General features: G+C 65.9%; 49 protein-coding genes and 2 tRNA genes. 22 read left to right on the top strand and 29 right to left on the bottom strand.

All coding sequences use genetic code 11. The features are described 5' to 3' along the window. Positions 1–108: 108 nt before the first annotated feature. The 7 genes from ACN4F8_RS13390 (at position 109) to hemP (ending at position 6,501) form a co-directional block, all read left to right on the top strand. The gene (locus ACN4F8_RS13390) at positions 109–2,334 is read left to right on the top strand and encodes a TonB-dependent receptor (RefSeq protein WP_419474052.1); all 2,226 of its coding nucleotides are present in this window, start codon (positions 109–111) and stop codon (positions 2,332–2,334) included. Positions 2,335–2,360: 26 nt separating this feature from the next. Beyond that, a complete protein-coding gene (locus tag ACN4F8_RS13385) occupies positions 2,361–3,047 on the top strand; it encodes a Fe2+-dependent dioxygenase (protein ID WP_419474051.1) in 687 nt (228 codons plus the stop codon). Beyond that, entirely contained in the window at positions 3,044–4,180 is a 1,137-nt protein-coding gene (locus tag ACN4F8_RS13380; RefSeq protein ID WP_419474050.1) for an alpha-hydroxy acid oxidase, read from the top strand. Before ACN4F8_RS13385 ends, ACN4F8_RS13380 begins: the two co-directional genes overlap by 4 nt. Positions 4,181–4,439: 259 nt before the next feature. Beyond that, positions 4,440–5,108, top strand: coding sequence for an energy transducer TonB (locus ACN4F8_RS13375; protein WP_419474049.1), 669 nt, complete (start codon positions 4,440–4,442; stop codon positions 5,106–5,108). 27 nt (positions 5,109–5,135) lie between these two features. Then, entirely contained in the window at positions 5,136–5,882 is a 747-nt protein-coding gene (locus ACN4F8_RS13370) for a MotA/TolQ/ExbB proton channel family protein (RefSeq protein WP_419474048.1), read from the top strand. A 14-nt stretch (positions 5,883–5,896) separates the two neighbouring features. Beyond that, on the top strand, positions 5,897–6,307 hold the full coding sequence (locus ACN4F8_RS13365; RefSeq protein ID WP_419474047.1) for an ExbD/TolR family protein: 411 nt from the start codon (positions 5,897–5,899) through the stop codon (positions 6,305–6,307). Next, positions 6,304–6,501: a hemin uptake protein HemP gene (gene hemP / locus ACN4F8_RS13360; protein ID WP_419474046.1), complete on the top strand. Its 198-nt coding sequence runs from the start codon at positions 6,304–6,306 to the stop codon at positions 6,499–6,501. Before ACN4F8_RS13365 ends, hemP begins: the two co-directional genes overlap by 4 nt. 94 nt (positions 6,502–6,595) lie before the next feature. On the opposite strand, the gene ACN4F8_RS13355 is transcribed toward hemP, so the two are convergent. Continuing rightward, complete coding sequence (locus ACN4F8_RS13355; RefSeq protein ID WP_419474045.1) at positions 6,596–7,003, bottom strand: GlcG/HbpS family heme-binding protein; 408 nt, start codon at positions 7,001–7,003, stop codon at positions 6,596–6,598. Positions 7,004–7,249: 246 nt separating this feature from the next. Here ACN4F8_RS13355 and ACN4F8_RS13350 point away from each other — a divergent pair, with 246 nt between their 5' ends. Both ACN4F8_RS13350 and ACN4F8_RS13345 read left to right on the top strand, forming a co-directional pair. Then, a complete protein-coding gene (locus ACN4F8_RS13350; RefSeq protein ID WP_419474044.1) occupies positions 7,250–7,945 on the top strand; it encodes a Bax inhibitor-1 family protein in 696 nt (231 codons plus the stop codon). A 126-nt stretch (positions 7,946–8,071) separates the two neighbouring features. Continuing rightward, on the top strand, positions 8,072–8,425 hold the full coding sequence (locus ACN4F8_RS13345; protein WP_419474043.1) for a hypothetical protein: 354 nt from the start codon (positions 8,072–8,074) through the stop codon (positions 8,423–8,425). 18 nt (positions 8,426–8,443) lie between these two features. Here the strand turns inward: ACN4F8_RS13345 and rlmD are convergent, their stop codons facing one another. The 5 genes from rlmD to surE all read right to left on the bottom strand — a co-directional run bounded on the left by rlmD (position 8,444) and on the right by surE (position 13,310). After that, a complete protein-coding gene (gene rlmD, locus ACN4F8_RS13340) occupies positions 8,444–9,925 on the bottom strand; it encodes a 23S rRNA (uracil(1939)-C(5))-methyltransferase RlmD (protein ID WP_419474042.1) in 1,482 nt (493 codons plus the stop codon). Between the two features lie 12 nt (positions 9,926–9,937). Then, positions 9,938–10,723: a 3'-5' exonuclease gene (locus ACN4F8_RS13335; RefSeq protein ID WP_419474041.1), complete on the bottom strand. Its 786-nt coding sequence runs from the start codon at positions 10,721–10,723 to the stop codon at positions 9,938–9,940. A gap of 12 nt (positions 10,724–10,735) precedes the next feature. After that, entirely contained in the window at positions 10,736–11,527 is a 792-nt protein-coding gene (locus tag ACN4F8_RS13330; protein WP_419474053.1) for a peptidoglycan DD-metalloendopeptidase family protein, read from the bottom strand. 158 nt (positions 11,528–11,685) lie between these two features. Further along, positions 11,686–12,513 (bottom strand): protein-L-isoaspartate(D-aspartate) O-methyltransferase, encoded by an 828-nt coding sequence (locus ACN4F8_RS13325; protein ID WP_419474040.1) that lies wholly within the window; start codon positions 12,511–12,513, stop codon positions 11,686–11,688. Then, a complete protein-coding gene (gene surE / locus ACN4F8_RS13320) occupies positions 12,510–13,310 on the bottom strand; it encodes a 5'/3'-nucleotidase SurE (RefSeq protein ID WP_419474039.1) in 801 nt (266 codons plus the stop codon). The genes ACN4F8_RS13325 and surE overlap by 4 nt, the downstream gene beginning before the upstream one ends. A gap of 123 nt (positions 13,311–13,433) precedes the next feature. On the opposite strand from surE, the gene ACN4F8_RS13315 reads away from it, so the two are divergent. After that, positions 13,434–14,420 (top strand): NADPH:quinone oxidoreductase family protein, encoded by a 987-nt coding sequence (locus ACN4F8_RS13315; protein ID WP_419474038.1) that lies wholly within the window; start codon positions 13,434–13,436, stop codon positions 14,418–14,420. A 16-nt stretch (positions 14,421–14,436) separates the two neighbouring features. After that, positions 14,437–16,851: a protein kinase domain-containing protein gene (locus ACN4F8_RS13310; protein ID WP_419474037.1), complete on the top strand. Its 2,415-nt coding sequence runs from the start codon at positions 14,437–14,439 to the stop codon at positions 16,849–16,851. Between the two features lie 105 nt (positions 16,852–16,956). On the opposite strand, the gene ACN4F8_RS13305 is transcribed toward ACN4F8_RS13310, so the two are convergent. From ACN4F8_RS13305 to ACN4F8_RS13265, 9 genes are all read right to left on the bottom strand, one after another. Then, positions 16,957–17,322 (bottom strand): RNA recognition motif domain-containing protein, encoded by a 366-nt coding sequence (locus tag ACN4F8_RS13305; protein WP_159605413.1) that lies wholly within the window; start codon positions 17,320–17,322, stop codon positions 16,957–16,959. Positions 17,323–17,451: 129 nt separating this feature from the next. Further along, the gene (locus ACN4F8_RS13300; protein ID WP_419474036.1) at positions 17,452–17,901 is read right to left on the bottom strand and encodes a response regulator; all 450 of its coding nucleotides are present in this window, start codon (positions 17,899–17,901) and stop codon (positions 17,452–17,454) included. Further along, positions 17,898–19,586, bottom strand: coding sequence for a PAS domain-containing protein (locus ACN4F8_RS13295; RefSeq protein ID WP_419474035.1), 1,689 nt, complete (start codon positions 19,584–19,586; stop codon positions 17,898–17,900). Before ACN4F8_RS13295 ends, ACN4F8_RS13300 begins: the two co-directional genes overlap by 4 nt. 95 nt (positions 19,587–19,681) lie before the next feature. Continuing rightward, positions 19,682–20,842: a response regulator gene (locus ACN4F8_RS13290; protein ID WP_419474034.1), complete on the bottom strand. Its 1,161-nt coding sequence runs from the start codon at positions 20,840–20,842 to the stop codon at positions 19,682–19,684. Positions 20,843–20,870: 28 nt separating this feature from the next. Beyond that, positions 20,871–23,771, bottom strand: coding sequence for a PAS domain S-box protein (locus ACN4F8_RS13285; RefSeq protein WP_419474033.1), 2,901 nt, complete (start codon positions 23,769–23,771; stop codon positions 20,871–20,873). A gap of 9 nt (positions 23,772–23,780) precedes the next feature. Continuing rightward, positions 23,781–24,197: a hypothetical protein gene (locus tag ACN4F8_RS13280; RefSeq protein WP_419474032.1), complete on the bottom strand. Its 417-nt coding sequence runs from the start codon at positions 24,195–24,197 to the stop codon at positions 23,781–23,783. Positions 24,198–24,376: 179 nt separating this feature from the next. Continuing rightward, the gene (locus ACN4F8_RS13275; RefSeq protein WP_419474031.1) at positions 24,377–25,015 is read right to left on the bottom strand and encodes a response regulator; all 639 of its coding nucleotides are present in this window, start codon (positions 25,013–25,015) and stop codon (positions 24,377–24,379) included. Further along, positions 25,012–27,660 carry a PAS domain S-box protein gene (locus ACN4F8_RS13270; protein ID WP_419474030.1) on the bottom strand — a complete coding sequence of 883 codons (2,649 nt, stop codon included), beginning with the start codon at positions 27,658–27,660 and terminating at the stop codon, positions 25,012–25,014. Before ACN4F8_RS13270 ends, ACN4F8_RS13275 begins: the two co-directional genes overlap by 4 nt. 112 nt (positions 27,661–27,772) lie before the next feature. Then, a complete protein-coding gene (locus ACN4F8_RS13265) occupies positions 27,773–28,324 on the bottom strand; it encodes a hypothetical protein (protein ID WP_419474029.1) in 552 nt (183 codons plus the stop codon). A 151-nt stretch (positions 28,325–28,475) separates the two neighbouring features. On the opposite strand from ACN4F8_RS13265, the gene ACN4F8_RS13260 reads away from it, so the two are divergent. Next, entirely contained in the window at positions 28,476–28,619 is a 144-nt protein-coding gene (locus ACN4F8_RS13260) for a hypothetical protein (RefSeq protein ID WP_419474028.1), read from the top strand. A 10-nt stretch (positions 28,620–28,629) separates the two neighbouring features. Here ACN4F8_RS13260 and ACN4F8_RS13255 read toward each other — a convergent pair whose 3' ends face one another. Genes ACN4F8_RS13255 through ACN4F8_RS13240 form a run of 4 tightly spaced genes read right to left on the bottom strand, consistent with a single transcriptional unit; the run spans position 28,630 to position 33,077 of the window. Then, positions 28,630–31,047 (bottom strand): xanthine dehydrogenase family protein molybdopterin-binding subunit, encoded by a 2,418-nt coding sequence (locus ACN4F8_RS13255; protein ID WP_419474027.1) that lies wholly within the window; start codon positions 31,045–31,047, stop codon positions 28,630–28,632. Continuing rightward, positions 31,044–31,529 carry a (2Fe-2S)-binding protein gene (locus tag ACN4F8_RS13250; protein ID WP_419474026.1) on the bottom strand — a complete coding sequence of 162 codons (486 nt, stop codon included), beginning with the start codon at positions 31,527–31,529 and terminating at the stop codon, positions 31,044–31,046. The genes ACN4F8_RS13255 and ACN4F8_RS13250 overlap by 4 nt, the downstream gene beginning before the upstream one ends. Before the next feature lie 17 nt (positions 31,530–31,546). Then, positions 31,547–32,416, bottom strand: a complete 870-nt coding sequence (locus tag ACN4F8_RS13245) for an FAD binding domain-containing protein (RefSeq protein WP_419474025.1) — start codon at positions 32,414–32,416, stop codon at positions 31,547–31,549. A gap of 10 nt (positions 32,417–32,426) precedes the next feature. Beyond that, complete coding sequence (locus ACN4F8_RS13240; protein ID WP_419474024.1) at positions 32,427–33,077, bottom strand: CoxG family protein; 651 nt, start codon at positions 33,075–33,077, stop codon at positions 32,427–32,429. A 112-nt stretch (positions 33,078–33,189) separates the two neighbouring features. Here ACN4F8_RS13240 and ACN4F8_RS13235 point away from each other — a divergent pair, with 112 nt between their 5' ends. The 4 genes from ACN4F8_RS13235 (at position 33,190) to ACN4F8_RS13220 (ending at position 37,012) form a co-directional block, all read left to right on the top strand. Then, positions 33,190–33,891 carry a TetR/AcrR family transcriptional regulator gene (locus ACN4F8_RS13235; RefSeq protein ID WP_419474023.1) on the top strand — a complete coding sequence of 234 codons (702 nt, stop codon included), beginning with the start codon at positions 33,190–33,192 and terminating at the stop codon, positions 33,889–33,891. Between the two features lie 87 nt (positions 33,892–33,978). Further along, positions 33,979–35,049 (top strand): C4-dicarboxylate TRAP transporter substrate-binding protein, encoded by a 1,071-nt coding sequence (locus ACN4F8_RS13230; protein WP_419474022.1) that lies wholly within the window; start codon positions 33,979–33,981, stop codon positions 35,047–35,049. Positions 35,050–35,129: 80 nt separating this feature from the next. Continuing rightward, the gene (locus ACN4F8_RS13225) at positions 35,130–35,687 is read left to right on the top strand and encodes a TRAP transporter small permease subunit (RefSeq protein WP_419474021.1); all 558 of its coding nucleotides are present in this window, start codon (positions 35,130–35,132) and stop codon (positions 35,685–35,687) included. Further along, a complete protein-coding gene (locus ACN4F8_RS13220) occupies positions 35,684–37,012 on the top strand; it encodes a TRAP transporter large permease (protein ID WP_419474020.1) in 1,329 nt (442 codons plus the stop codon). Before ACN4F8_RS13225 ends, ACN4F8_RS13220 begins: the two co-directional genes overlap by 4 nt. A 60-nt stretch (positions 37,013–37,072) precedes the next feature. Here ACN4F8_RS13220 and ACN4F8_RS13215 read toward each other — a convergent pair. The 5 genes from ACN4F8_RS13215 to ACN4F8_RS13195 all read right to left on the bottom strand — a co-directional run bounded on the left by ACN4F8_RS13215 (position 37,073) and on the right by ACN4F8_RS13195 (position 40,930). Beyond that, positions 37,073–37,148: transfer RNA gene (locus tag ACN4F8_RS13215), tRNA-His, on the bottom strand. A 61-nt stretch (positions 37,149–37,209) separates the two neighbouring features. Then, positions 37,210–39,126: a SurA N-terminal domain-containing protein gene (locus tag ACN4F8_RS13210; protein WP_419474019.1), complete on the bottom strand. Its 1,917-nt coding sequence runs from the start codon at positions 39,124–39,126 to the stop codon at positions 37,210–37,212. An 87-nt stretch (positions 39,127–39,213) separates the two neighbouring features. Further along, positions 39,214–39,289 (bottom strand) — tRNA-Val (locus ACN4F8_RS13205). A gap of 22 nt (positions 39,290–39,311) precedes the next feature. After that, on the bottom strand, positions 39,312–39,602 hold the full coding sequence (locus tag ACN4F8_RS13200) for an HU family DNA-binding protein (protein WP_268766309.1): 291 nt from the start codon (positions 39,600–39,602) through the stop codon (positions 39,312–39,314). A gap of 236 nt (positions 39,603–39,838) precedes the next feature. Continuing rightward, positions 39,839–40,930: a tartrate dehydrogenase gene (locus tag ACN4F8_RS13195; RefSeq protein WP_419474018.1), complete on the bottom strand. Its 1,092-nt coding sequence runs from the start codon at positions 40,928–40,930 to the stop codon at positions 39,839–39,841. Positions 40,931–41,022: 92 nt separating this feature from the next. On the opposite strand from ACN4F8_RS13195, the gene ACN4F8_RS13190 reads away from it, so the two are divergent. Further along, the gene (locus ACN4F8_RS13190; RefSeq protein ID WP_419474017.1) at positions 41,023–42,003 is read left to right on the top strand and encodes a LysR family transcriptional regulator; all 981 of its coding nucleotides are present in this window, start codon (positions 41,023–41,025) and stop codon (positions 42,001–42,003) included. Here ACN4F8_RS13190 and ACN4F8_RS13185 read toward each other — a convergent pair. Beyond that, complete coding sequence (locus ACN4F8_RS13185; RefSeq protein WP_419474016.1) at positions 41,960–42,850, bottom strand: DMT family transporter; 891 nt, start codon at positions 42,848–42,850, stop codon at positions 41,960–41,962. The two genes, ACN4F8_RS13190 and ACN4F8_RS13185, sit on opposite strands and share 44 nt — an antisense overlap. 24 nt (positions 42,851–42,874) lie before the next feature. Further along, on the bottom strand, positions 42,875–43,444 hold the full coding sequence (gene pgsA / locus ACN4F8_RS13180) for a CDP-diacylglycerol--glycerol-3-phosphate 3-phosphatidyltransferase (protein WP_419474015.1): 570 nt from the start codon (positions 43,442–43,444) through the stop codon (positions 42,875–42,877). A gap of 255 nt (positions 43,445–43,699) precedes the next feature. Between pgsA and ACN4F8_RS13175 the strand changes: the two genes are divergently transcribed. Then, complete coding sequence (locus tag ACN4F8_RS13175) at positions 43,700–44,311, top strand: toxin-activating lysine-acyltransferase (protein WP_419474014.1); 612 nt, start codon at positions 43,700–43,702, stop codon at positions 44,309–44,311. Positions 44,312–44,327: 16 nt separating this feature from the next. Here the strand turns inward: ACN4F8_RS13175 and uvrC are convergent, their stop codons facing one another. Next, on the bottom strand, positions 44,328–46,361 hold the full coding sequence (gene uvrC, locus ACN4F8_RS13170) for an excinuclease ABC subunit UvrC (RefSeq protein ID WP_419474013.1): 2,034 nt from the start codon (positions 46,359–46,361) through the stop codon (positions 44,328–44,330). Between the two features lie 41 nt (positions 46,362–46,402). Here uvrC and earP point away from each other — a divergent pair, with 41 nt between their 5' ends. The 4 genes from earP (at position 46,403) to ACN4F8_RS13150 (ending at position 50,039) form a co-directional block, all read left to right on the top strand. Further along, positions 46,403–47,473 (top strand): elongation factor P maturation arginine rhamnosyltransferase EarP, encoded by a 1,071-nt coding sequence (gene earP / locus ACN4F8_RS13165; RefSeq protein WP_419474012.1) that lies wholly within the window; start codon positions 46,403–46,405, stop codon positions 47,471–47,473. 151 nt (positions 47,474–47,624) lie between these two features. Further along, a complete protein-coding gene (gene efp / locus ACN4F8_RS13160; protein WP_159605254.1) occupies positions 47,625–48,179 on the top strand; it encodes an elongation factor P in 555 nt (184 codons plus the stop codon). A 71-nt stretch (positions 48,180–48,250) separates the two neighbouring features. Continuing rightward, positions 48,251–49,129: an AEC family transporter gene (locus tag ACN4F8_RS13155; protein WP_419474011.1), complete on the top strand. Its 879-nt coding sequence runs from the start codon at positions 48,251–48,253 to the stop codon at positions 49,127–49,129. A gap of 40 nt (positions 49,130–49,169) precedes the next feature. Beyond that, positions 49,170–50,039, top strand: coding sequence for a TIGR00730 family Rossman fold protein (locus ACN4F8_RS13150; protein WP_419474010.1), 870 nt, complete (start codon positions 49,170–49,172; stop codon positions 50,037–50,039). Between the two features lie 52 nt (positions 50,040–50,091). Here ACN4F8_RS13150 and ACN4F8_RS13145 read toward each other — a convergent pair whose 3' ends face one another. Both ACN4F8_RS13145 and ACN4F8_RS13140 read right to left on the bottom strand, forming a co-directional pair. Beyond that, a complete protein-coding gene (locus ACN4F8_RS13145; RefSeq protein ID WP_419474009.1) occupies positions 50,092–51,519 on the bottom strand; it encodes an efflux transporter outer membrane subunit in 1,428 nt (475 codons plus the stop codon). A gap of 1 nt (position 51,520) precedes the next feature. Next, positions 51,521–53,667: efflux RND transporter permease subunit (locus ACN4F8_RS13140; RefSeq protein WP_419474008.1), on the bottom strand; the 2,147-nt coding region annotated here is incomplete at its 5' end.

Genomic DNA, 53,667 nt, shown 5'->3' with positions numbered 1-53,667 from the left:
GGTTACAAATTAATGCGAATCGTTCTCGTTTAATATACAATTCAAACCTCCAGCCAGCCAGGACGCCCCGCGTGCAGCCAGCCGAAAACCCTTCAGCTTGTTGCCACCATGTCCCAACGGAAAACCCGCCAGCGCCACGCCCAACCCCGCTCGCTCGCCCAGCCCCACCTCACCACCTCCACGGCCATGTTGCCCCTGGGCGCCATGCTCCTGGCCGGCTCCCTCAGTGCCATGGCACAAACCACGCCGTCCGACACCCTGCCCACGGTGACCGTGCGCGAACAGGCCGAGGTGCCGCAAACCAAGAACAGCTTGCGCACCACAGCAAGCGGCATCGGCAAGGGCAACCAGGCGCTGCGCGACATTCCGCAATCGGTGACGGTGATGACCGAGCGCCTGATCGACGACCGCAACCTCGACGACTTCCGCGAGGTGCTGCGCACCACCGCCGGCGTGACCTTCCAGGCCGGTGAAACGGGCGAAGAAGACGTTCGACTGCGTGGCTTTTCCCTGGGTCAGGCCGGTGACATCTACACCGATGGCATCCGCGACGGCGCACTCTACGAGCGCGATACCTTCAACAACGACCGGGTGGAAGTGCTCAAAGGCTCGGCCTCCATGCTGTTCGGCAAAGGCTCCACCGGCGGCGTGGTCAACCAGGTCAGCAAGCAGCCGTTTCTGCTGAACCAGCACGAGGTGACATCCACGCTGGGCACCGGCCGCGAAGCGCGCCTGACCGGCGACTTCAATTTCATGACCGGCGAAGACTCGGCTTTCCGGCTCAACGCCATGGTGCATGAGGAAAACAACTACGGAGCGAAGGTGAGCAAGCGCGGTGTCGCGCCCACCTACCGCTGGGGCATCGGCACGCGCGACGAGTTCTCGGTCGGTCTCTACCACCTGGAATCCGAAGGCACACCCAACTACAACCACCCCTGGTTCACCCAGAACGGCGTGATCCAGCCCACGCTGCCAGCGCGCAACTACTACGGCCTGGCCAGCGACCACCTCGACACGTCGGCCGACTACGTCACGCTCAGCCACACCCACCGCTTTGACCGCCAGAACTCGCTGACCACCCGCTTGCGCCACGGCCGCTACGAACGTGACCTGCTGGCCAGCGTGATCCGCTTCGGCACCACCGGCGGCGCACCCACCACCGCCAGCAACCTCGGCCCCAGCACCATCCTCACCCGCTCGCCCAAGGGCCGCATCGGCGTCAGCGACACCACGCAGATCCAGAGCGATTTTGTGGGCACCTTCAACGGCCTGGGCAAGAAGCACGACCTGCTGGCCGGCGTGGACATCTACCAGGAGGACGCCCAGCGCGCAAACAACTTCGCCGGCCCGTCCAGCGGGCTGACCACCACCGTGGGCACACCGAACGACGGCGACTCTTTCGCCGACGCACGCGGTGCCGTGCCCTTCAACACCTTCGACGCGCGCAACATCGGCCTGTACGTGCAGGACACCGTCAGCCTGAGCTCCACCGTCAAACTCATTGGCGGTCTGCGCTACGACAACTTCAAAGCCACGTACGTGACCAACACCGGCGTGGCCAACGATGTGACGGCGAACCTCTGGAGTCCGCGTGTGGGCGCCACGTTCCAACCCGACGACAACACCTCGTACTACGTGTCGTTCGGCACCTCGTTCAACACCTCGGGCGACACCTACCAGTTCACGCCGGGTGCGCCCAACACCAGGGACGCCAACACACCGCCCGAGAAGAGCCGCAACCTGGAGATCGGCGGCAAGTTCGAGCTGTTCGAGAAGCGTGCAACGCTTGGCGCAGCACTGTTTTATTCAGAAAAGTACAACGAGCGCAACACCGATCCGGACACCGCCAGCACGCAGCAACTGCTCTCGGGCAAACGCCACGCCGCAGGTGTGGAACTCAATCTGGCCGGCCGCATCACGCCGAAGTGGGACATCTTCTACAACCACACCTGGATTCCGAGCGCGAAGATCGACAAGAGCAACGTGGTGCTCAACGCCGCCGGCACTGGTCCTCAGGTGCAGGGCGACCGCCCTGGCCTCACGCCCAAACACAGCGCAAGCCTGTGGACCACCTACATGGTGTTGCCCAAGCTGCGCATCGGTGGTGGCCTGAACTACCGTGGCAAACAGAACCCCGAAGGTTCGCGCCACATCGTGGCCGACAGCTTCGTCACGTTCGATGCCATGGCCGAATACAGCATCACCGAAACCACCACGCTCAAGCTCAACGTCACCAACCTGACCGACGAGCTCTACGCCGACTCGCTGTACCGCGGCTTCTACGTGCCCGGTGCCGCGCGCACGGTGCAGCTGACCTTGAAGAAACTGTTCTGACCCGGGTTCGCCCGCACCGACACACCATGCTCCTGCACCTGAAGAACATCCTCACCGACGATGAACTCAACACAGCCCGATCGCTGCTCGGCGATCGGGCGGCATGGATCGACGGTCGCAGCAGCGCGGGCGTGCAGGCCCTGGGTCAGAAAAACAACCAGCAACTCGCTCAAGACAGCGAGGCCGCGCAATCTCTGCGCGGCCTCGTGCTGGCGGCGGTCAACCGGGATCCGCTGTTCTTTTCAGCCGCCCTGCCACGCAAGGTGTTCAACCCGCTGTTCAACCGGTACAGCGGAGACTCCAATTTTTACGGTGCCCATGTGGACGGCGCCGTGCTGCATTCCAGAGCCACCCAGCAATGGGTGCGCTCCGACATCTCCTGCACCCTGTTCCTGAGCGACCCGGCCAGCTACGAAGGCGGTGAACTCGTCGTGCAGGACACCTTCGGCGAGCAGCGCATCAAGCTGCCGGCGGGTGACATGGTGATCTACCCCGGCTCCAGCGTGCACCGGGTCGAACCAGTCAATCGTGGCGAGCGCATCGCCAGTTTTTTCTGGGTCGAGAGCATGGTGCGCAGCGACGAACAGCGCCGCCTGCTGTTTGACTTAGACATGAACCTGCTGGCCCTGCGAAAGCGCCACGGCGAAACGCCCGAGACAACCGCGCTCACAGGCACGTACCACAACCTGCTGCGGCTGTGGGCCGACACATGAAACCGGCTGCTGCGCCACTGGCGCCCAACACCCTGCCCGATGGCGTGGTGAGCCTGGCCGACCACGAGCACCACGCGCGCCTGGTGCTGGGCGATTCGGTATGGGCTTACTTCAACGGCGGCGCGGCCGACGAGATCACGCTGCGCGCCAACACCCAAGCATGGCAGGGGATTGAACTGCTGCCCCGCGTGATGCGCCCGCTGGCGGGCGGCCACACCCGCGTGAACCTGCTGGGCCGCGAACTCGCCCACCCGATCCTGGTGGCGCCCATGGCCTACCAGCATCTGGCGCACCCCCACGGCGAACAGGCCACCGCGCTGGCCGCAGCAGCATTGGGCGCAGGCCTGGTGCTCAGCACGCAAGCCAGCACCCTGCTCGAAGACGTGGCCCGCGCGTTTCTGCCCGATGCCGGTCGCGGCCCCTTGTGGTTCCAGCTCTACCTGCAGCCCGGCCGCGGATTCACCCGCGAGCTCGTGCAGCGGGCCGAGGCCGCCGGGTTCGAGGCCCTGGTGCTCACGGTGGACGCGCCCGTGAACGGCGTGCGCGACCGCGAACGCCGCGCGGGTTTTCGCCTGCCGGCCGGCGTGTCTGCCGTCAATCTCGCCGGCCTGCGCGAGTCGGACACGGCCGCGCCGACCACCGGTCACAGCGCCGTGTTCGACCACCTCATGACCCACGCCCCCACCTGGGACGACATCGCCTGGCTGCGCTCCGTCACCCGCCTGCCGGTGCTCATCAAAGGCGTCGTGCACCCGCTCGACGCACGGCAGGCGCTCGACTGCGGCGCAGCCGGGCTGATCGTCTCCAACCACGGCGGGCGTACGCTGGACACCATGCCCGCCACCGCCGCGCTGTTGCCACGCGTGGTACAGGCCGTGGCGGGTGATGCGCCGGTGCTGGTCGACGGCGGCATTCGCCGTGGCACCGATGTGCTCAAGGCCATGGCGCTCGGTGCGTCGGCCGTGCTGGTGGGCCGCCCGGTGCTGCACGGTCTGGCCAACGCGGGCGCCACCGGCGTGGCCCATGTGCTGCGCCTGTTGCGCGACGAACTCGAGATCGCCATGGCCCTGACCGGCTGCCGCACACTGGCCGATGCGCCCGGGATGCTGCGGTCCAGTGCCGACGTTCTCTGATCGCTCCTTTTTTTGCTTATTTATGCAAATACGAAGCATTCTCGTTTAGAATAACTTTTCGCGATGCCCCACCTGTTCACATCCCCGAAAGGACCCACCATGACCACCGGACTCGTTGCCCTGGCCACTGGATTCGTCGTGATGTTGTGCGCCGTGTGGTGGATCTTTCGCGCCTGATGCACCCACCGCCCACGCCGCTAAACTGATGAGCCCACACAGCGCCACCCTGGCGCCGCCCCACTCCCCCATGTCTGAGGCCATGCCCACCCAGCTCCAACGCCGTCTGGCCATCGTGCTGTCGGTGGTGGTGTTTCATGTCGGCGCGCTCTGGGCGCTGCAGAGCGGCCTGCTCAAGCGTGCCGTGGAGCTGGTGATTCCGGTGCAGGTGATGGCCGAATTCATCGAGCCGCCGCAGCCTCAGATCGAGCCACCTCCGCCCGCCCCACCAGTGGCCACCCCTGCACCGCCGAAGCCCAGACCACGGCCGGTGCCGCAACCCTTGCCGCAACCGGTGGCCACACCCACACCCGAGCCTTCCGCGCTGGCCCCGGTGGTCCCGCCCAGCCCGCCCGCGCCACCCGCCCCTGCAGAGCCGGTGGTGGCTGCCGCGCCACCCGCCCCACCGGCGCCAGCAGCGCCGCCCCGCATCGAACTGCCTTCCAGCAGCGCCGACTACCTCAACAACCCGCGCCCGCCGTACCCACCGCTGTCCAAGCGCCTGGGTGAACAAGGCAAGGTCGTGGTGCGCGTCTTCATCGAGGTGGACGGAACCGCCACGCGCGCCGAGGTGCGCCAGTCCAGTGGCTTCGAGCGCCTGGACCAGACCGCGGTGCAGACCGTGCTGCGCTGGCGCTACGTGCCCGGCAAGCGTGCTGGTGTGCCCGAGGCCATGTGGTTCAACGTGCCGATCAATTTCGTTTTGGAATAAACCCCGTCAGCAGGAGTCAGAAAAATCATGGAACCACAACTCGCAAGCTCGGGCATCGCCCACGTCTGGACCCAGGGTGACTGGGTCACCCGCTCGGTGGCCATCGTGCTGCTGCTCATGTCGCTCGCCACCTGGATCATCATCCTGTGGAAAGCGCTGGACCAGCGCGCACAACGCGCGCAGGCCAAGGGCGTTGAAGGCTTCTGGCACAGCGCCGATTTCGCCGAAGGCCTGGACAAACTGGGTCCCGCCGAAGGCAACCCGTTTCGTGCCGTGGCCTTGGAGGGTCGCGAATCGACCCGCCACATCCTGCACAAAGATGGCCACAATGGCGCACCACCGCAGCGCCAGCTGCACGACAGCCTGGACGTGAGCGACTGGGTCGAGCGTTCGCTGCGCAAGAGCGTGGACGACTTCACCGCGCGCGCCCAGAGCGGCCTCTCGGTGCTGGCCTCGGTGGCCTCCACCGCGCCCTTCGTGGGCCTGTTCGGCACGGTCTGGGGCATCTACCACGCGCTACTGAGCATCGGCGCCGCGGGCCAGGTCAGCATCGACCAGGTGGCCGGCCCGATCGGCGAGGCGCTGATCATGACGGCACTCGGTCTGCTGGTCGCCATTCCTGCGGTGCTGGGCTACAACGCCCTGGTTCGCGGCAACAAGGGCATCAGCCACCAGCTCAACCGCTTTGCGCACGACCTGCACGCCTACTTCGTCACCGGGGCCCGCGTCACCGCCGGGGGCGATGCCAAGGTGCTGCCGATGAAGAAAGCCTGAAGAGGAACCCCACCATGGCCATCGGAACCCAACAGGACAGCGACGACATGATGAGCGAGATCAACATGATCCCGTTCATCGACGTGATGCTGGTGCTGCTGATCATCTTCATCATCACGGTGCCGGTGATCAAACACGCGGTCAACATCGAACTGCCGCAGGCCAGCATGGAAAAGGTGCTGGACAAACCGGAAAACATCCGCCTCTCGGTGGACGCCGACGGTGCGTACTTCTGGAACGACCAGCGCGTGGACGATGCCGATTTCGCCACCCGCCTGAGCGCTGCGGCGGCTCAGGAGCCGCAACCCGAGCTGCACATCCGTGGCGACAAGGCGGTGCGCTACGAGCGCGTGGCCCAGGCCATGGCCGCAGCCCAGCGCAGCGGTGTGCGCAAGATCGGCTTCATCACCGAGCCCGCACCATGAACCGGGAACCTCGCCCGGACCCCGAGCGGGAACCTGTCCCGGCGGTGGAAGACACCGAGCCGAGGGAAGGCGTTTCTGCGTCCGTGTCCAGCGATTCGCTGCTGCGCGGCCAGAAGGCCGTGACGATCAGCCACAACGGATCCCTCTACCGCTTGCAGGCCACACGCCAGGGCAAGCTGATCCTGACCAAATAGTTTTGAATCGTGGGGCGACCTCGGAGATTTCATCGTCTCCGGGCGTCGTTTTTGACCAGCCAGGGGGCGTTGCGCCCCGGTAGCCAGGTCTTTTTTAGAGCCCTATTGCAGCAATGCCGGCGCGTGCAATCTGCGCGTCTTCGGTGGACTTCACCCCGCTCACACCCACCGCACCCAGGCACTGGCCATCTTTCATGATCGGCACGCCACCTTCGAGCATGCCCGAGAGGAAAGGCGCGCTCAGGAACGACATGCGGCCCTGGTTGATCACGTCTTCATAGACCTTGCTCTCGCGCCGGCCCATGGCCGCCGTGTGGGCTTTGGCCGGGGCGATGTGCGCGGAGATCGCGGGGGCGCCGTCCAGGCGCTGCAGACCCAGCAAATGCCCGCCGTCATCCACGATGGCGATCGTGACCGCCCAGTTGTTCTTCAGCGCTTCGGCTTCGGCGGCTGCAGCGATCAGTTTGACGTCGGCGCTGTCCAGCATGGGTTTGTTTTTCATGAACTTGTGTCCTGTTGGGGTGTCTGAAGAATGTTGCAGGCCAGGATGTTGAGCTCCGGCGAGCGTGTGGCAACGATACCGCGATCATTGAGGGTCGTGAGGTCACAAGTGACCTTACCAAAAATGCGGTTTCTGCCCTCCTGTTCCCCGGGAGGTTCGGCGTCCTACAATGTATTTCCACCGGTTGGGCTTCATGTCGACGCCCAGACACCGGCCCCGTGTCAGATGATGAAGGAGATCACCACCATGACCGACCAAGTCCACACCAGCGGCCGCTTCGGCACCGCAGTCTCAAGCGACGCGCAGCGCAACAAAGTCATGCGCAACACCTATTGGCTGCTGGCCCTGTCCATGCTGCCGACCGTGCTGGGCGCCTGGGTGGGCGTGCAGACCGGCATCACCGCCAGCCTGGGTGGCGGTCTGGGTTTGATCGTCTTCCTGGGCGGCGCCTTCGGCTTCATGTACGCCATCGAGAAGACCAAGAATTCCGCTGCCGGCGTGCCGGTGCTGCTGGGCTTCACTTTCTTCATGGGTCTCATGCTGTCACGCATGCTGGCCATGGTGCTGGGTTTCAGCAACGGCTCCAGCCTGATCATGACGGCCTTCGGCGGCACCGCTGGTGTGTTCTTCATCATGGCCAACCTGTCGACCGTGATCAAGCGCGACATTTCGGGCATGGGCAAGTGGCTCTTCGTGGGTGCACTGGCCATCATGATCGGCGCGATCATCAACGTGTTCGTGGGCAGCCCGGCCGCCATGGCCGCCATTGCCACCATCGCCATCGTGGTGTTCAGCTTGTACCTGCTGTACGACCTCAAGCGCATCGTGGATGGCGGCGAGACCAACTACATCACCGCCACCCTGGGCCTGTACCTGAGCCTGTTCAACATCTTCCAGAGCCTGCTCATGCTGCTGGGCATGTTTGGCGGCGACCGCGAGTAATCGCCCTCGCGCACCAGGAAAAAGGACCTTCGGGTCCTTTTTTCTTGCCGGTGCTTTTCCCTTGTCAATCAGGTGTCAAGTTCCGGGGGCAAACGCCGAAACAACTGGAAACCCACACCACACACCATGCGACACACTGCCCTCTCTGCCTGCCTCTTGGGTGCCGCCAGCCTGCTGGCGGGTTGTGACGCGCTCGGCATCGAGAGCGCAGTGGATGTGGCTGCCAAAAAGGAAGCCGAGGGCAAGGCCATCGGCAGCGCCTGCCGCCACGCGGTGCGCAGCATCGAAGACTGTTTCGGCGGCTACCCGCGTGCGGGCAAGGCCGCCGTGTTCGCAGGCTGGAAGGAGATGGACGAGTACATGCGCGAGAACGCCATCGTGGGCATGCCGGCCGAGCCCGCACCGGCTGAAGCAACCCCCGCCGCCAGCCCGGCCGCACCGGACGGCGGCAAGTCGGCCAGCGCCTCGCGCAACTCCTGATCCGCAGCCCCGCCCGGTTTATTCGGGCGCTGCGTCCTTGCCCGGAATCCGCGACGGATCGAGTTCAAACACCGCCATGCTCTCCACGTGTGCCGTGTGCGCAAACATGTTGACCACGCCCGCGGCCACACAGCGGTAGCCCGCCTGGTGCACCAGCAGGCCTGCATCGCGCGCCAGCGTGGCTGGGTTACAGCTCACATACACGATGCGCTGCGGCGGCGTCCAGCCACCGCGCTGGGCCGGGTTCTGGTGCAGATCCGCCAGGGCCTTGGCCAGCGCAAACGCGCCTTCGCGTGGCGGGTCCACCAGCCATTTCTGCGCCGTGCCGTCGGCCACCAGCATGTCCGGCGTCATCTCGAACAGGTTGCGCGCGGCAAACGCCGTGGGCACCAGCGGAGTGCTGCGCCCGGCCTGGTTCAACGCCAGGTTGTCGCGCGAGCGCGCCACCAGCGTTTCACTGCCTTCAATGCCGAGCACCTCGCCCGCGGTGGTGGCAATCGGCAGGGTGAAGTTGCCCAGGCCGCAGAACCAGTCGATCACACGTTCGTTCTTCTTCGCGTCCAGCAGGCGCAGCGCGCGCGTGACCAGCACGCGGTTGATGGCCGGGTTCACCTGGGTGAAGTCGGTCGGCTTGAACGGCATGGTGATGCCGAACTCGGGCAAGGCGTAAGACAGCTGCGGGCCATCGGTGTCCAGCAGCTTCACGGTGTCCGGCCCCTTGGCCTGCAGCCACCACTGCACACCGTGCTGCTGCGCGAACGCGCGCAGGCGGCTGATGTCGTCTTCGCTCAGCGGCTCCAGGTGGCGCAGCACCATGGCGGTCACGTCGTCACCGCAGGCCAGCTCGATCTGCGGGCAGGTCTCGCGTGCGTCCATGCCGAAGATCAGTTCGCGCAGCGGCATAAGCATCTCGCTCACATGGGGCGGCAGCACCGGGCAGACCCGCATGTCGGCCACGTAGCGGCTCTTGCGCTCATGAAAACCGATCAGCACCTCGCCTTTTTTGTGCACATGGCGCACCGACAGGCGCGCGCGGAAGCGGTAGCCCCAGGCCGGCCCTTCGATCGGGCGCAGCATCGTCTCGGCGCGCACCTTGCCCAGGTGCCAGAGGTTGTCTTCGAGCACACGCTGCTTCACGGCCACCTGGGCCGATTCGTGCAGGTGCTGCATCTTGCAGCCGCCGCAAGCGCCGGCGTGCAGGCCGAAATGCGGGCAACCCGGGCGCACGCGCTGCGCAGACTCGTGGTGCACCGCGGTCACCACACCGGCTTCCCAGTTGTTCTTTTTGCGGTGCACATTGACGCTGACCTGCTCGAACGGCAGAGCGCCTTCGATGAAGACCACCTTGCCGTCGGGCCGGCGGGCGATGCCCTGGGCATCGATGTCCAGCGACTCCACCGCGAGCCAGCCGTCGGGCAGAGGGCTCTCGGGTGCGTCGTGGGCCGCGGCGTTGGCGGTGGTGAGGAGGCTGTTTACGTGGAGGGTGGCGGCTGTCGTCATCCCTCGATTGTCTCAGGCCCAAGCTTTGAGATATTCATCCCAATGCGATTCGGCAGGCGCCAGGTTGCCCAGCGTCTCCTTGACCATGGCGATCTCCTGCTCGTACTCCGCCTCGGTCAGGCCGCCGCGCATCTTCTGGAAACGGCAGTACACGAGATAGGTGTTCATCACATCCGTCTCGCAGTAGCGGCGGATGTCCTCGGTCTGCCCTGCGATGTATTGCGCGTACACCTGCGAGCCGTCCATGCCCAGCTTGCCGGGAAAGCCGCAGAGCTTGGCCATGGCGTCCAGCGGCGCGTTGTTCTTGGGCGAGTACATGGCCAGCAGGTCCATCAGGTCCAGGTGGCGCATGTGATAGCGGCTGATGTAGTTGTTCCACTTGAACTCGCGGTCGTCTTCGCCGAGGTCCCAGTACTTGCTCGCCTCCACGCCGTGGCGCAGGCCGCGGTAGTGCAACACCGGCAGATCGAAACCGCCGCCGTTCCAGCTCACCAGTTGCGGTGTGTGTTTCTCCACCGCATGAAAAAAGGTCTGCACCACCTTGCCTTCGCTCCGGCCGTCGCGGTCCACAAACGAGTGGATGCGCAGGCCCTCGGCGTTGCGGAACACGCAGCTGATCACCAGCACGCGCTGCAGGTGCAGCGGCATGAAATCGCTCTGGCCCTTGGCCTTGCGCTCTTCGAGCCAGGCCGCGTAGACCTGCTCGTCGGTGTGGTCGGCCGGCGCACTGCGCAGGGCGCGCAAGCCGTCGACGTCGGGAATGGACTCGATGTCGAAAACGAGCACCGGCCAAGCCATGGTGGCCCCGGCTCAGCGTTTGGGCAGATAGCCGATCGGGTCGACCGGTTTGCCCAGGCGGCGCACCTCGAAGTGCAGCTTCACGCGGTCGGCATCGCTGCTGCCCATCTCGGCGATCTTCTGGCCCTGGCGCACGGCCTGGTCTTCGCGCACCAGCAAGGCCTGGTTGTGCGCATAGGCGGTGAGGTAGGTGTTGTTGTGCTTCAAGATGATGAGGTTGCCGTAGCCGCGCAGGCCGGCACCGGCATAGACCACGCGGCCGTCTGCTGCGGCCAGCACCGGGTCACCGATCTTGCCGGCGATCGACACGCCTTTGTTGGTGGCCTCGTCGAAGGAGGACACCACCGTGCCCTGCGCTGGCCAGATGAACTGGAGTTCGTCGGCGCCGGCCGATGCGGGCGCAGGCGTCGGCGCTGGAATGGGGGCTGCCGCAGGCGCGGTGTCGGTGAGGGGACGCGAGACGACTCCGGCCGGAGTCACAGGGGTGCTGGCCACCACCGGCGCGGGTTGCGCCACCGCTGCGGGCGGCTGCACGCGCAACACCTGACCCACTTCGATGGCGTTGGGGTTGGTCAGTCCATTCCAGGTCTGGACATCGCGCCAGTTCTGGCCGTTGTCCAGCGCAATGCGAAAGAGCGTGTCGCCCGGTTTCACGGTGTAGTAGCCGGGCTTGCCGGCGTTCTCTGCGCCGGGCAGAGGGGCTGCAGCAGGGCGGACCAAGCCGCGATCTTCCACGGGAGCGGGGCCCGACACGCGCCGGGTGGAGCATCCCGCCGTGACCAGCAGCGCCGCCAGCACGGTCATGAGTGCCGCACCTCGCCAGGCAGAGCGGCGCGACGCCGATGGCAGGCCGGCGGCCTGAGGAAAACGCATGTACATGAAAACTCCCAACCAATGCCGCAACACGCCATGAGGCGTGCTCCGATTAAAAAACGTTCCCGCTGCGCTGGGCAGCGGGACTCTCATGCGATGCCCGATTTTAGAGGCACAAAAAACACGGCTTCCAGCTCGGTGCGCACCACCCCGGTGGCGGTTTTGTCCACCACCACAAGGTTCTGCTTGCCCGCTGCCGTGACCGCAGGCGCCACGAGCCGGCCACCCACCGCCAGCTGATCAATCCAGGTCTGAGGTATGTCATTGCCGCCAGCGGCGGCAATGATGGCGGCATAAGGAGCACCTTTGGCGTACCCGAGCATGCCGTCGCCGAACAGCAAGTGCAAATTGGAGACGCGGAAGGCACGAAGGTTCTCACGCGCTTTTTCGTGCAGGCCACGCAGGCGTTCGATGCTGTAGACCTCGCGCGCCACATGGGCCAGCACCGCAGCCTGGTAACCGCAGCCGGTGCCGATCTCCAGCACGCGACCGAGCTTGCCGGTGTGACCGGCGCACAGCAGTTCGATCATGCGTGCCACCACACCGGGCTTGGAGATGGTCTGGCCCAGGCCGATCGGCAGGCTGGTGTCCTCGTACGCCTGGTTCACCAGCGCGGTGTCCACAAACCGGTGGCGCTCCACCGCCTGCAAAGCCGCGAGCACACCGGCGTGGCTCACACCCTGCGCCTGGATCTTGCGCACCATGGCCGCGCGCACCGCCGACGAATCCATGCCCACGCCGCTGGGCGCCACCGGCCGCACCGGCGCGGTGGTTTTGATGGCCGGGCGCGGCGCGGATTTGACGCTGGCCAGCGCGGGCTGGGAAACACGCGCAGCAGACGGACGCACCGTGGGTGACGCGGGCGCGGCCGGCAACCGGGCCGGAAAGGTCGGTCGGGCCTTGCCGGCGTCCTTCAAGAACTGGCTCCCCCGGCAATCGCGGTCTCGGGCGGCGCCGACAGGCTGGCGGCCGTGGGTGCCCAGTAGGCCAGGCGCTCGTGGTCGGTGAGGTCCACCTTCAGCGGTGTGATGGTCGCGTAGCCCTGCACGGCGGCGTGGAAGTCGGTGCCGTCCGCATCGTCCTTGGCTTTGCCTGCGCTGCCGATCCAGTACATGGTGTCGCCGCGCGGGTTGGTCTGCGAAATCACCTGCTCGGCGGCGTGGCGCCGGCCCAGGCGCGCCACCTTGAAGCCCTTGATGTCGGCGATGGGCCGGTTGGGGATGTTCACGTTGAGCAGCCAGGGCTCCACCGGCGCACCGTTTTCCAGCGATGGCAGCAACTGCGACACAAGCCGCGCGGCCATGCGGCCCGCGTCGTCCAGGTGGCCCCAGCCCTTTTCGGTTTGAGAGAAAGCAATCGCCGGGATGCCGAAGAGGTAACCCTCCATGGCCGCGCCCACCGTGCCCGAATAAATGGTGTCGTCGCCCATGTTGGCGCCGTTGTTGATGCCCGAGACCACGAGGTCGGGCCGGTAGCCCAGCAGGCCGGTGAGCGCAATGTGCACGCAGTCGGCGGGTGTGCCGTTGACGTAGCGAAAGCCGTTGTGCGCGGTGTGCACGTACAGCGGGGAATGCAGGGTCAGCGCGTTGGATTTGGCGCTGTTGTTGTGCTCGGGTGCCACCACCTCGACCTCGGCCAGCCCCTTGAGGGCCTCATACAGCGCCACGAGGCCGGGCGCCTGGTAGCCGTCGTCGTTGGAGATGAGAATTTTCATCAAGCGATTTTAGGTGGCTTCCCATTGGTCACGCTTGAGACAGACAACGGGCTTACCCGCTGCAACGGGGGCGTCTGCCCTGCCTATCATGGCCCGACCCACCCCAACAACCGAGGAGACGGCATGCACGCCTGGCTATGTGAAAACCCCGTGGGCGTTGACGCCCTGACCTGGAAAGAACTGCCCACACCCGAGCCCAAGGCGGGCGAGGTGCTGATCGAGATCCAGGCCGCGAGCCTGAACTTTCCCGACCTGCTGATCGTGCAGAACAAATACCAGATGAAGCCCGCCCTGCCCTTCGTGCCGGGCTCGGAATACGCCGGCGTGGTGCGCGCCGTGGGTGAAGGCGTGAAGCACCTGCAGGTGGGCCAGAGCGTGGCCTGCCTGAGCGGCACCGGTGGCTTCGGCACGCACACGATCGCGCCCGCCGCCCTGTGCATGCCACTGCCCGCGGGTTTCCCCGCCGTGGACGCCGCCGCTTTCATCATGATCTACGCCACCTCGTGGCACGCGCTCATGGACCGCGCCGCCCTCAAGGCCGGCGAGACCGTGCTGATCCTCGGCGCGGCCGGTGGCGTGGGCACGGCGGCCATCCAGATCGCCAAGGCGGCGGGCGCGCGCGTGATCGCGGCCGCGTCGAGCGACGAGAAGTGCGAACTCTGCAAGCAGCTCGGCGCCGACGCCACCATCAACTACAGCGTGCACACACCCAAAGAGGGCTTGCGCGACGCCATCAAACAGCTCACCGACGGCAAGGGCCCGGACGTGATCTACGACCCGGTGGGTGGCGACTTCGCCGAGCCCGCGTTTCGCTCCATCGCCTGGCGCGGCCGCTACCTCGTGGTGGGCTTTGCCAGCGGCCCCATCCCGGCGCTGCCGCTGAACCTCACCCTGCTCAAGGGTGCGAGCATCGTGGGTGTGTTCTGGGGCGACTTCGCGCGCCGCGAGCCCAAGGCCAACGCCGAGATGATGCAGGCCCTGGCCGTCATGTACGCCAAGGGCCAGGTGAAACCGGTGATCGACCAGACCCTGCCCATGAGCGATTTGCACAAGGCCTACGCCATCATGGGATCGCGCTCGGTCAAGGGTAAGCTGGTGATGGTCAACTGAACCTCACCGGAGCCATGTGAACGCAAGCCCTCCCCCCAGCCCCGGCGCCCGCCCCGCCCACCCGAAATACCTCGGCCGGTACGAACTGCGTCAGGTGCTGGGCAAGGGCGTGCACGCCACGGTGTGGCTGGCCCACGATCCCCGGCTTGACAGGCAGGTCGCCATCAAGGTGATGCAGGCGGTGCGCCCTGGCGCCCGGGCCGGCATGGAACCCTGGCTGCGCGAAGCGCGCCACGTGGCGCGGCTCTCGCACCCGCACATTGCCACGCTGTTTGAAGCCGACGTGATCGACGGCCAGCCTGCTCTGGTGTTCGAGTACGTCGCGGGCCAGACGCTGGCCGGGCACTTGCATGAAAACGGCGCCATGCCCGCAGCACAAGCGCTGGCCCTGATGCTGCCGGTGCTCGATGCCCTTCACGTGGCGCACGCGGCCGGGGTGGTGCACCGCGACCTCAAACCGTCCAATATCCTGCTCGACCGCAACCTGCGCCCCAAGGTCACCGATTTCGGCATCGCCGCCGGCATGGGCACGGCCGATGTGGACGCCGACACCGTGCAGGGCACGCCGGGCTATTTGTCGCCCGAAGCCGCCACCGGGCAAGCCGCCACCGCCACCAGCGACGTGTTCGGCGCCGCGCTGGTGCTCGCCGAGATGCTGTTCGGCCAACCGCTGGTGGACGGCCGCGACACCTACCGCGCGATCTACCGGGTGACCCACGAAGACCTGGCGCTGCCGCCCGACAGCGTGCACGAGGTGGACGACGCGCTGCGCACCCTGCTCATGCGCGCACTCGCGCGCGACGCACGCAGCCGCATCGCGAGCGCCGAAGCCCTGGCCCAGGCCCTGCGCGAGTGGCAAGGGCAACAGCAGGACAGCAACAACACCCCTGAACCCCAGGGCAGCCACGCCACGCTGGGCTTTCTGCTGCGGCGCATGCGCCACAAGAGCGACTTCCCCGCCATGTCCGAATCCATCGGCCGTGTGCAGAGCATGGCGTCCTCGGAAAACGAAAGCCTGAACTCGCTCACCAGCGAAATCCTCAAAGACGTGGCCCTGACCAACAAGCTGCTGCGCCTGGTCAACACCCCGCAGTTCGCGCATGCCGGTGGCGGCAGCATCAGCACCGTGTCGCGCGCGGTGAGCCTCATCGGTTTTGTGGGCATCCGCAACATCGCCATGAGCCTGGTGTTGCTCGAACACATGCAGAACAAGGCACACGCCAACCTGCTCAAGGTCGAGTTCCTGCGTGCGCTGCTGGCCGGCTCGCTGGCCAGCGACCTGTGTGCCCTCTCGCGCGAGGGCGAAGAGGTGTTCATCGGTTCGTTGTTCCAGAACCTGGGTCGCCTGCTCACCGAGTTCTACTTTCCCGAAGAGGCGCAGCAGATGCGCAAGGGCATCGCTGCAGGCAAAACCGAAGACGTGGCAGCGCTCGCAGTCCTGGGCATGACCTGCGAAGACCTGGGCCTGGGGGTGGCCCGCGTGTGGGACCTGCCCGCCAGCATCCAGCGCCTCATGCGCAAACCCGCCGGCAACCCGCCTTCGCGTCCGCCCGCCGACACCGAAGAGCGCCTGCGCTGGCTGTGCCTGGCGTCCAACGAAATGGCCGACGCCTTCCTGCACAAGGAAGGCGATGCGCTGGCTCGCGAACTCGCACGCCTGTCGACCCGCTACGCCAGCGGTCTGGGTCTGGAGGTTCGACACATCCAGACCATGGCACTGGCCGCGCGCGAGAAACTCGCGCAGACCGCCGAGGCCATGGGCGTGCAGGTGAGCGGCGATTCACCCGCCTCCCGGCTGCTCAGACCGGCTCCCATCAAGGCGCTGCCCGCAGACTCCCTGCAGCCGCTGGAGCTGACGGCCGAAGCTGCTCCCGACACCGCGCACGACATCCAGACCGTCACCTTGCCGCGCGTGGTGTCGGCCGACCTGCTGGCCACCGGCATCCAGGACATCACCAATGCCATGGTGGAAGACTTCGAACTCAACGACGTGCTGCGCATGGTGCTGGAGACGATGTACCGTGCGCTCGGTTTTCGCCGTGTGCTGTTCTGCCTGCGCGACCCAGCCACGCAAAGCCTCACCGGCCGGTTTGGCCTGGGCGACGATGCGGCTGCGGTGGCCAAGCTGTTTCGTGTGCCGCTCAAGGACGCGCAGGACCTCTTCGGCATGGTCTGCAACAAGGGCCTGGACACGCTGATCCGCGATGCCGGCGTGCCCAATGTGGCGCAAAAGCTGCCCGCCTGGTACCGCAGCCAGATCAACGCGCCGGCCTTCCTGCTGTTGCCTCTGCAGCTCAAAGGCACGACGTTCGGTCTGATCTACGCCGACAAGTCCAGCGCCTCCGACATCGCGCTCGACGAGAAAGAACTCGCTCTGCTCAAGACGCTGCGCAACCAGGCGGTGATGGCCTTTCGACAGTCCCGGCCCTGATTCGCCGGCGACAAAACGTTGCCCAACGAAAAAGGCCTCGAAACCGAAGTTTCGAGGCCTTTTGGCTTGACTCAGCGCGGGGCTGAGGCAGCAGGATGCGAGGACTTAGTAGCCGCCGCGTCCGCCGCCACCACCACCACCGTAGCCGCCACCGCCGGAGCGATCGCCACCACCGTAGCCACCACCACCGCCGCCGTAGCCACCGGTGCGGGGAGGACGTGCCTCCATCGGACGGGCTTCGTTCACGGTGATGCTGCGGCCGCCGAGCGACTGACCGTTCATGCCGGAGATAGCGGCTTGCGCTTCTGCGTCATTGCCCATCTCGACAAAACCGAAGCCTTTGGAGCGACCGGTGTCGCGTTCCATCATGACCTTGGCGCTGTTGACAGAGCCGAATTCGCTGAAAGACTGTTGCAGGTCTTCGTCGCGGACGGTGTACGGCAGGTTGCCGACGTAAAGTTTATTGCCCATGGGGACTCCTCAAAAAACACATAAAACAAAAGCGATGGGGTCCCGAAAGCACAACAAATCCACGAAGTACCGCCGTAGCGCGCGAAACTGACCGATCACCTGGCTTGCGCAACTGTTCACCAGCTGCACTCACGGATTATGCGCCATGCGTTGACGGATTCCCACCACAGGGCAAACCCCGATGTCCTCACGAGCGATCAGACCCGCCACCATCTGCTGGGTCAGCGGCTTCACCAGGTAGTTCTGGATGAGGTCAATCGACTCTGCAGCGGCCTTGTCCACCGACCAGGCCGATGAGGTGAGGATGTTGAGCTGCAGCTCGGCCTGCGCCGGCAGCCGCTCGCTGAGCGCGCGCGCCACCTCAAAGCCGTTCATGCCCGGCATGTTGATGTCCAGGAAGACCATGGTCGACACCGTGGCTGGTGCGCGAAGCAGAAAGTCGAGCGCACGCTCGCCGCTCTCGAAGATGACGATCTCGCCGCTGAAGCCCGACTTGCGCAGCGCGATCTCGTGGAAAAAATTGTCGTTCTCGCTGTCGTCGATGAGGACGACGCGCTGCACCGTGCGTGGTGTGTTCATGCTGGAAATCCCGCTCGGTCTGGTTCGGTCGCCCGGGCGTGGCCGGGCAGGATCACGGAAAAGCAGTTGCCGCTGTCTGACTTGAGTTCGATCTGCAATTCGCCCTGGTGCAGGTCGATGATGTGCGAGGCAATCGACAGCCCCAGGCCCAGGTCGCGCACGTCGCTCAAGGCGCGTTTGCGCGCGCGCCGCGCTGGCGCCGGCTGGCCCTTGCGGTCCTCCGTGTCGGCCAGATTGGGCAACCCGCTGCGCTGCTGCACGGTGATGTCCACCCGGTGCGTGAGCAGCTCTTCTTTCGAGCGGATGACCACCAGGCATTCGCCGGGCACCGCGCCCAGCCGCTGCGCAGAGCCCAGCAGGCTTTCCAGAATGCTGCGTATGGCCAGGCTCATGAGCGGTGCATCGGCCAGGATGGTGCCCGCCACAAACATGTCGACCTCCACGCCCCTGGCTGCGAGTTCGGCCTCGATCTCGGTGATGGCTTCGGCGTAGATGCCGTGGGCCAGGTGCGGCTGCATGCGCATGTCGCTGGTGTCCACCTCGCTGTAGAGGCGCAGGTCTTCCAGCACCCGTGAGAGCTTGGCACCGGCTTCCTGGGCGATGCGCAGGCAGCGGGTTTCCAGCGGGTCGTCGCGCAAGGCGGCAGCCTCGGCCAGCAGACCGGTCGCGTTGGTGATGGCGTTGACCGGCTCCTTGAGATCGTGCGAGACGCTGTAGACGTACTTGCGGTTGGCCAGACGCTTGGCCTGCAGCTCCTTGACGGCGGCGTCCAGCTGCCGCTCGCTGTGCTTGCGCAGGGTGATGTCGCGCGCGCGTTCGACCACGCCGTGTACCGCGCCAGCGTCGCGCGCCGGAATGTGCGTGACCTCCAGGAAGCGGGTGCCCATGCCGGGGAATTCCACCTCCAGCTCGAACTGCGACTCGTGGCCGGCCAGCGCCTGGTTGATGCTGGGCTTGAACAAGGCACGGTAGCTGGTGCGATCGATCAGGTCCTGCACGCGCATGCCCAGAATCTCCTGCGGCTCCCGGATCCAGTAGCGCTGAAACGCCGGGTTGACGAACTGGTAGCAGTGCTCCCGGTCGATGAAGGCGGCCATGTCGCGGCCTTCGTTGAGCACGTCCCGCACGATCTTCTGGCTTTTGACGATCTGCTCGACCATGCGCTCGGACTGCTCCCGGCGGCTGCGCTCGTGCTCGATGAGCTGCATGGCCAGATCGGCCAGGTGCTTCAACATGCCCAGTTGTTTGTCGTCGAGCTCGCGCGGCACGCTGTCGAGCACACACACCGTGCCCAGTGCTGCACCGCTGGAGGTGACGATGGGCGCACCGGCATAAAACACCAGTTCACCGCTGCTCACCATGGGGAAGGTCTGAAAGCGCGCATCGCTGGCGGCGTCGTTGACCACCAGCACGTCGTGGGGTCGCAAGATGGCGTGGGCACAGAACGATTCGTCTCGGGAGGTCTGCGCCACCTCGATGCCCTGGCGCGCCTTGAACCACTGGCGGCTGGAGTCCACCAGCGAGATCAGCGCCATCGGTGTGCCGCAGATGCCGGCGGCCAGGCTGGTGAGGCTGTCAAACGCGGCCTGCGGCAAGGTGTCCAGAATCTGCAGCCGCCGCAGCTCGGCGAGCCGATCGTTTTCATCGACCGGCAACGGGCTGGCGGGGTGCTGGAGTGGTTGCACAGTCGTCTCAATGTAAGCAGGGATACCAACCAAAAACATGTCGTAGGACACAGCCACGGGCCGAATGGTTCAACCCGCTCACATCGTCTGCTCATTCAATGCGGCAGGTGCTGGGCCACTTTCTTGAGCAGCAGGTCGCGGTTGAACGGCTTGGCCACGAAATCCACCGCCCCTGCCCTGCGGCTTTCCACGATGACCTGCTTTTCGGTCTGGCCGGTCAGCATGATCACGGGAATGCCCTGGCTTGCAGGCTTGTCCTTGAGTTCGCGCGTCAGCACGATGCCGTCGGAGTCGGGCAGCCTGAAATCCATGAGGATCAGGTCGGGCGTGTTCAGGCTCAGGTGGCGCTGGGCGTCCAGCGCGGTGCCCACCGCCTGCACGTCGTAGTGCGCGCTGGAGAGCAGTTGCACCAGCAAACGGCGCATGTACTCGTCATCGTCCACCACCAGCAGCTGCGGCCGGCTCACCTTGGCGTGTTTCACCAGATCGCGTGTCGCCTTCAGGGGTTCGGCGAGTTCGCTGGTGATGGTGTCCACCCAGTCGCGCATGGGCTGTGCCGCCTGCACCACGTCTTCAAGCGTGGGTATGACGGTCTCGCGCTGCAGTTGTCCAAACGCCTGCTCGAACCGCGACGCATCGCGCACCGAGATCGAATCTTCCAGGCCGGTGGAGAGGATGCGGCTGGAGAGCCCGCCCATCGCACGGCTCACCGAGGCCTGGGCCAGGCGGGCCGTGTTTTGTGCGTGCTGGGCGTGCACCCGCCCGAGCTTGACCTGCTGCGCGAGCTGGTCTTCCAGCGCTTCGGCGCGCCGCGCCAGCGTGGCCAGCTCGGACAGCGGCGCCAGCGCCAGCTCCTGGTCGAGTGCGCCGAGTGCGAGGTGCACCGACATCGCCAGGCGCTTGGCATCGTGCACCAGCGGCCAGAACAGCACGTAGTCGTCAAACACCTCCTGCAGGCAGAGATCGAAGGCGCGGCGCACGCTTTCCTTGTCGCACAGCAGCAGCGTGCGGTGGGCGAGCGACTGGATCACCTCGCTGCGCCGGTACAGGCCCAGGTAGAAGCGCTCGCAAGCCTCCAGCGACTTGAACGACAGGATCAGCACTTGGGGCTTGATGCGGTCGAACACCGCGTCGGACTTCATGGGATCGGTCGTGGCCTCCACGTACGGATGGCGCTCGCGCAGCATGCCGCAGACCTGTTCGGCGTCCACCGCGTTGTCGCCCACCACGAGGATGCGGGCTTCTTTGTGGTTCATCGTGTGTCCATTCGACGTGTGAGGGGGATCACTGGGGCAGGCCCGCAGCCTGTTCGCCCAGGTGGGCACCAAGCCGGGTCATGACATGGGCCAGCGCGTCTTCCATCGAGGCCATGAGGGCGTGCATCAGGGGCGCAGAACACTGTGGGCCGGCGCGCTCGATGCGCTCGCAGCAAGCGGCCAGCGCCACCGCGCCGGTGGCCCGCGCAGACGATTTGAGGCGGTGCGCCAGCCCGCCCAAAGCGACCATGTCGCTCTGGCTGGCGGCGCGGCGCATGTCGTCGATGGTGTTGAGCGCCGAGAGCACGAAGCGCCGGCGAAAGTCGGCGAGCAAGGCCGGGTCGTCACCGACCAGCCGGGCCAGCGCCAGTTCGTCGAACGCCAGCGGCCCCAGTTCGACTTCGAGCACATCCATCTCGTGGCAGTCCACCGCGTGCAGCGAGGCCGCTGCGTGCACATCGTCCAGCGGCAGCCAGCGCCGCATCAACTCGCCCAGCTGATCGATCTGCACCGGTTTGCTGAGGTAGTCGTCCATGCCGGCGGCGCGGCAGCGGTCGATCTCGCCGCGCAGGGCGTTGGCCGACAAGGCCACGATGGGCAGCCGTGCACCACCGGCCTCTTCGCTGCGGATGGTCGCGGCCAGCGTGTAGCCATCGATGCCCGGCATGTGCAGGTCGGTGAGCAGCAGGCTGTGGCGCTGGGTGGCATGGCCGGCGCGCCAGCGTGCCAGTGCATCGATGCCGTCACTGGCCATCTCCACCGACACGCCCAGCAAGGCCAGCTGGTGGCCGATCACCTTGCGGTTGATGTCGTTGTCCTCCGCCACCAGCACCAGCGGGCCACCCGACATCGCGAAACGCGGGCCGGACTGCACGTTCATGAGCGAATGGTCGTCGGCAACGGGCCGGGGTGCCTGCGCGGTCTCCAGCGGCAGCGTCACGGTGAAGGTGGCCCCCTGTCCCGGCGCACTGGCGACTTCGATCCACCCGCCCATGAGGGCGATCAGGCGCTTGCAGATCGAAAGCCCGAGGCCGGTGCCGCCAAAGCGCCGTGTGGTGGCGCTCTCGGCCTGCACGAACGGCTGGAAGATGCGGTGCACGGCCTCGGTCGTCATGCCGATGCCGTTGTCGCGCACCCGCAGCTGCACATGCCCGCAGAGTTCGGGCGCGCAAGGCTCCACGGAGAGCTCCACCCGACCGGCACGCCCGGTGTCGGCAGAAAACTTGATCGCGTTGCCCAGCAGGTTGTTGAGGATCTGGCGCAAGCGCACGGCGTCGCTGAGCACCCAGTCCGGCACGTCCGGTGACACCTCCACCTGCAGATCGACCCCTTGCAGCACCGCCGTGGGCCGCAGGGCATCACACACGCTGTCGGCCAGGCGCACCAGCGCCACCGGCTCGCTCTCCAGCTTGAGCTGGCCGGCCTCGATCTTGGAGAAGTCCAGGATGTCGTCAATGATGGCCAGCAGGGACAACGCCGATTCGCTCACGGTGTCCACCAGGTCGCGCTGGTAGTGGGAGAGGTCGGAGCGCTGCAGCAGATCGATGCTGCCCACCACGCCGTTCATGGGGGTGCGGATCTCGTGGCTCATGGTGGCCAGGAAAGCGCTCTTGGCCTCGCTGGCGGCCTCGGCCGCGCGGCGCGCCGCCACCAGCGCCACGGTGCGCTGCTCCACCAGGTCTTCCAGGTGGTTGCGGTGGTGTTCCAGCTCGTCGTTCAGGCGCCGCTTCTCGGTCACGTCCAGCATCAGCGCCAGGTACTGCGTGACGCGGCCGTTGGCATCGCGGATCGGCGTGATGCTGGCGTCCTCGACGTACTCCACACCGTCCTTGCGGCGGTTGAAGAGCAGGCCGCGCCAGGGTTTGCCGGCCTGCAGCTGGCTCCACATGCGGGTGTAGCTCTCGCGCGGTGTTTTGCCCGATTGCAGCATGCGCGGGTTGCGGCCCAGCATCTCGTGCACCGCGTAGCCGGAACTGGAGAGCGCGGCGGCGTTCACATATTCGATGTTGCCGTTGAGGTCGGTGATGAGGATGCTCTGCGCGCTTTGCTCCACCGCCATGGAGAGCAGACGCACCTCCTGCTCCTGCGCGTGGCGCTGGGTGATGTCGCGCAGCACCACCACAAAGCGCTGGTCATCCACCACCCGGGTGCTGACCTCGGCCATGAAGCTGCTCCCGTCGCGCCGCAGCACCTGCCAGTCGGCCAGGCGCTCCACGCCTTTGAGCACATGCAGCGCGGTGCGCGTGAGGCGCGTGTGTTCGCTGGCGGGTAGCAGGTCGTGCAGGCGCATCTGGCGCAACTCGTCGGGGCTGTGGCCGAGCATGCGGGCGGTCGAGCGGTTGGCCTCGATCACGCGAAAGTTGCGGTCGAGCAGCAGCATGCCGTCGCCCATGTGGTCAAAGAGGTTGCGGCGGTCGGCGTCGACGCGTTGCAACTGCAGGGTGGTCTGCTGGCTGCGCAGCCAATGCTCGGCCGACCGCGCCAGATCCAGCAGCAGGGTGCGCTGTCCGGGCGTGAGCTCACGCGGCTGGTGGTCCACCACGCACAGCGTGCCCATGGCGTGCCCATCCACCAGCAGTGGCACGCCCGCGTAGAAGATGGCGTGCGGCTCACCGGTGACCAGCGGGTTGTCGGCAAAACGCAAGTCCAGGCGGGCATCGCCCACCTCGAGCAGCCCGGTCTGCAGGATGGTGTGGGCACAAAAGGCCAGCTCGCGCGGCACCTGCTGCACACCCAGTCCCTGGCGGGCCTTGCACCACTGCCGGGTTTCGTCGATCAGGCTCACCAGCGAGATCGGGCAGCCAATCAGCTGGGCGGCCGCGCGCACCAGGCCATCGAGCACGGGATCGGCCGGGGTGTCGAGCACGCCCAGCGCGGCCAGGGTGCTCAGGCGCGAGGATTCATCGGCGGTTTTGGGTGCGGATTGCATGGTTGTCTCTCAATGGGATGGGGTGGGGTCGCTGGTCAAGACGTCGCAGGCCTGTTTCAACCGCACGATCGACGGCCGATCGGCATGGCTCAATGCCTCGAGCCGGGCTGCGCCGTCTTGGGATTCGTCAAACACATGCACCTGCACCTGGGGAGCAGCGCGGGCCAGGAAGCGCTTGAGCGCGGGCACCAGCACGCTGTCCAGCGAGAGATCGAGGATCAGCAAACGGGCCTGCATCCGCGTGGCGCGGGTCATGGCGTCAAAGTACGAATCGACCACCTCCAGGCTGCAACCGGGCAGGTTTTCCTCCAGGCAGCTCTGCAGCAGTTGGCGGCGTTGCGGGTCGTCGACCACCAGCAGCACCCGCAGCGCTGGGGTGATGCGTCGGGCTTCAGCGGGGTGTTGGGTCAACCGGGCTTGGGACACGTGGAGCTCACTGCGGTTGTCCGGACCCGGCGGGCCAACGCGTCGACAACTGCAATGAACTGTAAAAATCGCCCCGCTGTGCGTCTGTGGGGAGTTCTTGATGCACCGTGTGGGTTGAGCGTGTTGCGTGCAGCGCTGTGTGCGCCACCACACGGACGCAGGCGTCCCGGGGGCGGCGCTCAGGCGTTGTTGGCGTCGATCAGGCCGGTGCGGATGGCAAACCGCACCAGCGCGGGGACATCGGGCGCACCCAGCTTCGCCATGAGCCGGCTGCGGTAGGAGTCGACCGTCTTGGGCGAGAGGTGCAGTGCCTTGCCGATTTCGGTGCTTGAGAGGCCCTGCACCACCATCACCACAATCTGGCGCTCGCGCACCGAGAGCGTGTCCAGCGCGTCGTCGCCGGGCGCCGTCAGGCCTTGCACCGCCAGTTCGGCCACATCGGGCCCGAGGTAGCGCTGGCCCTTGCAGACGGCCTGCAGCGCCGCCAGCAGCTCGGAGGCTGGCGACCCTTTGAGCACATAGCCGCTGGCGCCCATCCGCAGCGCCTCGGCCACATGGCGGGGTTGGGCCGACATGGTGAGCACGATGGAGCGCACATCCAGCGGGCGACGCTGCAGCTCGGTGAGCAGCTCGAAGCCCGAGCGTTGGCCCAGGTGCAGATCGAGCAGCACCACCACGGGCGCCAGCTTGCGCAGATCGGCCAGGGCCTGGGTGGGATCCGCCGACTCGCCCACCACCTGGTGCCCGGCCGCCTGCAGCACCACGCGCAGACCGTCCCGCAACAGGGTGTGATCGTCAACCAGGTAGATGTCGCTCATGACGGCGGCGCCTCCCAGTGCAGGGTGACGCAGGTGCCGCCGGAGGGTTCTGCGCTGACGGAGAAACGCGCGCCGATGGAGATCGACCGTTCGCGCATGCCGACCACACCCAGGTGGCCCGGCCGCCCGAGCTGCATGTCGGGGGGAATGCCCAGACCGTCATCGATCACATTCAGCAGCAGCTTTTTTTCGCTGCCTTCGAGCACCACCCGGATCAGGGACGCCTGGGCGTGCAGACGCGCGTTGGTGATGGCCTCTCGCGCAACCATGAAGGCGCTGTACTCCACATCGAGCGGCCAGCGATGACCCGCCAGACCATCGCCCACTTCGAGCAGGACATCGGTACCGGCCGACACCTTGGTGGCGCGGATTTCGTTGTCCAGCGCGGCGGTCAGGCCCTGTTCTTCCAGCAGCGGCGGACGCAGATCAGCCAGCACCTCGCGCACATCCAGCACCGCCTGCGCCAGCATGCGCGCGAGCTGCTGGCATTGTTCGGCCAGCGCCGGCGGCAAGCTGTCGCCTGCCGTGGCCAACACGGCGTCCAGGTTCAGGCGCGCCACCGCCAGCGTCTGCCCCAGGTTGTCGTGCAGCGACTGCGCGACACGTCGGGTGGTGTTTTTTTCCTGGGCCAGCAAGCGCTGGGTGAGCTCTGAGAGTTCAAGCTGGTAGGTGAGCAGCGCGGTCTGGGCCGCGCGGCGCTCGTGGATGTCGCGCAGCACCGCGATGTAGCGCCGCGCGTCCAGCGCGCGGGTGCGCACCTCCACCGGCAGGCGGCTGCCGTCACCGCGCACGATCGTCCACTCCACCAGTGGCCCGGGCTGCTGCGAGTTGCCGAGCAAGGCGTCGAACGCGATGGGGACGCGTTGTTCCGCCAGCAGGGATTTCAGCGACCTGTTCACCAGGCTCTCACCCTCGTGACCCAGCATGCTCAGGGCCTGGGAGTTGGCGTCGAGGATGCGGTTGCTGGCGTCGATCAGCAGCACGCCGTCAGCGAGCTGCTCAAAGAGACTGCGGCGGTAGGCCTCGGACTCGCGCAGCGCCGCCTCGGCCTTCTTGCGCGGCGTGATGTCCACCGTGGTGCCGGCCATGAAGATCGCCCGCCCCTGGGCGTCCCACTCGGCTTGCCCCTGGATGTGCAGCCAGCGCCACTCGCCGCGAGCGTCGCCGATGCGCACCTCCATGTTGAACGGCTGGTGGTGTTTCAGGTGGGCGCGCATCGCCTCGCGGTGGCGCCGGATATCCTGCGGATGCGTCATGGCATCGAGGTGGCTTCTGTAATCCGCCCCGGCCACCGGCTGGAAACCCAGTTGCTGCCAGAAATCGGGGCTCAGGTTGAGCTGATCGGTGACCAGGTCCCAGTCCCACACCTGCCCACCGGCCGCGGCCAGGCGGTAACGTTGTTCACTGCGCCGCAGACTGGCCTCACTTTCGCGCAAGGCCTGTTCGCTTTCCACCAGATCTGTCACGTCCAGTGCAATGCCCTGCACAAAGGCGGGCCGGCCATACGCGGCGTCGATGCGGCGGGATCGGTCGCGGAAGTGGCGCCATTGGCCCTGCGCATCGCGAAGTCGGTATTGAATCTGATGATCCTCACCGTCGACGTAGGGCTCAGACAGCGCAGCCATCGCGCGCTCGCAGTCGTCGGGGTGCAGGGCCTTGGTCCACGACAGCGGGTCGGCCAACCATTCGTGCGCTGTGTAACCCAGGATGTGGATGGATGGGCTGACGTAGAGCGCAGAGTACGGAGGGTCCACGGATGCGCGGTAAATCATCGCCGGCATGTGCTCAACCAGCAGGCGGAAGTCGCGCTCGCGGTCGAGCAGCAGGCGCTCGAACAGCTTGCGTTCGGTGATGTCGTTGCAGAAGATCGACAAGCCCAGAGGCGAGGGAAACACGCGCACCTCGATCCACTTGTCCCACGGCGCGTAGAACGCTTCGAAGACCTCGAACTGCTGGGTCTGCAGCGCGTTCACATAGGCGTTGTGAAACGCCCGGCCATGCTCCAGCTCGTACTCGTCCCAGATGTAGCGGCCGATCAGCTGAGCCTCGTGGTCGCGCTCCAGCAGGCGCAGGGCCGGTGCGTTGAGGTAGGTGAAACGCAGCTCCGTGTCGAGCGCGATGATCGCGTCGCCAACCCGGTCGATCACATGGTTGAGCAATTCCAGCGCCGCGCGCGATTCGCTGCGGGCGCGCTCCGTCTGCCGCTCCAGCGCCAGTTGCTCGGTCACCTCGTTGACCACCACCAGCCGGGCCGGGCGATCTTCCCACTCCAGATCGCTTGAGGTGACATCGACATCGATCAGGCCGCCGTCTTTCAACGCATGCTGCCAGCGGGCGGTCAGCCGCAAACCGTTGGCGCCCACCGCATCGTCGTCGATCTGCTGCGCCGTCAGGCGTTGGCCCTGCGGCGTGCGCCGGATGTCCATGACGGTGAGCTGCAGGAACGCCTCGCGGGAGTAACCGTACCGCGCCACCGCTGCGGCATTGACGGCCAGGATGCGTTTGCTGGCCTGGTCAAACACCCACATGGGCTGTGGGTTGGCGTCAAACAGCAGGCGGTCCTGGGGCTCTTTCACCTGCGGCACGCTGTGTGCGGTTGCGGGGTCCGTCGGGTTCTGGGGTTGTTGAATCACGCGCACGGACATGCCGGCTAGTGTGCACGGTTTCACACCACCCCGACGGGACTATTTCCACAGCCGTCACCGCCAGCCGGACTCGGTGGTGTTGCCCCTTCGCGGCCGGCAACGCGCACCCGGCTCAGATGAAACGCTCGATGTAGATCAGCGCGCCTTCGTCGAACTGATCAAAGTTGTGGTGGATGGCGTGCGCAGCACGGATGAGTTCGTCCTCCACAAAGCGCGGGCAGTCGATGGCCCAGAGCTGCAGCGCAATGTTGGCCGCTGCCGCCAGCATGGGGCCGCTGGGCGCCCAGAACAGCGTGCCGCTGTCGTGACCGACCCGCAGGTCCTGGAAGTTGGCGCGGTAACGCCGCGTGAACATCACGGCCACAAAACGCAGCGCCGCCGCCATGGCCACCGCCTGCGGCTGCCCCGCAGACACGAACTGGTGCTGGATGTACTGCATGCCCAACTCCAGCGAAGGCAAGTCGTCCAGCCCGGGGATCACCGGATACTGCACCAGCGCTGCCCGGTCGGTCTGCAGCTTGTTGCCCATGAGCTTGAGCGCACGGCGCGAAGCCTCCACGAACAGCAGGCGCGGCACCGGCTGGCAGGCAGCGTCCAGATCGATCTGCACCGCAGGACCAGCGCCCTGGGCTTTGTTGTGTCGGTCGTGTGGCTCGGCGTTCATGGCGGCGTGTGTGGCGCGGGGCGGTCAATCCTGAGCGGCATGGGCCTGGCGGGCAACGATGGCGCGCCAGACGATGCAGCGGGAAAGACGTCCCCAGCGGTTCCTGGTGGATGGAGATGTGTTCTCTATCGGCCAGGGCGGGAGGATCTTGATGTCGAGCATGAGCGTGGAGGCGGTTCCGCACACCGGCCGTCAGTCGCTCTTGCGCATGACCCACTCCTGCGGCGACGGCATCGCCATGCAGCTCAAGGACATCCAGCGGCAGAAAACGGTGGCGCCTCCACCGCCGGGCTGAACCTGTGCTTTCAGCGCACCTTGCCCAGCGCGCGCAACACCTTCTGCGGCGTGATGGGCTGCGAGAACACGTGCGCGTCGAATAGCGCCATGGCGTCGTTGATCGCGTTCATCACCGCCGCCGGCGCACCCGCCGTGCCGGCCTCGCCCGCGCCCTTGGCGCCCAGCTTCGATGTGGCGGTGGGCGTCTGGATGTGGGCCACTTCAATGTCGGGCATCTCCGCCGACATGGGCACGAGGTAGTCGGCCATGCTGGCGTTGATCATCAGGCCGCTGTCGTCGTACAGACACTCTTCGAGCAGCGCGCCGCCGATGCCCTGCACGATGGCGCCGCGCATCTGCTCGTCCACCAGCATGGGGTTGAGCACACGGCCGCAGTCTTCCACCGCCCAGTGCTTGAGCAGTTTCACAAAGCCGGTGTCGGTGTCCAGCTCCACATACGAGGCCTGCACGCCGTTGGTGAAGATGAACGGAAAGTCGCGCTGCGCGTAGTGCCGCGTGACCATGAGCTCGGGCGTGAATTCGGCGGGGAGTGTGTCGGAGCGGAAATACGCAATGCGGCCCAGCTCGGCCAGCGGCAGCAGTTCTGCGCCGGTGGTGGCGTCCACGATGCGGTCGCGCCGCACCGCCAGCGTGGCGCCGTCGCGTTTGAGGATGATGGCCGCCACCTTCACGATGTTCTCGCGCAGCGCCTGGCCGGCCAGCAACACGGCTTCGCCGCCGATGCCCGCGCCGCGTGAGGCCCAGGTGCCGCCACCATACGGCGTGGCGTCGGTGTCGCCGGTGACCACGCGCACCTTGGTGATGTCCACGCCCACCGCGTCGGCCGCGATCTGCTGGTAGATGCCTTCGGTGCCCTGGCCCTGTTCACCCACGCCGATCAACACGGTGATGTGGCCTTCGGGGTCCAGCCGCACGGTGGCGCCGTCTTGCGAGGCGATGCGCGCACCGCCCACGCCGTAAAACGCGGCACTCGGGTTGGTGAGCTCGATCACGGTGGCAAAGCCGATGCCGCGGTGAATGCCCTGCTGTCGAAGCGCGGCCTGCTCGGCACGCAGCGCGTCGTAGTTCATCAGCTCGCGCAGCTTTTTCAGGCTGGCTTCGTGCGAGAGGATTTCCAGCTTGATGCCCGAGATGCCGGCCGTGGGGTAGGCGTCGTCGGGAATCACGTTGAGCTCGCGGATGCGCAGCGGGTCCATGCCGATCTTCTGCGCGGCCAGGTCCACCAGCGCCTCGGTCACGGCGCAGGCAATCGGGTGGCCCACGCCACGGTACTGGCAGGTCGGCGTCTTGTTCTGGAACACCACGTTGAGCTTGGCGCGGTAGTGCTTGTGCTTGTACGGGCCACCCACGAGGTTGACCACCTGGTTGCCTTCAATGGCGCTGGTGCGCGGGAACATGGAGTACGGGCCGATGCCGGTGAGGTCGTCCATGTCGAAGCCGAGAATTTCGCCGTCGCGGTTGACCGCGATGCGCGCCTTGATGTGGTGGTGGCGCGCGTGGATGTCGCTGGTGAAGCTCTCCAGCCGGTCGGCCACGAACTTCACCGGGCGGCCCAGCATGATCGAGAGCGCCACGGTGGCGAAGTCGTCGGGGTACGCGTGCACCTTGATGCCGAAGGAGCCGCCCACGTCTTTGCAGGTCACGCGGATGGCGCTGGCCGGCAGGCCGAACTGGCGACCGTAGAGGTCCTGCATCATGTGCGGCGCCTGGCACGAGTGGTACACCGTGAGGCGCTGCTCGGCCGGGCTCCAGTGCGCGATCTGCGCGCGCGGCTCCAGCGTCACACCGGTGTGCCGGCCAAACTCGAACTCGATATCGGCCACCACGTCGGCGTTGGCAAAGGTCTCATCGACCTGGCCCACATCCAGCGTGCGGGTGAAGCACAGGTTGTCGCCCAGCTCGGGGTGGATCAGCGGCGTGGCCGGGTCCAGGGCGGTGAGCATGTCGGTGGCGGCGGGCAGCTCTTCCCAGTCCACCTCGATGTAGGCCAATGCGTCTTCGGCCTCGGCACGGCTCTCGGCCACCACCGCCACCACCGGCTCGCCCTGCCAGCAGGCGCGGTCCAGCGCCAGCGCGTACTGCGGTGCCGACTTCATGCCCGCCAGGTGGCCCAGCGTGGCCACCCAGGGCTTGCAGACCTTGGCGAGGTCTTGCCCGTCGGCCACCAGCAGCACGCCGGGCATGGCCCGGGCGAAGTCGGCGTTGACCGACTTGATGCGCATGTGCGCCACCGGGCTGCGCCAATAGACCACGTGGGCCATGCGCGGGAGTTCGATGTCGTCCAGGTACTGGCCCAGGCCCTGGGTGAGCCGCTCGATGCCGCCGCGCGGCACCGACGCGCCAATGTAGCGCTGGTCGTCGCTGACCGGGGTCAGCGGTTGGGTGTGGTCCACACCAGGCTCCAGGTTGACGGTGTCGCGCTTCATGCGGTGGCCTCCTTGCGTTGTTGCAGCACGTCGCAGATCGCGTCCACGATGGCGTGGTAACCGGTGCAGCGGCAGTAGTTGCCCGAGATCCACTCGCGCACCTCGGCGCGGCTGGCGTGGGGCATCTGCTCCACCAGTTCCTTGGCCGCCATCAACATGCCCGAAGTGCAGAAGCCGCACTGCAGCGCGTTGCGCCGCACAAAGGCCTCTTGCAGATCGCGGATCACGCCGGACGCGCTCAGGCCTTCAATCGTTTGCACGGTGCCGCCGTCGGCCTGCACGGCCAGCGTGAGGCAGCCGCGCACGATCTGGCCGTTGAGCTCCACGGTGCAGGCGCCGCACACGCCATGTTCGCAGCCGAGGTGGCTGCCTTTGAGGCCGAGGTCTTCACGCAAAAAATCCACCAGGTGGGTGCGTGGTTGCACGCTGCACTGGTGCGGCTTGCCGTTGACGGTGACTTTGATCGGATACAGGTATGCCATGGGTGTTCCTTGGGGGCTCAGGCGGTGGCGCTGGCAGTGGCCACGGTGGGCAACATGCGGTGCAGCAGCACGCCGGCCAGATGCCGTTTGGTGTCGGGGGTGTTGGTCAGGTCGGGCAGCGGATCGATTTCGCTGCGCAGGCTGGCCACGGCCTGGGTCACGGTGGCGATGTCCAGCGCGCGGCCTTCCAGCAGCGCTTCTGTCTGGCGCGCGCGCACCGGCGTGGCGTCCACACCCAGCAGCACGATGCGCAGGCCGTGCAAGGCCTGACCTTCGCGCCGGGCGGTGGCCGCCATGCCGACGATGGCGTAGTCGCCGTGGCGGCGCGCGAGTTCGCTGAAGCCGAACCAGTGCTCTGCGCTGGCCAGCGGGATCTCGCAGGCGGCCAGCAGCTCGTCGGGCTGCAGTGCGGTGCTGTAGAGACCGGTGAAGAAATCGTCGGCCGCGATGCGGCGTTCACCCTTGGGGCCGCGCGCCACCACCGTGCCGCCCAGCGCCAGCAGGCAGGTGGGCCACTCGGCGGCCGGATCGGCGTAGGCGATGGAGCCACCAAAGGTGCCGCTGTTGCGGATGGCGCGGTGCGCAATGTGGGGCGCGGCCGCCTTGAGCAGCGGTGCGTGGCGCGCCACCAGCGGGCTGAACTCGATGTCGGTGTGCGTGGCCAGTGCGCCGATGCGCAGCACCTTGCCCTGCACGCTGATGCCGCGCAGCGATTCGATACCGGTGATGTCGATCACCAGTTGCGGCTCGGACAGGCGCATGTTCAGGGTGGCCATCAGCGTCTGGCCGCCGGCCAGCAGGCGGGCGTCGTCGCCGTGTTGCTGCAGCAGCGCGAGCACCTGGTCGATGGTGGTGGGTTTGACGTAGTCGAAGGCAGCGGCTTTCATGGAGCGGTCCTCAAGAAGTCAACAGGGAAGCGATCCACACGCCGAAGCCGGTGGACAAGGAACCAAGCACGAACCACAGCACGCGCACGCCTTCACCGCTGGCTGCGGGCTGCGGCGCGTGAACGGTGCGTGGCACAAAAGCAGGCTGCGGCGCGGCGGCGGCCGTGGGTGCTGCTTCTGCAGGCGCAGTTTCAGCGGCTTCAGCAGCGTCCACCACCGGCTCGCCCACCATCTGTTCGTTGAACGCGGTGAAAAACTGGTCGGCCATCTGCTTGGAGGCGGCGTCGATCATGCGACCGCCCACCTGGCCCAGCTTGCCGCCAATGGCGGCCTGCGCGGTGTAGCGCAAACGCGTGCCACCGGCCTCGTCGGTGAGCTCCACGTTCGAATGGCCCTTGGCCATGCCGGCCGCGCCGCCCGAGCCCTGAAAGCGCAGCACGCAGCCTTCGTTGGCGCGGATGTCTTCCATGCGCACGTGGCCCACGAAGCGGGCGCGCACCGGGCCGATCTTCACGGCCACGCGGGCGGTGCGCTCGGTCGGGCTGGTGGCCTCCATGGCTTCGCAGCCGGGGATGCAGCGCGTCAGGATCTCCGGGTCGTTGAGCCCGGCCCAGACCTTCTCGCGCGGTGCACCGATCAGGATGTCTCCATTCAATTCCATGCCTTGAATCCTCGGGTTTTCACGGGTGTTTTTGTTTACCAGTCGGTTAACAATGGTACGAATCATTGACCCAGCGGTAAATAGCGTGCGCATCCAGACAAACCCTGACACGGTGCAAGAAGACGAGCCCACAGTGCCGGACGCACCGGTGCGTCGGCGCATGGGTGTGGTCGAGCGCGAGCGCCAGATCCTGGACGGCGCGATTCAATTTTTCTCGGTGCACGGCTTCAACGGCCAACTGCGCGACCTGGCCAAAAGCATCGGCGTGACCCACGCCCTGCTCTACCACTACTTCCCCACCAAACAGGCGCTGGTGGACCGCGTGTACCTCGAAGTGTTTGAAGGTCGCTGGCGCACCGAGTGGGACGCCCTGCTCGACGACCCCGACATGCCGGTCGAAGACAAGCTCACCGCCTTCTACTGGGAGTACGTGACGATCACGCTCTCGCAGGAGTTCGTGCGCATCCTCGTGTTCTCGGGCCTGACCGACCACACCATCACCGACCGCTTCTTCGCCATGCTGCGCGCCCGGTTGTTCCCGCGCCTGATCCGCGAGACGCGCCGCTTTCGCGGTGTGGTCAGCCGCGCCAAACCCAGCGAGCGCGAGATGGAGTTGCTGATGGGCCTGCACGGCGGCTTCTTCTACATCACCATGCGCCGCTGGATTTACGCGCAGGACGTCTACAGCGAAAGCGCCCACGAAGGCTACGACGAACAGCTGGTGCGCGACCGCGTGCGCGCCTACCTGAACGCCAGCCGCGATCTGTTTGCCAACACCACCGGGAGCACGCGCAAGCGCTCCACCCCACGCTGACCCAGTTTGATGAAGCCGGTGCGGGGGCACCGGCACCCCACCAACCCCGGCTGAACCTGCAGCCATGACACCCACCGAGGAGACAACATGAGACTCAAGAAAATCACCATCGCAACCCTGGTCGCCATGGGCGCCACACTGGCGGTCGGTTCGGCCATGGCGCAGCAACGCGTCACGGTCAACATCGGCTCCAGCCACCCCACCACCAACATCTGGGCCTTCGCCATGAAGGAAGTGTTCCAGCCCGAGGTGGACCGTTTGCTCAAGGAAGGCGGCGCCAAGTACGAGGTGCGCTGGCGCGAGAACTACGGCGGCACGCTCTACAAGTTCACCGACACCCGCGCCGCCGTGCGCGACGGCATCGTGGACGTGGGCATGGTCGGCACCGTGTGGGAAAACTCCGCCATGCCGCTGCAGAACGTGACCTACTTCACCCCGTTCGCCACGACCAACCACGAACAGCTGATCGAGATCTTCGACAAGCTCAACGCCACCGTGCCCGCCCTGCGCGACAGCTGGGCCGCTCAGAACATGGTGCCGCTGTCTTCGCTGATCACCGACAGCTACGACATCTACGCCACCTTCCCGGTGAAGGACATGAGCAGCCTGAAAAACAAACGCATCAACGCGCCTGGCACCTCGGCCAACTGGATGCGCGAGACCGGCGCCACGCCGGTGGACGGCGCACTGACCACCTACTACACCAACATCCAGACCGGCGTGACCGATGGCGCGCTGTCGTTCGCCAGCGGCATCGGCCCGGCCCGCGTGTACGAGGTGGCCAAAAACCTCACGCGCGTGGACATCGGCGCCATGTACTTCGGCAGCGTGGCGGTGAACAAGAAGGTGTTCGACGGCCTGCCCAAGGAAGTGCAGGACGCCATGCTCAAGGCCGGCAAGGCCACCTCGGTCGCGCACGGCAAACACGTCACCAAAACCGCCAACGCTGCGCTGGACACCATGAAGGCCGCCGGCCTGCAAATCACCGAGCTGCCGCAAGCCGAAAAGACCAAGTGGGTCAACGGCCTGCCCAACATCGTGGCGCCCTGGCTGCAAGGCACGGGCGACGCGGGCAAGCAGGTGCTCAAGGCCTACTTTGACGAACTGCGCGCCCGTGGCGTGAAGCCACTGCGCGACTGGGACCTGCAGAACCGCTGATCGACCCGACGCCGTCTTTTCCACCCGGTGGCGCCCTCGCGCTGTCGGGTGGTGTTTCTTCCAGCTTTCACAGGTGACCTGTGCACAACGAACCCGACTTCGCCAGCGAAACCCCTGCGGTCGCCGGCCTCACCAATCCACTGCAAGGCGTGGCCAACGTGCTGGCCGCCGTGGGTACGGTGTGGATCTTTCTCATGATGTTGCTGATCGTGGCCGATGTGCTGGGCCGCAACTTCTTTGACTCGCCCATCACCGGCGTGGCCGAATTCGCCGCCCGCTCGGTGGCCTCCATCGTCTTTCTGCAGCTGGCCGCCGCCGTCTGCTCAGGCCGCATGACCCGCAGCGACTTCCTGCTGCGCATCATCGGCAAACGCTCGCCGGCCGCCTTCAAGGCGCTGGAAGTGATCAACGTGGTCATGGGCGCGTTTCTGTTTTTCGCACTGGCCTTCATTGCCTGGCCCGAGCTCACCGAGGCCATGAAGATCAAAGAGTACTTCGGCGTGCAAGGTGTCTTCACGGTGGTCACCTGGCCGTTCCGCGCGCTCATCGTGCTGGGCTCCGTGGCCGCCGCTGTGGCCTACCTCGCCTGCATCCCCTCGCTGCTGCGCCAGCCCCCCTTCAACGGAGCACACGCATGAGCGAACTGGCCCTGGGCGGGCTCCTGATCGGGGCCCTGGTATTTCTCGTTCTCTTTGGCCTGCACATCGCGGTGGCCCTCACCGCAGTGGGTTTTGCCGGCATCTGGCTGATCCGCGAAGACGTGGACATGGCCATGCGGCTCATGTACCTCTCGGCCTACAACGGCGTGGCCGACTACATCTTTGCCACCATCCCGCTCTTCGTGTTGATGGGCCTGCTGGTTTCGATATCGAACGTCGGCAAGGACACGTTCGATGTGGCCGAAACCCTGCTGCGGCGCCTGCGCGGTGGCCTGGGCGTGGCCACCGTGGCGGCCAACACCGTGTTTGCCGCCGTCACCGGCGTGTCCATCGCGTCGGCCGCGGTGTTCACCCGCGTGGCCGTGCCCGAGATGGTGAACCACGGCTACCGCGCCAGCTTCGCCGCCGGCACCGTGGCCGGCAGTTCGGTGCTGGGCATGATGATCCCGCCCAGCCTGCTGCTCATCATCTACGGCGTGCTGGCCGAGCAGTCCATCGGCACCCTGTTCATCGCCGGCATCATCCCCGGCTTCGTGATGGCGGCCGCCTTCGCCATCATGATCATGCTCATGGCCAGGTTCACACCCGGTTTGGTGTTTGACCTGAAGCGCCAGGCCGAGCTGGCCGCCGAGCGCAGCACCGCGCGTCTGCTCACCACCACCGAAATGCTGGGCAAGCTGGTGCCGATTGCGGCATTGGTGGCACTGGTGCTGGGTGGCCTGTACTCGGGTTTCTTCACACCCACCGAGGCGGGTGGCGTGGGCGCCTTCGGGGCCTTCGTCATCGCCATCCTGCGGCGCAAGCTCGGCGGCGGCAACCTGTGGCGCGTGCTCACCGAAACCGGCGCGGTGTCGGTCGGCATCCTGATCCTGCTGGTGGCGGCGGGCTTCTACAGCCGCATGCTGTCGGTGGCCGGCGTGCCCATGGCCATCAGCGACTTGGTGCAGGACGCTGGCCTGGGCCCCTACGGGTTCCTGTTCCTCTACGTGGTCATCCTGCTCCTGCTGGGCATGATCCTGGACTCCAGCTCCATCCTGCTGATCATGACGCCGGTGGCGGTGCCGATCGCCGCGGGTCTTGATTTCAACCTGATCCACTTCGGCATAATCACCGTCATCGCGGTGGAGATCGGCCTGCTCACGCCACCCTTCGGCATCTCGGTGTTCACGGTCAAGTCCACACTCAACGATCCGAATGTGTCGGTGGAAAGCATCTTCGCCGGCTCCATGCCTTACGTGGGCGTGATGCTCGCCGTGCTGCTGCTGATCGCGATCTTCCCGTTCATGGCGCTGGCTTTGACCTGAGCAGCCCAAGCAGACAAGAAAAAACCCGTTGCCTTGTGGGCAACGGGTTTTTTGTGTTTCTGGGGTGGCTGATGGGGCTCGAACCCACGACAACAGGAATCACAATCCTGGACTCTACCAACTGAGCTACAGCCACCGCAAGCCGCAGATTATAGCCGCAAGTCGTTCGTCAACTTGCGGTGACCAGCGGAGAAAACTCAGCGAGCGGACACGACCGGCTTGGGCTCGTTCACCAGGATGCGGGCCTTGAAGCGTGTCTTGAGCGCTTCGTAGTACGCCAGGCTCTCAGCGCTGGCCCACCACTGGCTGTACTGCTGCACTTCCTGGGCCAAGGCCTGCGCCGGACGCACTTCGCGCGGCAGCACTTTTTCAACCTTCACAACCGCATAACCCTCATTGCCCAGCGACACACCGACCCAGGCCGGCAGGCTCTTGGGATCGGCGCTGAGTGCTGCGGTCAACACGGGTTGGGCCAGGCCCTGCGCGTTCTCACGCGACACGGTCTGGGCTGCCGAGAGACCGGTTGCAGTGCCGCCGGCTTTCCAGGCCTGAAGCTGTTTTTCACCCTCTTCACGCGCCAGTTCGGCCGCGCGTTGCGCCACCAGACGGGCCCGCACAGCTTCGCGCACCTCGTCCAGCGGGCGGGTGCGCGCAGGCGAGTGTTTCACCACGCGCGCCGCCGCCAGCTGGTTGGAGCCGGTCTCGATGGCTTCGGTGTTTCGCTTCTTGTCGATGGCATCGGGGGCGAACAGGGCGGCCAGCAAACGCTCGTTGCCCAGCACGCCGGTGACACCCTGCGGCTGGCGCTGCACACCCTGAGCGGTGCGGATCTCCAGCTTCAGGCGATCGGCTGCGGGCTTGAGGCTGTCGGCCTGCTCGTACACGAGGTTGCTGAAGGTCTCGGCGGCTTCAGCGAACTGCTTTTGCGCCTGCTGCTGCTTGAGCTCAGCCTCGATCTCGGGCTTCATGGACTCGAAGCTGCGCTGTGGCGGAGCCTTGATGTCGGTGAGCTGGATGATGTGAAAGCCGAACTCGGTCTCCACGAGATCGGAGATGCCGCCCTTGGCGAGTGAGAAGGCCACATCTTCAAACGGCTTGACCATGGCACCACGCGCGAAAAAGTCCAGGTCGCCACCGTTGGCGGCAGAGCCAGGGTCTTGCGACTGCGCCTTGGCCACGTCGGCAAAGGTCGCGGGGTTCTTGCGCAACTGCTCCAGCAAGGCCGCCGCCTTGGCACGCACGGCGTCCTTGTCGGCCGCAGGCGCGCCCGCAGGCACAGTCAGCAGGATGTGGCTGGCACGACGTTCCTCAGTGCCAGCCAGACGCCCGGCGTTCTGGTCGTAATAGGCGCGCACGTCGGCTTCATTGAGCGCCAACGACGCTTGCAGCGAGGCCGCGTCCAGCACCAGGTACTCGATGTCGGCCTGCTCGGGCGCCTGGAACAGCGGCCCGTTGGCGTTGTAGAAGGTTTCGATCTCGGCGTCGGTCGGCTTCACGCGTGCGGCAAAGTCGGCTGAGTTGAAGCGGGCAATCTGAACTTCGCGGCGTTCAAAGAAGGCATTGAGCGACACGGTGGCCAGGCCCACAGGCGCAAAACCCGAGCCCACGATGCTCTGTGCCACCTGCCGCTGCGACAGGTCGGCGCGCACACGGGCTTCAAACATTTCGGGTGTCATGCCCTGGCGAGCCACCAGCGCACGGTACGCCTCCACGTCGAGCGAGCCATCGGGCTTGCGCAAGGCGGCAATGGCTTCGTTTTGTTGCAGCTCGCTGGCCAGACGCTGGTCGCTGGTGAAGAGGTTGAGTTTTTGCGCTGCGGTGGCCAGCACGCGGTCGCGCACGAGGCGCTCCAGCGTGGCGTAGCGCGCCTCGTCGCTCTCCAGCAGCTTGGCGTCCAGCGTGGGCATGGCCTCACGCAGGCGCTGGGATTCAACCTGATGGGCCTGATCCCATTCGGCTTTGGTGATCTCCTGACCGTCCACCGAGGCCACGGGTTCACCACTTTCGTTGAACCGGGTGTAACCCTCGATGCCGAACAGAACGAACGAGGGAATGATCAGGATCAGCAAGAAGCCCATGAGGTACTTCTTGTGGTTGCGGATGGTATCGAACATGCCTGGAACCCTGCTGCTTCAAAAGGGATGTAAGGAGTTGTCTGAAGGACAACAAAAAAGGCGAACCCGGGTTCGCCTTTTCGATGGTGGTGGGTGCTGACGGGGTCGAACCGCCGACCTACTCCGTGTAAAGGAGCCGCTCTGCCAACTGAGCTAAGCACCCCACCGGAAAGTGGGCGATGGCCTCAGTTCAGTGCGTCTTTGAGGGCCTTGCCCGGACGGAACTTCGGCACCTTGGCGGCCTTGATCTTAATCTCGTCGCCGGTGCGGGGGTTGCGGCCCTTGCGGGCTGGACGCTTGGTCACTGCGAAAGAGCCGAAACCCACGAGGGACACGGTGCCGCCCTTCTTGAGCGTGGTGCGGATGGCGGTGATGGTCGAATCGAGTGCACGCGTGGCGGCTGCCTTGGAGATGTCGGCGTTCTTGGCAATGTGTTCGACGAGTTCTGTTTTGTTCACAAATGGCCCCTCTTGGATTGAGATGAGTTGTTCCGTTGGTACAAAGCTTGTCCTGGAACGGCGCGGTTGGCGGCCGTGGGGACGGGTTTTGTTGATCGCTGGACACGGTGATGGCCGTGGCACACGCAAAGTGATTAGACCCATGGGCCACAACCCCTGTCAATACACGGGGATCGCGCGCCCGTTCCCGACGGCACAAGAGGCGAGATTCTAGACGCTTTCCCCCGTCGCGCCGTCGCGCAGAACACCCCGGATCAACCCTTGATCGCCTGTGCGATGGCGCGGCCCACATCGGAGGTGCCTGCGGTACCGCCCAGATCGGCGGTTCGGGGTGCGCCACTGCCTGGCTGCAGCACCGATTCAATGGCGGTCATGACGGCGTCGTGCGCCGCTTTGTGGCCCAGAAAATCCAGCATCAGCGCACCACACCAGATCTGACCGATCGGATTCGCAATGCCTTTGCCCGCAATGTCCGGCGCCGATCCGTGAACCGGCTCGAACAAGGAAGGATGCTGGCGCGTGGGGTTGAGGTTGGCGCTGGGCGCAATGCCGATGGTGCCGGTGCATGCCGGGCCGAGGTCGGACAGGATGTCGCCAAACAGGTTGCTGCCCACCACCACATCAAAGAAATCGGGGCGCTGCACAAAGTGCGCGGTGAGGATGTCGATGTGGAACTTGTCGACCCGCACGTCCGGGTATTCCTTGGCCATCTCGGCCACCCGTTCGTCCCAGTAGGGCATGGTGATGGCGATGCCGTTGCTCTTGGTGGCGCTGGTCAGATGTTTCTTGGGGCGCGAGCGCGCGGTCTCGAAGGCGTAACGCAGCACGCGGTCCACGCCGATGCGCGACATCACGGTTTCCTGCATCACGATCTCGCGTTCGGTGCCCGGGTACATGCGCCCGCCGATGCTTGAGTATTCACCCTCGGTGTTCTCGCGCACGATCACCATGTCGATCTCGCCGGGTGCGCGCGCGCTGCCGTCGCGCCGCACCACCGGAGCGATCACGCCGGGCATGAGGCGCGCGGGCCGCACGTTGACGTATTGGTCGAACTCACGACGGAACAGCAGCAGCGAGCCCCAGAGCGAGATGTGGTCGGGCACCTTGTCGGGCCAGCCCACCGCACCAAAGTAGATCGCCTCGTGGCCACCGATCTGGTCTTTCCAGTCGTCGGGCAGCATCTTGCCGTGGCGCTCGAAGTAGTCGCAGCTGGAGAAGTCGAAATGGTCGAACTGCAGGTCGATGCCGAACTTCGTGGCGGCTGCTTCGAGCACGCGAATGCCCTCGGGCATGACTTCGGTGCCGATGCCGTCTCCGGCGATGACGGCGATGCGGTGTTGGCTCATGGATGCTCCTTCGGATGGGTCTTGGAAAGTCGCCAGCATAGCCCGCCTTGCGGCAATAATCCGGCAATTGATTCGTTCCACAAAGGAAACAATTGGACCGCCCCGATCTGGAACTTGTGCTCGCCGTGCGCCAGCACGGCAGCCTGGTGATGGCCGCCCGCGCGCTGCGCGTGGCGCCCTCGGCCGTGACCAAACGCCTGGCCGCGCTGGAGGCGGGCCTGGGTCTGAAACTGTTCCAGCGCACCACGCGGCGTGTGAGCCCCACGGCCGAGGGCGACACGCTGTGCGAGCGCGCGGTGCACCTGCTGCGCGCGTTCGACGAGGTGCAGGCCGAGTTGCGCGAGCGCCAGGCCGAACCGGCCGGGCCGATTCGGCTGGCGGCCACCTTCGGTTTTGGTCGCCTCTGGGTGGGCCCGGCGCTGGCCGATTTCCAGGCCTTGCATCCCGGTGTGCAGGTGCAGTTGCAGCTGACTGAACAGCTGCCCGACCTGGCGGTGGAAGGGTTTGATGGCGCCATCTGGCTCTGGAACGCACCAAACGAACGCACGGCCGAATGGGTGTCGCGGCGGCTCGCTGGCAACCAGCGTGTGCTGGTGGCGGCACCCGGCTATTTGCAGCAACACGGCACACCGCGCACGCTGCAAGACCTTGCGTCCCACAGCTGCCTGGTGGTGCGCGAAAACGGTGGTGGACCCGGCCAGCGCTTTGAACACTGGCGGCTGCAGAGCGCGGGCGAGACGCAGGTGAAACACGTGCCGGTGAGTGGCCCACTCTCCAGCAACTCGGGCGAAATGGTGCGTGACTGGTGCCTCGCGGAGCGCGGCATCATGTTGCGCAGCCTGTGGGACATCGCACCACAGTTGGCCAGCGGCGAACTTGTGCGGGTGCTGCCGGGACACGCCATGGCGGACGCCGACATCCACTGGCTCGCGCCCTACCGGTCGCAGACCCCTCGGCGCATCCGATTGCTGGTGGACTTTCTGGTGGAGCGTTTCCGCCACGAGCCGTGGAAGCCCGCGCGGCGCGCCCCTAGCGCGAAGCGCGCACCACCAGGCTCACGCCAAAAGCGGTGAGCGCGGTGCCGGCCAGTGTGACGGCGGTGATGGGTTCGGCGAACAGCACCCACGCGATCAGCGCGGTGCATGGCGGCACGAGATACATCAGGCTGGTGACACTGGCCGCCGCGCCGCGCTGGATCAGCAAATAGAGCAGCGAACTGCCACCCAGCGTGAGGCCCAGAACACTCCAGGCCATGGCCCCCATGAGCTGTCCATTCCAATGCATGGCCTCAGCCTCCAGCAAAGTCAGTGGCAGCGTGACCAACACCGCAGCCAGCAACTGCACCACGTTGGCGGTGCGCACGTCGCAAGCCGCCACGAAGCGCTTCTGGTAGAGCGTTCCGATGGTGATGGAGAACAGCGCCATGACCGCCAGCGACAGGTTGAACCAGGTGGCCTGATCGCCCGGCCCGCCCGCGCCAAACTTGCGCGAAACCACCAGCACCAGCCCGGCAAAGCCCAGCACCAGACCGAGCCATTGGCGCCTGGACACCTTGGAGCCTGTGCCCGAGAGCCAGATGGCGGTGAGCACAGGCTGCAGTCCCACGATGAGAGATGACAAACCCGAGCCCATACCTGCCTTGACGGCCACCCAGACACCCCCCAGGTAGCCCGCGTGCATGAAGACGCCTGTGACGGCCAGATGAAGCCGCTGCGTGCGGTTGGTGGGCCACTTCACGCCTGCCACAAGAATCCAGGGGAGAAAGCAGGCGATGGAGAGCGCGTAACGCACCACGAGAAACTTCATGGGCGGGGCAAACGGCATGCCGTAACGCGCCACGATGAAACCAGTGCTCCAGATGAGCACGAACACCCAGGGCATGGCGCGCAGCCACGCGTTGTCTTGCGTCGGAGAATGCATGAGACCTCAGTGCCGTCAGCGCACTCAGCGTGACTTGGCGCGGATTTCGGGAATGGCCTTTTGCAGGTAATAGACCATGGACCACACGGTCAGCACTGCCGATATCCAGATCAGCCAGGTGCCCCAGAGCCGCGTGTCGATCAGCTGGAACAGCGTGCCGTCGAACAGCAGAAACGGAATCGCCACCATCTGCACGGTGGTCTTGATCTTGCCGATCATGTGCACGGCCACGCTTTTGGTGGCGCCGATGATGGCCATCCACTCGCGCAGCGAAGAAATGGCGATCTCGCGGCCAATGATGATGAGCGCGACAAACACGTCGGCGCGGTCCAGGTGCACCAGCACCAGCAGCGCGGCACACACCAGGAACTTGTCCGCCACCGGATCGAGGAAGGCGCCGAAGGCCGAGGTCTGGTTGAGTTTGCGCGCCAGGTACCCGTCGGCCCAGTCGGTCAGCGCGAACACGACAAACATGACCGTGGCGATCAGGTTCTGCTGCGCCACGCTCATGTCTTCCAGATAGAACACCCCCACGATCAGCGGGATGGCCACGATGCGTGCCCAGGTGAGCAGGGTGGGGAGGTTGAAAAACATGGCGCGATTATGCGGGCTCGATCCAGCCGCAGATGTGCAGCGTCGCATCGGTACTGGAGATGCGCTGCGCTCGCCAGCCTCGGTGCCGCCCGGAGACGGGCTCGCGGACTTTTTCACGCAGGCTTCGAATTCGTGCCCAAGCACCTTCCGAAAATGAGTCTCAAAAACTTACATCAATGAAAATAGAAACCTCTTTTGAATTCTTTTGAACTCAATCAAGGGCCGATACGGCACAACGCATCTTTGAACCCACCCATGCACACCACACACCACCTTCAAGCGCCGCAACTCACCGGACAACCCAATCGCACCAGCGAGGCATTTGGTGCGGCCGTGTGGCTGTGGATGCAACTGCCCCGCCAACGCCAGCTCGCCCTCAAGAGCCTGGAGAAGCGCTTGCTGGAGCCGATCCAGCAAGGTCAGTACGTGCTGGTCTGCACGGGCAAGCACAACCGCCAGCGCGATCCGGTGGCCTTGCTGCTGTATGCCGGCCTGAATGCGCGCACCGAAAGCCAGTACCTCAGAGATCCTTCTGCCCCGTTGGCCGCCACCGACTGGCGCAGCGGTGACCGGCTGTGGCTGATCGACTGGGTCTCTCCGTTTGGCCAATCGCTGCCGTTGCGCCACCAGATGCAGGAGCTGTTCGCGCGCCAGACCGCCCGCAGCCTGCTGCGACACCCGCGAGCAAACGCAAGCCGGGTGAAGACGTGGCGGGGCGACACCTGCACCTGCGACGCCGCCCACGCCTGGTGGCACGAGCGCCCGGTGTTGAGCGGCCCCCGGAGCACGCCTTCCTGGCCCGTTGCAAGGCACTGGGAGCCCACCGTTCCAGCCGAATTCCTGCACCACGGCAACACGTTTGCATGATGCGGCTCAAAACCGCTCAGTGCAGGGCGCGGTAGATCGCATCAGCCAGCTCGGCCGAGATGCCTTCCACGGTGCACAGGTCGTCCACGCTGGCTGAGGCCACGCCACGCACACCACCAAAGCGCTGCAGCAAACGCGCGCGCTTCTTTGGCCCCACACCCGGAATGTCTTCGAGCTTGCTGCCGCCGGTGCGCACCTTGGCGCGCTGGGCGCGCATGCCGGTGATGGCGAAGCGGTGCGCCTCGTCGCGGATCTGCGCCACCAGCATCAGCGCCGCGGAGTCGTGGCCGAGGTAGACCTTCTCGCGCCCATCGGCAAACACCAGTTCTTCCAGGCCAACCTTGCGGCCTTCGCCCTTCTCCACACCCACGATGAGCGACAGGTCCAGCCCGAGTTGCTGGAACACCTCGCGCGCCATGCTCACCTGCCCTTTGCCGCCGTCGATGAGCACCAGGTCGGGCATGCGCGGTCCGGTGATGGATTCGGCGGTGGGTTCGGTCGCTTCGTCGGTGAGGGCTTCGACAGGCTCAGCCCGAACGGTGAGATCTGGCGGCGGTGCGTCCTCCGAACGCATGGCCTCGGCGATCTTGCCGTAGCGCCGCAGCAGCACCTGTTTCATTGCCGCGTAGTCGTCGCCCCCGGTGATGCCTTCGATTTTGTAGCGGCGGTACTGGCTGTTCTGCATCTTGTGGCCTTCGAACACCACACACGAGGCCTGGGTGGATTCACCGGCCGTGTGCGAGATGTCGAAACACTCGATGCGCAGGGTGTCCAACTGGTCGTCGGGCAGTTGCAGCGCGTCGGCCAGCGCGCGGGTGCGCGCCTGCTGACTGCCCTCTTCGGCCAGCAGGCGGGCCAGCGCGATGTCGGCGTTTTTTTGCGCCATCTCCAGCCAGATGCGGCGGTGCTCGCGCGGGTTGTGCACCGCGTTCACCTTGTTGCCCGTTTGCTCGGACAGCGCGTCCAGCAGCGGCCGGCCCACCGCGTGGCTGGTCACCAAAATCTGCGGCATGGCGATGCCCAGGTAGTGCTGGGCAATGAAGGCTTCCAGCACCTGCACGGCCACGCGCTCGGCCGGGTCGCCGGTGGGCGCGTCGCCCTCTTCAGAGAGCGCGTTGTCGATCGCGGTGGCGTCGTCCACGTGCGCGGGAAAGTACGGCCGGTCGCCCAGGTGGCGCCCGCCGCGCACCATGGCCAGATTCACACAGGCGCGCCCGCCGTGCACCTTGACCGCCAGCACATCCACGTCCTTGTCGGACAGGTTGTCCATGGTCTGCTGGTGCAGCACGCGCGAGAGCGCGGTCATCTGGTTGCGCAGCTCGGCGGCCTGTTCAAACTCGAGTTTTTCAGCGTGCACCAGCATGCGCTGCTCCAACGCGTCGAGCACGGCCTGGGTCTCGCCGCGCAGAAAGCGTTCGGCGTCCTGCACGTCGCGTGCGTATTCCTCGCTGTCCACCAGGTCCACACAAGGACCGCTGCAGCGCTTGATCTGGTACAGCAGGCAGGGCCGCGTGCGGTTGGCAAACACCGTGTCTTCGCAGGTGCGCAGGCGGAAGACTTTCTGCAGCAGCGTGATCGACTCTTTCACGGCCCAGGCGCTGGGGTACGGCCCGTAGTAGCTGTGGCGCCGGTCGACCACGCCGCGGTAGTACGCCATGCGCGGAAACGCGAGCGAGGGCACCGGCATCTTGGCCGAAGTGCGGAAGGTTTCGCGCGTGCCGGTGATCTTGAGGTAGGGGTAACTCTTGTCGTCGCGAAACAGGATGTTGAACTTGGGGTTCAACGTCTTGATGAGGTTGTTCTCCAGCAGCAGCGCCTCGGCCTCGGAGCGCACCACCGTGGTCTCCATGCGCACGATCTTGCTGATCATGTGGCCGATGCGCGTGCCGTCGTGGCTCTTCTGGAAGTAGCTCGACACACGCTTCTTGAGGTTGCGCGCCTTGCCCACGTAGAGCAGCTGGCCCTGGGCGTCGAAATAGCGGTAGACGCCCGGCAGCCCGGGGAGTGCGGCCACCTCGCTGAGCAATTGATCGGAATGCGTGTCTGACATGGGCGCGTATTGTGCGCGGCCTGAAAAGCCTTGCCGCGACAATGGCGGCCATGCGTTGGGACATTTTCTGCAGGGTGATCGACAACTTCGGCGACGTGGGCGTGTGCTGGCGGCTCTCGGCCGAGCTCGCGCGCCGCGGTGAAGAAGTGCGCCTGTGGCTCGACGATCCACAGGCACTGACCTGGATGGCGCCGGGCGCCATCGAAGGCCGGGTGAGCGGCATCGAGGTGCTGCACTGGACCACGCCACTGCCCGCTGGCCAAGCGGCCAGCTTGCCCTTGGCCGACGTCTGGATCGAAGCCTTTGGCTGCGAACCGCCGCCCGAATGCATCGACGATCTGGCCACGCGCCTGGCCCACGGCGAACGTCCGCCGGTATGGATCAACCTGGAATACCTGAGCGCCGAGCCCTACGTGGAGCGGTCGCACCGCCTGCCCTCGCCGGTCATGAGCGGCCCTTTGAGGGGACTCACCAAATGGTTCTTCTACCCCGGCTTCACCGAACGCACCGGGGGCCTGCTGCGCGAACCCGACCTGCTGCAGCGGCAGGCTGCGTTCGACGCTGACGCCTGGCTGCACGGCCTGGGCCTGCCATCCGCACAACCCCGCGCCAGCCTGTTTTGTTACGAGCCTGCCGCCCTGCCCGAGGTGCTGCGCCAGGCGGCACAAGGGTCATGGCACTGGCTGGTCACGCCCGGGCGCGCGTGGCGCGCGGCTCAGGCCGCACCGGCTGGGGAACTGCACGCCCTGCTCTTGCTCACCCAGCCCGCCTTCGACCACCTGCTCTGGGCCTGCGACCTCAATTTCGTGCGCGGCGAAGATTCCCTGGTGCGTGCTCTGTGGGCCGGCCAGCCCTTCGTCTGGCAAATTTACCCGCAGCACGACGACGCGCACCACGCCAAGCTCAACGCCTTCCTCGACTGGCTGCAGGCGCCTCCAGCGCTGCGCGCCCTGCACCGCGCCTGGAACGGCATTGGCAGCGCCACCCCGGTGTGGCCCGATGCCGTGGCGCTGGTCGAATGGCGCAGCTGCGTGCAGGCCGCGCGCCAACGCCTGTTGACCCAGCCCGACCTGGCCAGCCAGCTGAGCGGGTTCGTACTGGAAAAGCGATAAAATTCGAGGCTTTGCGGAAATCCGGCCCGGGCAACATGCCGTCCACCGCTTCCGCCAGCCGTCTGCCTCGCCGCACAGATCGCAGCCATCAGCTCAGTTCCCGGGTGTCCAGCCCACGCCAGGAACACGCGGCCCAACCGTTGGAACCCTTATGAAAATCGCTCAAGAACTCCGCGCCGGCAACGTCATCATGCACGGCAAGGACCCGATGATCGTCCTGAAAACCGAATACAGCCGTGGTGGCCGTGGTGCCGCCACCGTGCGCCTGAAGCTCAAGGCCCTGCTCAACAACATGGCCACCGAAGTTGTCTGCAAGGCCGACGACAAGATGGACCAGATCATCCTGGACAAGAAGGAGTGCACCTACTCCTACTTCGCCGACCCGATGTACGTGTGCATGGACAGCGACTTCAACCAGTACGAGGTGGAAGCCGAGAACATGGGCGACGCGCTGAACTACCTCGAAGACGGCATGACCGTGGAAGTGGTGTTCTACGACGGCAAGGCCATCTCTGTGGAACTGCCCACCAGTGTCGAGCGCGTGATCACCTGGACCGAACCCGCTGTGAAGGGCGACACGTCCGGCAAGGTGCTCAAGCCCGCCAAGATCGCCACCGGCTTTGAAGTGTCGGTGCCGCTCTTCGTGGCGCAAGACGACAAGATCGAGATCGACACCCGCACCGGTGAATACCGCAAACGGGTCTGATCAGACACCGATCGACCGGTTCAAGAGGCTCCTGCGGGAGCCTCTTTCGTTTGTCTTCAACACCCCGTGCCATGGACCTGATCGCCCGCATCTCCGACGTCATCATCCCGGTCTTCCTGATCGTGGCCATCGGCTACGGTTACGCACGTCGCGGCATGCCCGACATGTCGACGTTCAACCGCATCGCGCTCGATGTGCTGGCGCCGCTGCTGGTGTATTCGGCGCTGGCCTCGCGCGATTTCCGCATGGCCGACCACACCGCGCTGCTGATCGGGGGCACCGTGCTCATCCTGCTCAGTGGCCTGCTGGCCTGGCCGCTGGCCAAGGCCTTTGGCGCCCAACCGCGAACGCTGGTGCCGGTGGTGATGTTCAACAACTGCGGCAACATGGGCCTGCCGCTGGCGCTGCTGGCGTTTGGCCCGGCCAACTTCGGCGCGGCGGTGGCGCTGTTTTCGGTGAGCAACCTGCTGCACTTCTCGCTCGGTGCGCGCATCACCAGCCGCCTGGCGCGCACACGCGACCTGCTCACCAGCCCGCTCATGATCGGCACCGCGCTGGGCTTCATCAGCGCACTCACCGACGTGCGCCCTCCCGACGTGGTGCTCTCCGGCCTGAAGCTGCTGGGCGACGCGTTGTTGCCCATGATGCTGTTTGCCTTGGGTGTGCGACTCACAGCGCTCACCCGCTCGGGCCTGGCGCTGGGTTTGCTGGGCGCCCTGGCGCGGCCCATCATCGGTCTGGCCATCGGCATTCCGCTGGCCTGGGCACTCGGCCTGGAAGGTGCGGCGCGCGGCCAGTTGCTGCTGTTTGCGGCCCTGCCCCCGGCCGTGATGCAGTTCATGCTTGCCGAGCGTTACCACCAGGAGCCCGACAAAGTCGGCGCCATGATCATGCTGGGCAATGCGCTGGCGATCCTGTTCGTGCCGCTGGCCCTGGCGCTCGGGCTGTAGTCACACAAGCCAAGCACACTGTCGATTCAAGGAGCCTTTCATGCAAACCCCACAAAACATCAACGAACGGCGCCTGGCCGATGCCTGGGCCGAGCTGCAAACCCACGCCAACGAAGGCAATCCCCTGCACGCCGACGCTTACCGCCTCGCGTTCGCCGACCCCGAATTTCTGCTGCGCCGCGAAACGCGCGGCATCCGCTTTCAGTTGGAGATGCTCAAACCGGATCTGGCGCAACGCGACGCCGGCATCGAGAACACCGTGGTGGTGTTCGGCAGCGCGCGTTTTCGCGAAGCCAGCGAAGCGCAAGAGATGCTGGTGCGCGCGGAGCGCAGCGGCGTGGCCGCCGACATCACACGCGCCCAGGCCATGGTGCGCAACGCGCCCTACTACGACCACGCGCGCGAATTCGCCCGCACCGTGGCACGCTACAGCGCGAGCTGCCCCAAGGCCGACCAGCTCTACATCTGCACCGGCGGCGGCCCCGGCATCATGGAAGCCGCCAGCCGCGGCGCGCACGACGAAGGCGCGCTCAATGTGGGTCTGAACATCGCGCTGCCGCACGAACAGGCAGCCAACCCGTATGTGTCACCCGAGTTGAGCTTCAAGTTCCACTACTTCGCGCTGCGCAAGATGCATTTCATGATGCGCGCCAAGGCCTTGCTCGCGTTCCCGGGCGGCTTCGGCACGCTCGACGAGCTGTTCGAGGTGATCACGCTGGTGCAATGCAAGAAGGCCAAGCCAGTGCCGATCCTGCTGTTCGGCTCCGACTACTGGAAGCGCCTGATCAACCTCGATGTGCTGGTGGAAGAAGGCGCGATTTCGCCTGAGGACCTGAAGCTCTTTCAGTACGTGGACGACCCCAAGGTGGCTTGGGATGCCATCGTGAAGTTTTACGACCTCAAGACCTGAGTGCGAAAACCGTTCGGGCTGAGCCTGTCGAAGCCCAGCCCGAACCATTCCCTCACTCCGTCCAGCCGCCCCCGAGCGCCTTGTAGAGCGCCACCTGGTTCTGCTGTTGCGCCAGTCGCGTCTGCGCCAGCGCCTGCTGCGTCGTGAACAGCGAACGCTGCGCGTCCAGCACGTCCAGAAAACTCGACACGCCATTGCGGTAACGCAGCTCGGCCAGGCGGAAACGCTCGGCTTCGGCCGTGGCCTGCACCTGCTGGGCGGTGAGCTGATCGCCCAGCGTGGCGCTGCCGGCCAGTGCATCGGCCACTTCGCGGAACGCGGTCTGGATGGCCTTTTCGTACTGCGCCACCGCGATGTCGCGCGCGGCCTTGGCCGAGTCGAGGTTGGCGTTGTTGCGCCCGGCATCAAAGATCGGCAGCAGCGCCTGCGGTGCCAGCGTGAAGCCCCACGAGCCGCTTTCAAACAAGCCCGAGAGGCTGCTGCTGGCCGTGCCCGCGCTCGCGGTGAGCGAGATGCGCGGGAAGAAGGCCGCGCGTGCGGCACCGATGTTGGCGTTGGCCGCGATCAGCTGTTGCTCGGCCTGGCGGATGTCCGGGCGGCGCGTGAGCAGGTCGGACGGCAGGCCGGCCGGCACGTCGCGCAGCATGGCCGATGCGGGCACGGGTGCCACCGGCACCGTCACGCCGTTGGCCGACACGGCGTCGGGCATGGTGGGTGGCGCGGGCAGCAGCGCGGCGGGCGGCGTCTGCCCCACCAGCAGCGTGAGCGCATTCACATCCAGCGCGCGCGCTCTGCGCTGCTGGGCCAGTGCGGACTGCGCGGCGGCGGTGAGCGACTCGGCCTGGCGCAGGTCCAGCGCGGAGGTGGCGCCGTTGTCAAAACGCAGCTGGCTCAAGCGCAGCGAGTCTTGCCGCGTGGCCACGGTGCGCTGGGTCAGGGCCAGCAGTTCGTCGTTGGTCTGCAGGCTCAACCAGCTGCTGGCAACAGCCGCCACCAGGCTGGTCTGCGCGGCGTGGCGCGCTTCTTCGCTGGCGAGGTACTGGGCCAGCGCGGCTTCTTTCAAGCTGCCCAGGCGACCGAAGAAATCGATCTCCCAGCTGCTCAGGGCGAGGCCCACGCTGTAGGTGCTGGCGATGCCGCCATTGCCATCGGGCTGGCGGTTGCCGGCTGCGGCCAGACCCACCGAGGGAAACTGGTCGGCGCGGCGGATCTGGTACTGCGCACGCACCTGCTCGATGTTGAGCGTGGCCACGCGCAGGTCGCGGTTGTTGGCCAGCGACAGCGCGATCAGGTCGCGCAAGCGCGCATCGCCCACGAACTCGCGCCAGGCCATGTTGTCGGCCTGGGCCGCCACGGGGGCGGCTTGATCGGGGAACGTGGCGGCCACAGGGGCTACCGGGCGCTCGTATTTCGGCGTGAAAGAACACCCGGACAGCGCCAGCACAGCCAGGCTCAAGGCTCCAATGCGAAGGTGGGTCATTTCAATGCACTCCGTGTTGTTGCGCCTGCTCGGCGTCTCGTCGGTGTTGCCGCTCGCTGCCTTTGAACAGCGTGCGCACCACCACAAAGAAGATCGGCACGAACACGACCGCCAGCACGGTGCCGGTGAGCATGCCGCCGATCACGCCGGTGCCGATGGCGCGCTGGCTCGCCGAGCCGGCGCCGGAGGCAATGGCCAGCGGCAACACACCCAGCGTGAAGGCCAGCGAGGTCATGATGATCGGGCGAAAACGCAGGTGGGCCGCAGCCAGCGCGGACTCGATCACGCCCTTGCCCTGCGCCTGCAGGTCTTTCGCGAACTCGATGATCAGGATCGCGTTCTTCGCCGACAAGCCGATGATGGTGATCAGCCCGACCTGGAAGTACACGTCGTTGGAGTAGCCCCTGAACAGGGTCGCGAGCAGCACACCGACGACACCCAGCGGCACCACCAGAATCACCGACAGCGGGATCGTCCAGCTCTCGTACAGCGCGGCCAGGCAGAGAAACACCGCCAGGATGGCGAAGGCGTAGAGGATGATGGCCTGCGATCCTGCGAGCTTTTCCTCGCGCGTCTGACCGGTCCACTCGTAGCCGATGCCTTGCGGCAACTGGGCGGCGAGCCGCTCCATCTCCGCGATGGCGTCACCGGTGCTGGCACCGGGGGCCGCGCTGCCGCTGATGCGCATGGACGGATAGCCGTTGTAACGCACGGTCTGCATCGGGCCGGTGATCCAGCGCGTGGTGGCAAAGGCCGAGAGCGGCACGGCCTGCGCCTTGTTGTTCACCACGTTCAGGCGCATCAGGTCATCGGGCTGCATGCGGGCCGGTGCATCGGCCTGCACGATCACACGCTGCAGGCGCCCGGCATTGGGGAAGTCGTTCACATAACTCGAACCCAGCGCGGTGCCGATGGCGGCGCTGATCGCATCAAAGCCCACGCCCAACGCATTGGCCTTGTCGCGGTCGATGTCGATCTGCAGTTGTGGCGCGTCTTCCAGACCGTCCGGGCGCACCTGGGTGAGCACCTTGCTCTGCGACACGAGACCGAGCAACTGGTTGCGTGCAGCGAGCAACGCGTCGCGACCGAGACCGCCACGGTCTTGCAGGCGGAAGCTGAAGCCTGACGACGAGCCCAGTTCCGGAATGGGCGGCGGACTCAGCGGGAAGATGAACGCATCGCGCACACCCGAGAGCGCACCAAACGCCCGCCCCGCCAGGTCCTGCGCCGAACTGCCCTCCGCCGTGCGCTCCTTCCAGTCCTTGAGCGTGATGAACGCCAGCGCCGCGTTCTGGCCCTGGCCGGAGAAGCTGAAGCCCAGCACGCCCACCATGCTCTGCACCTCGGGCTGCTTGAGAATGAAATCCTCCACCTTCTTGATCACGTCCAGCGTGCGCTCCTGGGTGGCGCCCGGGGGCAACTGCACGTTGACCAGCATCGTGCCCTGGTCTTCACCGGGCAGGAACGAGGTGGGCAGGCGCATGTAGACCACCACCGCCGCAGCCACGATGGCGAGATAAATCACCAGCGTGCGCCCGGCGCGCGGCAGCAGCTTGGCCACGCCGCCTTCGTAGCCCTTGGCGGTGCGCGCAAAGCCGCGGTTGAACCAGCCGAAGAAGCCTTTTTTCTCGTGGTGGTGCCCGGCTTCCACCGGCTTGAGCAGCGTGGCGCAGAGCGCCGGCGTGAGCGAGAGCGCGAGAAACGCCGAGAACGCGATCGACACGCCCATGACGGCAGAGAACTGGCGGTAGATGTTGCCCACCGATCCGGCAAAGAAGGCCAGCGGTACAAACACCGAGATCAGCACCACGGTGATACCGATGATGGCGCCGGAGATCTGCGTCATGGCCTTGCGCGTGGCCTCCAGCGGCGGCAGGCCCTCCTCGCTCATGATGCGTTCGACGTTCTCCACCACCACGATGGCATCGTCCACCACGATGCCGATCACCAGCACCATGCCGAACATGGTCAGCACGTTGATGGAAAAGCCCATGGCCAGCAGCGTGGCAAAGGTGCCGAGCAGCGCCACCGGCACCACGATGGTCGGGATGATGGTGTAGCGGATGTTCTGCAGGAACAGGAACATCACCAGGAACACCAACAGCATGGCCTCACCCAGCGTGATGGCCACCTGCTGGATGGAGATCT

Origin of the sequence: Hydrogenophaga sp. (assembly GCF_048549895.1) — a bacterium.
GTDB lineage: Bacteria > Pseudomonadota > Gammaproteobacteria > Burkholderiales > Burkholderiaceae_C > Hydrogenophaga.
This window is presented reverse-complemented; position numbering and strand designations above follow the sequence as displayed.

What these genes read in the sequence shown, in the direction of transcription:
- ACN4F8_RS13315 (WP_419474038.1), top strand. Translation starts at nt 13,434, where the DNA reads ATGCACGCCTGGCTATGTGAAAACCCCGTGGGCGTTGACGCCCTGACC.
- ACN4F8_RS13150 (WP_419474010.1), top strand. Translation starts at nt 49,170, where the DNA reads ATGCAAACCCCACAAAACATCAACGAACGGCGCCTGGCCGATGCCTGG.
- uvrC (WP_419474013.1), bottom strand. Translation starts at nt 46,361, where the DNA reads ATGTCAGACACGCATTCCGATCAATTGCTCAGCGAGGTGGCCGCACTC.
- rlmD (WP_419474042.1), bottom strand. Translation starts at nt 9,925, where the DNA reads ATGACGACAGCCGCCACCCTCCACGTAAACAGCCTCCTCACCACCGCC.
- ACN4F8_RS13350 (WP_419474044.1), top strand. Translation starts at nt 7,250, where the DNA reads ATGACCGACCAAGTCCACACCAGCGGCCGCTTCGGCACCGCAGTCTCA.
- ACN4F8_RS13380 (WP_419474050.1), top strand. Translation starts at nt 3,044, where the DNA reads ATGAAACCGGCTGCTGCGCCACTGGCGCCCAACACCCTGCCCGATGGC.
- surE (WP_419474039.1), bottom strand. Translation starts at nt 13,310, where the DNA reads ATGAAAATTCTCATCTCCAACGACGACGGCTACCAGGCGCCCGGCCTC.
- ACN4F8_RS13390 (WP_419474052.1), top strand. Translation starts at nt 109, where the DNA reads ATGTCCCAACGGAAAACCCGCCAGCGCCACGCCCAACCCCGCTCGCTC.
- earP (WP_419474012.1), top strand. Translation starts at nt 46,403, where the DNA reads ATGGCGGCCATGCGTTGGGACATTTTCTGCAGGGTGATCGACAACTTC.
- ACN4F8_RS13370 (WP_419474048.1), top strand. Translation starts at nt 5,136, where the DNA reads ATGGAACCACAACTCGCAAGCTCGGGCATCGCCCACGTCTGGACCCAG.
- ACN4F8_RS13155 (WP_419474011.1), top strand. Translation starts at nt 48,251, where the DNA reads ATGGACCTGATCGCCCGCATCTCCGACGTCATCATCCCGGTCTTCCTG.
- ACN4F8_RS13330 (WP_419474053.1), bottom strand. Translation starts at nt 11,527, where the DNA reads ATGACCGTGCTGGCGGCGCTGCTGGTCACGGCGGGATGCTCCACCCGG.
- ACN4F8_RS13275 (WP_419474031.1), bottom strand. Translation starts at nt 25,015, where the DNA reads ATGAGCGACATCTACCTGGTTGACGATCACACCCTGTTGCGGGACGGT.
- ACN4F8_RS13355 (WP_419474045.1), bottom strand. Translation starts at nt 7,003, where the DNA reads ATGAAAAACAAACCCATGCTGGACAGCGCCGACGTCAAACTGATCGCT.
- ACN4F8_RS13250 (WP_419474026.1), bottom strand. Translation starts at nt 31,529, where the DNA reads ATGGCATACCTGTATCCGATCAAAGTCACCGTCAACGGCAAGCCGCAC.
- ACN4F8_RS13255 (WP_419474027.1), bottom strand. Translation starts at nt 31,047, where the DNA reads ATGAAGCGCGACACCGTCAACCTGGAGCCTGGTGTGGACCACACCCAA.
- hemP (WP_419474046.1), top strand. Translation starts at nt 6,304, where the DNA reads ATGAACCGGGAACCTCGCCCGGACCCCGAGCGGGAACCTGTCCCGGCG.
- ACN4F8_RS13245 (WP_419474025.1), bottom strand. Translation starts at nt 32,416, where the DNA reads ATGAAAGCCGCTGCCTTCGACTACGTCAAACCCACCACCATCGACCAG.
- ACN4F8_RS13345 (WP_419474043.1), top strand. Translation starts at nt 8,072, where the DNA reads ATGCGACACACTGCCCTCTCTGCCTGCCTCTTGGGTGCCGCCAGCCTG.
- ACN4F8_RS13375 (WP_419474049.1), top strand. Translation starts at nt 4,440, where the DNA reads ATGCCCACCCAGCTCCAACGCCGTCTGGCCATCGTGCTGTCGGTGGTG.
- ACN4F8_RS13175 (WP_419474014.1), top strand. Translation starts at nt 43,700, where the DNA reads ATGCACACCACACACCACCTTCAAGCGCCGCAACTCACCGGACAACCC.
- ACN4F8_RS13210 (WP_419474019.1), bottom strand. Translation starts at nt 39,126, where the DNA reads ATGTTCGATACCATCCGCAACCACAAGAAGTACCTCATGGGCTTCTTG.
- ACN4F8_RS13230 (WP_419474022.1), top strand. Translation starts at nt 33,979, where the DNA reads ATGAGACTCAAGAAAATCACCATCGCAACCCTGGTCGCCATGGGCGCC.
- pgsA (WP_419474015.1), bottom strand. Translation starts at nt 43,444, where the DNA reads ATGTTTTTCAACCTCCCCACCCTGCTCACCTGGGCACGCATCGTGGCC.
- ACN4F8_RS13335 (WP_419474041.1), bottom strand. Translation starts at nt 10,723, where the DNA reads ATGGCTTGGCCGGTGCTCGTTTTCGACATCGAGTCCATTCCCGACGTC.
- efp (WP_159605254.1), top strand. Translation starts at nt 47,625, where the DNA reads ATGAAAATCGCTCAAGAACTCCGCGCCGGCAACGTCATCATGCACGGC.
- ACN4F8_RS13145 (WP_419474009.1), bottom strand. Translation starts at nt 51,519, where the DNA reads ATGACCCACCTTCGCATTGGAGCCTTGAGCCTGGCTGTGCTGGCGCTG.
- ACN4F8_RS13365 (WP_419474047.1), top strand. Translation starts at nt 5,897, where the DNA reads ATGGCCATCGGAACCCAACAGGACAGCGACGACATGATGAGCGAGATC.
- ACN4F8_RS13185 (WP_419474016.1), bottom strand. Translation starts at nt 42,850, where the DNA reads ATGCATTCTCCGACGCAAGACAACGCGTGGCTGCGCGCCATGCCCTGG.
- ACN4F8_RS13300 (WP_419474036.1), bottom strand. Translation starts at nt 17,901, where the DNA reads ATGAACACACCACGCACGGTGCAGCGCGTCGTCCTCATCGACGACAGC.
- ACN4F8_RS13270 (WP_419474030.1), bottom strand. Translation starts at nt 27,660, where the DNA reads ATGTCCGTGCGCGTGATTCAACAACCCCAGAACCCGACGGACCCCGCA.
- ACN4F8_RS13290 (WP_419474034.1), bottom strand. Translation starts at nt 20,842, where the DNA reads ATGAACCACAAAGAAGCCCGCATCCTCGTGGTGGGCGACAACGCGGTG.
- ACN4F8_RS13385 (WP_419474051.1), top strand. Translation starts at nt 2,361, where the DNA reads ATGCTCCTGCACCTGAAGAACATCCTCACCGACGATGAACTCAACACA.
- ACN4F8_RS13195 (WP_419474018.1), bottom strand. Translation starts at nt 40,930, where the DNA reads ATGAGCCAACACCGCATCGCCGTCATCGCCGGAGACGGCATCGGCACC.
- ACN4F8_RS13285 (WP_419474033.1), bottom strand. Translation starts at nt 23,771, where the DNA reads ATGCAATCCGCACCCAAAACCGCCGATGAATCCTCGCGCCTGAGCACC.
- ACN4F8_RS13305 (WP_159605413.1), bottom strand. Translation starts at nt 17,322, where the DNA reads ATGGGCAATAAACTTTACGTCGGCAACCTGCCGTACACCGTCCGCGAC.
- ACN4F8_RS13240 (WP_419474024.1), bottom strand. Translation starts at nt 33,077, where the DNA reads ATGGAATTGAATGGAGACATCCTGATCGGTGCACCGCGCGAGAAGGTC.
- ACN4F8_RS13260 (WP_419474028.1), top strand. Translation starts at nt 28,476, where the DNA reads ATGTCGAGCATGAGCGTGGAGGCGGTTCCGCACACCGGCCGTCAGTCG.
- ACN4F8_RS13265 (WP_419474029.1), bottom strand. Translation starts at nt 28,324, where the DNA reads ATGAACGCCGAGCCACACGACCGACACAACAAAGCCCAGGGCGCTGGT.
- ACN4F8_RS13220 (WP_419474020.1), top strand. Translation starts at nt 35,684, where the DNA reads ATGAGCGAACTGGCCCTGGGCGGGCTCCTGATCGGGGCCCTGGTATTT.